General features: G+C 70.4%; 46 protein-coding genes and 1 pseudogene (2 of these 47 only partly in view). 27 read left to right on the top strand and 20 right to left on the bottom strand.

Annotated features, from left to right (window positions below; genetic code table 11):
• Positions 1 to 2872, top strand: partial view of an alpha-L-rhamnosidase gene (locus OG985_RS42445; RefSeq protein ID WP_371673744.1) — the 3' portion only. 326 nt of this gene lie to the left of the window's left edge; only the last 2872 of its 3198 coding nucleotides appear in the window; its start codon lies beyond the left edge, outside the window; the stop codon is at positions 2870 to 2872.
• Between the two features lie 100 nt (positions 2873 to 2972).
• Here OG985_RS42445 and denD read toward each other — a convergent pair whose 3' ends face one another.
• From denD to OG985_RS42430, 3 genes are read right to left on the bottom strand one after another with little or no spacing between them, the layout of a single operon-like run.
• Positions 2973 to 3986, bottom strand: coding sequence for a D-erythronate dehydrogenase (gene denD, locus OG985_RS42440; protein ID WP_371673743.1), 1014 nt, complete (start codon positions 3984 to 3986; stop codon positions 2973 to 2975).
• Positions 3987 to 4028: 42 nt separating this feature from the next.
• Positions 4029 to 4184 carry a YdeI/OmpD-associated family protein gene (locus tag OG985_RS42435; RefSeq protein WP_371674661.1) on the bottom strand — a complete coding sequence of 52 codons (156 nt, stop codon included), beginning with the start codon at positions 4182 to 4184 and terminating at the stop codon, positions 4029 to 4031.
• Positions 4153 to 4593: a hypothetical protein gene (locus OG985_RS42430; protein ID WP_371673742.1), complete on the bottom strand. Its 441-nt coding sequence runs from the start codon at positions 4591 to 4593 to the stop codon at positions 4153 to 4155. The genes OG985_RS42435 and OG985_RS42430 overlap by 32 nt, the downstream gene beginning before the upstream one ends.
• A gap of 186 nt (positions 4594 to 4779) precedes the next feature.
• Between OG985_RS42430 and OG985_RS42425 the strand changes: the two genes are divergently transcribed.
• Positions 4780 to 5370, top strand: a complete 591-nt coding sequence (locus tag OG985_RS42425; RefSeq protein WP_371673741.1) for a helix-turn-helix domain-containing protein — start codon at positions 4780 to 4782, stop codon at positions 5368 to 5370.
• A 163-nt stretch (positions 5371 to 5533) separates the two neighbouring features.
• Positions 5534 to 6412, top strand: coding sequence for a trans-aconitate 2-methyltransferase (locus OG985_RS42420; protein ID WP_371673740.1), 879 nt, complete (start codon positions 5534 to 5536; stop codon positions 6410 to 6412).
• A 103-nt stretch (positions 6413 to 6515) separates the two neighbouring features.
• Here the strand turns inward: OG985_RS42420 and OG985_RS42415 are convergent, their stop codons facing one another.
• The 4 genes from OG985_RS42415 to OG985_RS42400 all read right to left on the bottom strand — a co-directional run bounded on the left by OG985_RS42415 (position 6516) and on the right by OG985_RS42400 (position 11529).
• Positions 6516 to 7649: a substrate-binding domain-containing protein gene (locus OG985_RS42415; protein WP_371674660.1), complete on the bottom strand. Its 1134-nt coding sequence runs from the start codon at positions 7647 to 7649 to the stop codon at positions 6516 to 6518.
• Between the two features lie 149 nt (positions 7650 to 7798).
• Positions 7799 to 9022, bottom strand: coding sequence for an ABC transporter permease (locus OG985_RS42410; RefSeq protein WP_371673739.1), 1224 nt, complete (start codon positions 9020 to 9022; stop codon positions 7799 to 7801).
• Positions 9022 to 10599: a sugar ABC transporter ATP-binding protein gene (locus OG985_RS42405; RefSeq protein ID WP_371673738.1), complete on the bottom strand. Its 1578-nt coding sequence runs from the start codon at positions 10597 to 10599 to the stop codon at positions 9022 to 9024. The genes OG985_RS42410 and OG985_RS42405 overlap by 1 nt, the downstream gene beginning before the upstream one ends.
• Positions 10600 to 10770: 171 nt before the next feature.
• The gene (locus tag OG985_RS42400; protein ID WP_371673737.1) at positions 10771 to 11529 is read right to left on the bottom strand and encodes an IclR family transcriptional regulator; all 759 of its coding nucleotides are present in this window, start codon (positions 11527 to 11529) and stop codon (positions 10771 to 10773) included.
• Positions 11530 to 11777: 248 nt separating this feature from the next.
• Between OG985_RS42400 and OG985_RS42395 the strand changes: the two genes are divergently transcribed.
• The 7 genes and pseudogenes from OG985_RS42395 to OG985_RS42365 all read left to right on the top strand — a co-directional run bounded on the left by OG985_RS42395 (position 11778) and on the right by OG985_RS42365 (position 18298).
• A complete protein-coding gene (locus tag OG985_RS42395) occupies positions 11778 to 12764 on the top strand; it encodes a cyclase family protein (RefSeq protein WP_371673735.1) in 987 nt (328 codons plus the stop codon).
• On the top strand, positions 12764 to 13861 hold the full coding sequence (locus tag OG985_RS42390) for an NAD(P)-dependent oxidoreductase (RefSeq protein WP_371673734.1): 1098 nt from the start codon (positions 12764 to 12766) through the stop codon (positions 13859 to 13861). Before OG985_RS42395 ends, OG985_RS42390 begins: the two co-directional genes overlap by 1 nt.
• Positions 13858 to 14808 carry an NAD(P)-dependent oxidoreductase gene (locus OG985_RS42385; protein WP_371673733.1) on the top strand — a complete coding sequence of 317 codons (951 nt, stop codon included), beginning with the start codon at positions 13858 to 13860 and terminating at the stop codon, positions 14806 to 14808. Before OG985_RS42390 ends, OG985_RS42385 begins: the two co-directional genes overlap by 4 nt.
• A pseudogene (locus tag OG985_RS42380) lies at positions 14793 to 15077 on the top strand (NAD(P)-binding domain-containing protein); the annotation flags it as partial. The gene OG985_RS42385 and the pseudogene OG985_RS42380, both read left to right, overlap by 16 nt.
• Before the next feature lie 263 nt (positions 15078 to 15340).
• On the top strand, positions 15341 to 16306 hold the full coding sequence (locus tag OG985_RS42375; protein ID WP_371673732.1) for an NAD(P)-dependent oxidoreductase: 966 nt from the start codon (positions 15341 to 15343) through the stop codon (positions 16304 to 16306).
• Positions 16303 to 17085 carry an SDR family oxidoreductase gene (locus tag OG985_RS42370; protein ID WP_371673731.1) on the top strand — a complete coding sequence of 261 codons (783 nt, stop codon included), beginning with the start codon at positions 16303 to 16305 and terminating at the stop codon, positions 17083 to 17085. The genes OG985_RS42375 and OG985_RS42370 overlap by 4 nt, the downstream gene beginning before the upstream one ends.
• 25 nt (positions 17086 to 17110) lie before the next feature.
• Positions 17111 to 18298 (top strand): alcohol dehydrogenase catalytic domain-containing protein, encoded by a 1188-nt coding sequence (locus OG985_RS42365; RefSeq protein ID WP_371673730.1) that lies wholly within the window; start codon positions 17111 to 17113, stop codon positions 18296 to 18298.
• On the opposite strand, the gene OG985_RS42360 is transcribed toward OG985_RS42365, so the two are convergent.
• The 3 genes from OG985_RS42360 to OG985_RS42350 all read right to left on the bottom strand — a co-directional run bounded on the left by OG985_RS42360 (position 18253) and on the right by OG985_RS42350 (position 23893).
• Complete coding sequence (locus OG985_RS42360; protein ID WP_371673729.1) at positions 18253 to 19506, bottom strand: substrate-binding domain-containing protein; 1254 nt, start codon at positions 19504 to 19506, stop codon at positions 18253 to 18255. The two genes, OG985_RS42365 and OG985_RS42360, sit on opposite strands and share 46 nt — an antisense overlap.
• Positions 19503 to 20609 (bottom strand): ABC transporter permease, encoded by a 1107-nt coding sequence (locus OG985_RS42355; protein WP_371673728.1) that lies wholly within the window; start codon positions 20607 to 20609, stop codon positions 19503 to 19505. The genes OG985_RS42360 and OG985_RS42355 overlap by 4 nt, the downstream gene beginning before the upstream one ends.
• A 341-nt stretch (positions 20610 to 20950) precedes the next feature.
• Positions 20951 to 23893, bottom strand: coding sequence for a SpoIIE family protein phosphatase (locus OG985_RS42350; RefSeq protein ID WP_371673727.1), 2943 nt, complete (start codon positions 23891 to 23893; stop codon positions 20951 to 20953).
• Between the two features lie 343 nt (positions 23894 to 24236).
• Here OG985_RS42350 and OG985_RS42345 point away from each other — a divergent pair, with 343 nt between their 5' ends.
• From OG985_RS42345 to OG985_RS42335, 3 genes are all read left to right on the top strand, one after another.
• Positions 24237 to 24644: a YciI family protein gene (locus OG985_RS42345; RefSeq protein WP_371673726.1), complete on the top strand. Its 408-nt coding sequence runs from the start codon at positions 24237 to 24239 to the stop codon at positions 24642 to 24644.
• A gap of 8 nt (positions 24645 to 24652) precedes the next feature.
• Positions 24653 to 25798 (top strand): RNA polymerase sigma factor, encoded by a 1146-nt coding sequence (locus OG985_RS42340; RefSeq protein WP_371674659.1) that lies wholly within the window; start codon positions 24653 to 24655, stop codon positions 25796 to 25798.
• 74 nt (positions 25799 to 25872) lie between these two features.
• Positions 25873 to 26490, top strand: coding sequence for a TOPRIM nucleotidyl transferase/hydrolase domain-containing protein (locus OG985_RS42335; protein WP_371673725.1), 618 nt, complete (start codon positions 25873 to 25875; stop codon positions 26488 to 26490).
• A 164-nt stretch (positions 26491 to 26654) separates the two neighbouring features.
• On the opposite strand, the gene OG985_RS42330 is transcribed toward OG985_RS42335, so the two are convergent.
• Positions 26655 to 27548 carry an alpha/beta hydrolase gene (locus tag OG985_RS42330; protein ID WP_371673724.1) on the bottom strand — a complete coding sequence of 298 codons (894 nt, stop codon included), beginning with the start codon at positions 27546 to 27548 and terminating at the stop codon, positions 26655 to 26657.
• Positions 27549 to 27776: 228 nt separating this feature from the next.
• On the opposite strand from OG985_RS42330, the gene OG985_RS42325 reads away from it, so the two are divergent.
• Both OG985_RS42325 and OG985_RS42320 read left to right on the top strand, forming a co-directional pair.
• A complete protein-coding gene (locus tag OG985_RS42325) occupies positions 27777 to 28649 on the top strand; it encodes a hypothetical protein (protein WP_371673723.1) in 873 nt (290 codons plus the stop codon).
• Positions 28650 to 28909: 260 nt separating this feature from the next.
• Entirely contained in the window at positions 28910 to 30034 is a 1125-nt protein-coding gene (locus OG985_RS42320) for a sugar ABC transporter substrate-binding protein (RefSeq protein WP_371673722.1), read from the top strand.
• A 174-nt stretch (positions 30035 to 30208) separates the two neighbouring features.
• Here the strand turns inward: OG985_RS42320 and OG985_RS42315 are convergent, their stop codons facing one another.
• The 4 genes from OG985_RS42315 to OG985_RS42300 all read right to left on the bottom strand — a co-directional run bounded on the left by OG985_RS42315 (position 30209) and on the right by OG985_RS42300 (position 34565).
• Positions 30209 to 30919: a hypothetical protein gene (locus OG985_RS42315; RefSeq protein ID WP_371673721.1), complete on the bottom strand. Its 711-nt coding sequence runs from the start codon at positions 30917 to 30919 to the stop codon at positions 30209 to 30211.
• 189 nt (positions 30920 to 31108) lie between these two features.
• Entirely contained in the window at positions 31109 to 31672 is a 564-nt protein-coding gene (locus OG985_RS42310; RefSeq protein WP_371673720.1) for a snapalysin family zinc-dependent metalloprotease, read from the bottom strand.
• A 594-nt stretch (positions 31673 to 32266) separates the two neighbouring features.
• Positions 32267 to 33994, bottom strand: coding sequence for an FAD-dependent monooxygenase (locus OG985_RS42305; RefSeq protein WP_371673719.1), 1728 nt, complete (start codon positions 33992 to 33994; stop codon positions 32267 to 32269).
• A 334-nt stretch (positions 33995 to 34328) separates the two neighbouring features.
• On the bottom strand, positions 34329 to 34565 hold the full coding sequence (locus tag OG985_RS42300; protein ID WP_371673718.1) for a hypothetical protein: 237 nt from the start codon (positions 34563 to 34565) through the stop codon (positions 34329 to 34331).
• Between the two features lie 251 nt (positions 34566 to 34816).
• Between OG985_RS42300 and OG985_RS42295 the strand changes: the two genes are divergently transcribed.
• Entirely contained in the window at positions 34817 to 35155 is a 339-nt protein-coding gene (locus OG985_RS42295) for a nuclear transport factor 2 family protein (protein ID WP_371673717.1), read from the top strand.
• Positions 35156 to 35293: 138 nt separating this feature from the next.
• Positions 35294 to 36160, top strand: coding sequence for a GyrI-like domain-containing protein (locus OG985_RS42290; protein WP_371673715.1), 867 nt, complete (start codon positions 35294 to 35296; stop codon positions 36158 to 36160).
• Between the two features lie 123 nt (positions 36161 to 36283).
• Here OG985_RS42290 and OG985_RS42285 read toward each other — a convergent pair whose 3' ends face one another.
• From OG985_RS42285 to OG985_RS42275, 3 genes are all read right to left on the bottom strand, one after another.
• On the bottom strand, positions 36284 to 36499 hold the full coding sequence (locus OG985_RS42285; protein WP_371673714.1) for a hypothetical protein: 216 nt from the start codon (positions 36497 to 36499) through the stop codon (positions 36284 to 36286).
• Between the two features lie 158 nt (positions 36500 to 36657).
• Complete coding sequence (locus OG985_RS42280) at positions 36658 to 36792, bottom strand: hypothetical protein (protein ID WP_371673713.1); 135 nt, start codon at positions 36790 to 36792, stop codon at positions 36658 to 36660.
• A gap of 7 nt (positions 36793 to 36799) precedes the next feature.
• The gene (locus OG985_RS42275) at positions 36800 to 37801 is read right to left on the bottom strand and encodes a LacI family DNA-binding transcriptional regulator (RefSeq protein ID WP_371674658.1); all 1002 of its coding nucleotides are present in this window, start codon (positions 37799 to 37801) and stop codon (positions 36800 to 36802) included.
• Between the two features lie 372 nt (positions 37802 to 38173).
• Here OG985_RS42275 and OG985_RS42270 point away from each other — a divergent pair, with 372 nt between their 5' ends.
• The 7 genes from OG985_RS42270 (at position 38174) to araB (ending at position 50385) form a co-directional block, all read left to right on the top strand.
• Positions 38174 to 39100, top strand: coding sequence for a carbohydrate ABC transporter permease (locus OG985_RS42270; RefSeq protein WP_371673712.1), 927 nt, complete (start codon positions 38174 to 38176; stop codon positions 39098 to 39100).
• Positions 39101 to 39104: 4 nt separating this feature from the next.
• Positions 39105 to 40052, top strand: coding sequence for a carbohydrate ABC transporter permease (locus OG985_RS42265; RefSeq protein ID WP_371673711.1), 948 nt, complete (start codon positions 39105 to 39107; stop codon positions 40050 to 40052).
• Between the two features lie 88 nt (positions 40053 to 40140).
• The gene (locus OG985_RS42260; protein ID WP_371673710.1) at positions 40141 to 41478 is read left to right on the top strand and encodes a sugar ABC transporter substrate-binding protein; all 1338 of its coding nucleotides are present in this window, start codon (positions 40141 to 40143) and stop codon (positions 41476 to 41478) included.
• Positions 41479 to 41558: 80 nt separating this feature from the next.
• On the top strand, positions 41559 to 43604 hold the full coding sequence (locus tag OG985_RS42255) for a beta-galactosidase (RefSeq protein WP_371673709.1): 2046 nt from the start codon (positions 41559 to 41561) through the stop codon (positions 43602 to 43604).
• A gap of 129 nt (positions 43605 to 43733) precedes the next feature.
• Entirely contained in the window at positions 43734 to 45776 is a 2043-nt protein-coding gene (locus tag OG985_RS42250) for an RICIN domain-containing protein (protein ID WP_371673708.1), read from the top strand.
• Between the two features lie 239 nt (positions 45777 to 46015).
• The gene (locus tag OG985_RS42245) at positions 46016 to 47662 is read left to right on the top strand and encodes an IS1182 family transposase (protein WP_331718584.1); all 1647 of its coding nucleotides are present in this window, start codon (positions 46016 to 46018) and stop codon (positions 47660 to 47662) included.
• Positions 47663 to 48705: 1043 nt separating this feature from the next.
• The gene (gene araB / locus OG985_RS42240) at positions 48706 to 50385 is read left to right on the top strand and encodes a ribulokinase (protein ID WP_371673707.1); all 1680 of its coding nucleotides are present in this window, start codon (positions 48706 to 48708) and stop codon (positions 50383 to 50385) included.
• Positions 50386 to 50408: 23 nt separating this feature from the next.
• On the opposite strand, the gene OG985_RS42235 is transcribed toward araB, so the two are convergent.
• Together OG985_RS42235 and OG985_RS42230 are read right to left on the bottom strand one after the other, a co-directional pair.
• Complete coding sequence (locus OG985_RS42235) at positions 50409 to 51599, bottom strand: PP2C family protein-serine/threonine phosphatase (protein ID WP_371673706.1); 1191 nt, start codon at positions 51597 to 51599, stop codon at positions 50409 to 50411.
• Complete coding sequence (locus OG985_RS42230) at positions 51596 to 53173, bottom strand: ATP-binding protein (RefSeq protein WP_371673705.1); 1578 nt, start codon at positions 53171 to 53173, stop codon at positions 51596 to 51598. Before OG985_RS42230 ends, OG985_RS42235 begins: the two co-directional genes overlap by 4 nt.
• A 120-nt stretch (positions 53174 to 53293) precedes the next feature.
• On the opposite strand from OG985_RS42230, the gene OG985_RS42225 reads away from it, so the two are divergent.
• The 3 genes from OG985_RS42225 to OG985_RS42215 form a co-directional block, all read left to right on the top strand.
• On the top strand, positions 53294 to 53671 hold the full coding sequence (locus tag OG985_RS42225; protein WP_371673704.1) for a hypothetical protein: 378 nt from the start codon (positions 53294 to 53296) through the stop codon (positions 53669 to 53671).
• A 4-nt stretch (positions 53672 to 53675) separates the two neighbouring features.
• Positions 53676 to 54107 carry a response regulator gene (locus OG985_RS42220; RefSeq protein ID WP_371673703.1) on the top strand — a complete coding sequence of 144 codons (432 nt, stop codon included), beginning with the start codon at positions 53676 to 53678 and terminating at the stop codon, positions 54105 to 54107.
• 414 nt (positions 54108 to 54521) lie between these two features.
• Positions 54522 to 57671, top strand: the 5' portion of a protein-coding gene (locus OG985_RS42215; RefSeq protein ID WP_371673702.1) for a S8 family serine peptidase. Its footprint extends 282 nt past the window's final position; 3150 of the gene's 3432 nt are visible here — the first part of the coding sequence; the start codon lies at positions 54522 to 54524; its stop codon lies beyond the right edge, outside the window.

Here is a 57671-nt window from a genome sequence, read left to right as displayed (position 1 = left end):
GTACGCGGGCCCCCGACTGAAGCCGCGGACACGCTACTTCTGGTCCGTACGCGTCTGGGACGCCGAGAACAACGCCTCCGGCTGGAGCTCCCCGGACTGGTGGGAGACCGGCCTCATGGACGTCTCGCAGTGGTCCGCCGAATGGGTCTCCGCTCCCCCGGCTCTCACCGACGCGCCGTCGTTCGAGGGCAGCGCGTGGATCTGGTTCCCCGAGGGCGATCCCACCAACAGCGTGCCGGCGGAGACCCGTTGGTTCCGCCGCACCGCCGATCTCCCGGAGGGGATCACGGCCGCGACCCTGGCCATCACCGCCGACAACGTCTACGCCGTCTCCCTGAACGGCACCGAGGTGGCCCACACCGACCTGGCGACCGACCACGACGGCTGGCGCAGGCCGGCCGTCGTCGACGTCCTCGCCCAGGTCCGCTCCGGGCAGAACGTCCTCGCGGTCTCGGCGACCAACGCGACCGTGGGACCCGCCGGCCTGGTCGCCGTCCTCACCCTGCACACGGCATCCGGCGAGCAGAAGATCGTCACCGACGGCTCCTGGAAGTCGACGGACGAGGAACCCGCAGACAACTGGCGCGAGTCCGCCTTCGACGACAGTGGCTGGCCGGCGGCGAAGGTGGCCGCCGTGTGGGGGGCCGGCCCCTGGGGGAGGGTCGTCCCGGTGGTGTACGCCGCCAACCAACTGCGGCACGAATTCGGACTTCCGCGCAAGAAGGTGGCACGCGCCCGCCTGTACGCCACGGCTCTGGGCCTGTACGAAGCCCACCTCAACGGCCACCGGGTGGGCCGCGATCAGCTCGCTCCCGGCTGGACCGACTACCGTGAACGCGTCCAGTACCAGACGTACGACGTCACCACGCTCGTGCGGCCCGGAGCCAACGCCATCGGCGCGTACGTGGCACCGGGCTGGTACGCGGGCAACGTCGGCATGTTCGGGCCCCACCAGTACGGCGAACGCCCCGCGCTGCTGGCGCAGTTGGAGATCGAGTACACCGACGGGACGAGCCGGCGCATCACGTCGGGCACGGACTGGCGGGCCGCCTCCGGACCGATCGTCTCCGCCGACCTGCTGAGCGGCGAGACGTACGACGCGCGCAAGGAGACCTCCGGCTGGACCTCGCCCGGCTTCGACGACCGGGCCTGGCTCGACGTCCGCGCCGCGGGCGACGCGGCTCCCGACACCATCGTCGCGCAGGTGGACGGGCCGGTCCGCGTGGCCGAGGAACTCCCGGTCGAGAAGGTGACCGAACCGGTGCCGGGCGTCTTCGTCTTCGACCTGGGTCAGAACATGGTCGGCTCGGTACGGCTGCGTGTGTCGGGCGACGCGGGAACGACCGTACGTCTGCGGCACGCCGAGGTCCTCAACCCGGACGGCACCCTCTACACGGCGAACCTGCGCACCGCCGCGGCCACCGACACGTACACCCTCAAGGGCGGCGGCGAGGAGACGTACGAGCCGCGCTTCACCTTCCACGGCTTCCGCTACGTGGAGGTGACCGGGTTCCCCGGCACCCCCTCGGCGAAAGCCGTGACCGGTCGCGTCATGCATACGTCCGCCCCCTTCACCTTCGAGTTCGAAACCGATGTCCCGATGCTCAACACGCTGCACAGGAACATCACTTGGGGGCAGCGCAGCAACTTCCTCTCCATCCCGACGGACACACCCGCACGCGACGAGCGCCTGGGATGGACGGGCGACATCAACGTCTTCGCGCCCACAGCCGCGTACACGATGGAGTCGGCCCGCTTCCTCACCAAGTGGCTCGTGGACCTGCGCGACGCACAGACCACGGACGGCGCCTTCACGGACGTGGCCCCCATGGTGGGCACGGTCGGCAACGGGGTCGCGGGATGGGGCGACGCGGGTGTCACCGTCCCCTGGTCCCTCTACCAGGCGTACGGGGACCGGCAGGTCCTGGAGGACGCCTGGCCCTCCGTCCAGTCCTGGCTGAAGTACCTGGAGAACAACAGCGTCAACCTGCTGCGGCCGGCCGACGGCTACGGCGACTGGCTGAACGTGTCCGACGAGACCCCGAAGGACGTCATCGCCACCGCGTACTTCGCGCACAGCGCCGATCTCGCGGCCCGCATCGCCCAGGCGCTCGACCAGGACGCCACCCCGTATCTCGGCCTCTTCGGGCGCGTTCGCGGGGCGTTCCAGAACGCCTACGTCTCCGCCGACGGCAAGGTGAAGGGCGACACGCAGACGGCCTACGTCCTCGCCCTGTCGATGAACCTGCTGCCGGACGCGCTGCGGAAGGCGGCGGCCGACCGTCTCGTCACACTGATCGAGGCGAAGGGCTGGCACCTGTCGACGGGATTCCTCGGAACACCCCGGCTGCTGCCCGTCCTCACCGACACCGGCCACACCGACGTCGCCTACCGGCTGCTCCAGCAACGCTCCTTCCCCAGCTGGGGCTACCAGATCGACAAGGGCGCCACCACGATGTGGGAACGCTGGGACTCCATCCAACCCGACGGCGAGTTCCAGACCCCGGACATGAACTCCTTCAACCACTACGCCTACGGCTCGGTGGGCGAGTGGATGTACACGAACATCGCCGGCATCTCGGCCGGCCGGCCCGGCTACCGTGAGATCGTCATCCGTCCCCGGCCGGGCGGCGACGTCACCTCCGCCCGCGCCACGTTCACCTCGGTCCACGGCCCCATCTCCACGCGGTGGCGACAGAAGGCCGGCGGCTTCGTCCTGACGTGCGCCGTGCCCGCGAACACGACCGCCGAGGTGTGGATCCCCGCGGATGATCCGAAGGCGGTCACACACACCCACGCGACGTTCCTTCGCGAGGAGGACGGCTGCGTGGTGTACCGGGTCGGCTCCGGCAACCACCGCTTCACCGCGTAACGCGCGCAGGCCGGCCCGCGGCGCGTGAACCGCGGGCCGGCTGTGCGATGTGGCTCCGCCCGGGGCGGTGTGTGTCTCGCCGACCGCGCACAACAGAGCCCTAACCCGTCGGTCCGGTGACCGCATCGGCGTGGTCGGCGAGGTGGTCCCGCACGACCGACAGGAAGTTCGGGTCGGGCCGCAGCCCGAGTGCCGCCGCGCGCCTGTTGTCGAAGACGGCCGGCCACGAGGCCACGATGGCCTCGACGGCAGGGTCGGGGCTGATGGACACCAGGTCCACGGCGGCATCGCCGGCCATCTGCCTCAGCGTGTCAAGCATGTCGGCTACGGAGACCGTGAGCGCGGGAAGATGGACCGGCATCCGTCCGTTCAGCTCTCCCGGTCCGGTGCCGCGCCGGGCCTCCGCGACCCGGAGGATTCCCTGGACCGTGCGTCGCGGCGAGGACAGGGCCACCCGCAGTCCGGGCCGCACCGGACACGTGGTGGGCAACCCCGCGAGCGGCTCGCGAATGATGCCGGACAGGAAGCCGGATGCGGCCGCGTTCGGCTTGCCCGGCCGCACCGCGACGGTCATCAGACGAACGACACGTCCGTCGAGAAAGCCGCGGCGGGTGAAGTCCGCGATCAGGTGCTCGCAGATGAGCTTCTGCGTTCCGTAACTCGACTGCGGCACAGGCGGAGTCGACTCGTCGACAATCGGGGGAAGGGGAAGCATCGGGTCGGAGCCGTGGACGGCGAGGCTGCTCGAGAACACCACCCGCACCAGCGGACCGCCGGCCACCGACTGTGCCCGCGCGGCCTCCAGCAGGGCGCGTGTGGTGTCGACGTTCGCATGCATACCGAGGTCGAAGTCGGTCTCGCACTCGGCCGACACCGCGGCGGCCAGATGAAACAGCACGTCGACCGGCTCCGCGAACACCGCATCGAGACACTCGACCAGATCGCCGTGCACCACCTCCACGAGCGGATCGCTCACCCGTGCAACGTCCGGGGCCACGCGGTCGGCGAGGACCAGCCGGCTGATGGGTTCACCGTCGAACGTCCGCGCCCGCAACAGCGCCGCGGCGAGCAGGCGCCCCACAAAGCCGGACGCACCCGTGATGACGATCCTCATCTGTCTCCTACTCGGGCAGCGGCCGCCACAGCGAGGGGAGGCCTATCGGTGCGTGAGTTCCTCGACCACCTTGGTGATACCCCGTTGCCGCGTCACATCGGTCTTCGCACCGTCGATCGACGTGACGTGCGCCTTCTGGCGGGTGGGGGAAAGCGCACGGAACGCCTCAGGCGGTGGCCGGCTTCGCCGACGATGGATGCCGGCCGCTCTCCGGGTCGGTCGGACAGGGAGCGGCGGGCGGTTGCGGCACCGGATGACGGCCGGCGGTATGACAGGCGCGGGTCAGGGCCCGAGCGCGTGGAACGGTCGCCGTCACGTGGAAGGTCCTGCTCAGGGCGGCGATGCGGAAGACTCGACGGGCCAGGCGATGCCGCGCCACCACAGTGATCAGGAAACCGCTCGGAAGGAGCGCACGGCGCAGCGCCAGGAGCATGTCGAGGCACGCCGCGGTCACGACGGGGGTCCGGATGTCGATGATGGCCCGACGAACCGCGGACTCCTCCATCACTCGGCGCAGCCGGTCCTTCGTGGCCTCGTCGTTGCCGATGTCAACGACGTCGTGGAGTTCGATCACCACATGGCAGTCGTCAAGTCGATAAGTTCTCATAGGACGGCTCCGGGGCGCAGCGGAAAACGGCGGCCGCTGCCTGACCACTGGCTTTTACAGCTGTCCAGGGATGCGCCGTTGTAGTCCTCCGTCGCGCGTGACCGTACACACAGGCTCCGCGGTCCCGCGTCCCGATCGGATGACCTCTACCGACGCGCTGTGCGTGTGGGGCATACGGTATTGCCCATGACGCAAGGCAATGGTGAGCTGGACAGCCTCGTACGCAAACGGATCCGCGCTCTGCGCCTGGCACAGGGCTGGTCCCTGGACGAGCTGGCCAAGCGCGCCCGGCTCAGCCCGTCCACGCTGAGCCGCATCGAGAACGGTCAGCGCCGCCTCGCGCTGGACCAGCTCGTCACCCTCGCCCGCGCCATGGACACCTCGCTCGACCAGCTGGTCGAGACCGCCACCGACGACGTCATCTCCAGCCCGACGATCGACGCGTCCCGCCAGCTGATGCGGTGGCCCATCCGCGCGGATCCCGGCATGACCGTCGTACGCCAGCACGTCACGAACCCGCCGCCCGACGGCCCCTCACACCTGCGCGCCCACCCGGGCCGTGAATGGCTCGTCGTTCTCTCCGGCACAGCGACCCTGTTGCTGGGCAACCGACGCTTTCGCGTGGAGACCAACCAGGCGGCCGAGTTCCCCACGATGCTCCCGCACGCCATCGGCACCGAGGACGGACCGTGCGAGGTCCTGGGCATCTTCGACCGTGACGCCCGCCGCGGCCACTCCGGCCGGACCGACGCCGACACGAGCCGCCGGCCGCAGTAGGGCGAGCGGCACGCAGCCGCACGTCAAGAGCCGCACGCCCACGCCGTACGTCAGTGGCGTACGGCAACGGCGGCTTGCGCCGGCGGCAGCCCGAGCAGTCATCGTCTTGCTCCTTTGGCAAGCAGCCATGCCGAACGCTCATGAACCTCTTAGCGTGAACGCCATGACACACGCATCCCCGCACGCAGCACACGACCACGGCGCGCACGCGGTCCACCAGGACGGACAGGGCCACGACGACGACAGCCAGGCGGAGATCCTCGACCTGGACGCGGAGGTGCTCGCCGAGCACATCGCCTCCATCACCGCATGGCTGCCCGTCAACGCAAGCCCCCGCCACATCGTCGATCTGGGCTGCGGAACCGGGACCGGCACGTTCACCCTGCTCCAGCGCTTCCCCACCGCCGAGGTGACCGCGGTGGACACCTCGGCCGGCCACCTGCGCCGCCTGCTGGAGAAGGCCGAGGCGGAAGGCCTGGCAGACCGGGTGCGCACCGTGCGGGCCGACCTCGACGCGCACTGGCCCGACCTCGGCACGCCGGACCTGGTGTGGGCCTCAGCCTCCATGCACCACATGGCCGACCCCGACCGCACACTGCGCCACGTCCACGAGACACTCGCGCCGGGCGGACTGTTCGCCGTCGTCGAGCTGGCCGGCTTCCCGCGCTTCCTGCCCCCGCACGCTCCCGCAAACCGACCCGGCCTCGAAGACCGCTGCCATGCCGCACTCGACCGGCACCACGCCGAGCACGTCTCACACCGCGGCGCCGACTGGGGATCCAAACTGACGGACGCCGGCTTCACCGTGGAGGACGAACGCACCATCACCGTGAACATGGGCCCGCCCCACACCGATGCCATAGGCCGTTACGCCCTCACCAGCCTGCGCCTGATCCGCGGCGGCGCGGCCCGGACACTCACCGCGGAAGACGCCGCCGCGCTCGACCAGTTGCTCGACACGGACAGCCCCCACAGCATCCTGCGCCGCGACGACGTGACGGTACGCACCGAGCGCACGGTGTGGGCCGCACGACGCAGGTGAACGGCATGACCGGGGACATGGGAGAGGGCGGCCGCACCCGCGGTGTCCCTCCCGCCCGAGAAGGGCGCGGGAGGGAGGCGCGGGCGACGGCCGCGGTCAGGGCCTACTTGCCCCAGACCTTCCGGTACTCCTCCCGATAGCCCTTCGGGTCCCAGGAAGTGCCGCCACCGGTGTTGCCTGCGGTCGTGATGTGGACAGGGGCTATGTAGCCGCTGGCGGGCTTGCCCGCGAAGGACCGGTTGAACTCGTCGATGATCTGCCAGCCCTGCTCCGACAGCGGCTCGGGCACCGTCGCGGCCTGGAACTGCTTGCTGTTGACCCGCTGGAAGGCAGACGGATCGCCGTCACCGGCGCCGATGCTGAACGGGGCGCCGCCGCCCTGCTTGCCCGCCGCGCGCAGGGCCGGGGCGGCGTCGGCGAAGTACAGGTCGTTGATGGCCACCGAGTTCGTCCACGCGGACCCGAAACGGGACAGCAGCGCGGACACCTCCTGGGGGGTGCGGCTGCTGGCGTCGGCGATGGGGATGTTGGACGTCTTCAGGACCTTGACGTCGGAGCAGGTGGCGAGTTCCGTCTGGATCAGGTCCGACTTGCCCTTGGCGAACGGGATGGAGGCGTCGGTGAACACGACCACGCCGGCCCGGCCGTTCGACTGGCTGATGACCCAGTCGGCGCTGATCTTCGCGACGTCCTCGACCCTGGTGGTGATGTTGCTGAACATCTTCGGGTCCTTGCTCGGACCCGGGGTGGCGACGGCGTGCCAGCCGATCAGCGGGATGCCGGCGGCGTTGGCCTGGGCGACCTGCTGAGCGGTCGACTTGGGATCGAACCCGGACAGGACGATGCCGTCGGGCTTCACCGCGACAGCCTGGCTGAGGGCTGCCTGGATACCGGCCGGTGTCCCTTGGCCGTCGATGACGCGTATCTTCCAGCCGATCGCCTTGGCGGCTTCCTGGACGCCCTGGGCGGCGCCCGCGACTCCCGGGTTGGTCATGCTCTGAGCGACGTAGACGATCGTCCTGCCGCCGACCGCCGTGGGCCCGGACGTCGGGCCGCCCCATGCCGCGTCCACGGCCTCGGCCGCGTGGACCGCCTTCTTCGCCTCGGCGAGAACGGTGGGGCAGCCCGCTTTGGACGAGCCGACGGTGGTTGCGGTGGCGCTGTCCGAGCCCTTGGAGCAGCCGGCGGCGAAGGCGGTGACCACCGCCAGTGCGGCCGTGGCTCTGAGTGTTGTCATGCGGGTGTGCTGGTGCGACACGGGTCGACTCCTTGAGTGCGCAGGGCAGGAAGGCGAGGGGGGAGGTGGGGAGACCGGGGGAACGCGAGCAGGCAGGGGAAAGCCTGGAGCGGCGCCGATGCGAGGGGGACGGGGCGCGGTGTGGTGGCCTATGCGCCGCTGTCGTCGGCGGCGGTGGGTGACGGCGCCTCGGCGACGGAGGGCGCCCCCGTCTCAGGTGGTGCGCCCGCCAGTGACTGACGGGTGGCTGTCGCACCGGCGCGCAGCCGACGGCGTGCGGAGTAGCCGGCCAGGCCGACCGCGAGCAGCAGAGTGCCGCCGTTGAACAGGGACGTGGCCCAGAACTCGGCGCCCAGTTGTTGGATACCGGCCAGGCCGATGGCAAGGACGGCGACCGCGACAACGGTGCCGGCGGCGTTGGCGCGACCGGGCTTGACCGCGGTGGAACCGAGCAGGGCGCCGACGAAGGCGGGGAGCAGGTAGTCCATGCCGACGCTCGGGTTGCCGATCTGCTGCTGGGCGGCCAGCAGGACACCCGCGAAGCCGACCACCAGGCCTGAGCCGGCGAAGGCGTAGATGCCGTATCGGCGGGTGGGGATGCCGACGAGGTCGGCGGCGCGCGCGTTCGAGCCGATGACGTACAGATAGCGGCCGAGCGGCAGCCGTTCCAGCAGCAGCCACAGCAGGACGGCGAGCGCGAGGACGTAGAAGGCGGGGACGGGCAGACCGAGGAACTTGGAGTCGTAGAGATCGGTGAAGGCCGGGGGGAGTCCATGCGGCCCGGGGACGATCCTGGCACCGTCGGTGATCCACCCGGTGAGGGCGTACAGGACGCTGCCGGTGCCGAGGGTCGCTATGAAGGAGTCGATCCGGGCGAACTCGACCAGCAGTCCGTTGACGACGCCGACGAGGCCGCCTCCGACGATGACGAGAACACAGGCGACAGGCCAGGGCCAGCCGTTGTTCACGATGAGTTGCATCGCCAGGACATGGGAAAGGCCCAGGCCGTAGCCGACGGAGAGGTCGAACTTGCCGGTGACGATGGGGATCATCGCGCCGAGCGCCAGGATCGCCGGAATCGACTGGTTGGACAGGATCGAGGAGGCGTTGTCGAGGGTCGGGAAGGTGTCCGGCAGGGTGAGGGAGAAGACGAGGAAGAGGAGGACGGCGAGGACGGGCAGGCCGTAGGTCCCGATCAGATGACCGCTCGGCCGGCCGCCGCGTGCGCCACCGACGCGGCTGCGGGCACCCCTGCGGTCGGGTCCGGTGCCGGTTCCGGGGGGTGGTGACCCGGCCGTCTTCCGGCCCCTGTTCCCGGCGTCGCCGGAGAGCGGCGGTTCGTCGTGTCGGGAGGCTCGTGTCTCGGTGGCCATCAGTTGTCCGCCGTTCCGGTCAGCGCCGGCATGGCCGACGCGGCGTGGGTGAGTTCCGTGACGGTGAGGGCTTCGCCGCTGAGCTCCGCGGTCACGCTGCCTCGTACGAAGACCAGGGCGCGGTGGCAGACGTCGGCGACCTCCTCGAAGTCCGTGGAGATGAGAAGGACGGCGAGTCCTTGGGCGAGGGCGTCGTCGAGGAGCCGGTAGATCTCGGCCTTGGCCCCGACGTCCACTCCGGCGGTCGGCTCCTCGAGGATGACCACCCGGCGGCTGAGGCGCAGCCAGCGGCCGATCATCACCTTCTGCTGGTTGCCGCCGGACAGGGTGGCGATCGGCGCCTCGGGGTCGGCGGGCCGCACGCCGAACCGCTCGATCAGGGCCTGTGCCCGGGCTCGCTCGCGCCGGGGGCTGATCCAGCGCCATGCAGAGCGGTGATCGGCGCGGGGGTTGGCCAGGAAGTTCTCCCGCACGGTGAGTTCGAGGGCACAGCCCTCCTCCTGGCGGTTGCTGGTGACGAAACCGAGGCCGGCGTTGACGGCCGCGGCCGGCGAGCCGGGGCGGTAGGGCCGGCCGTCGAGCAGGACCTCGCCCCCGGTGAGGGGCCGTGCTCCGGCGAGGGCCCTTCCCAGGTCCATGTGACCGGCGCCGGTCAGTCCGACCATGCCCAGTACCTCGCCCGCGCGCAGTTCGAGGTCGATGGGCCCGGCACCTTCGGTGGTGGCGCCCCGGAGGCGCAGCACGGTGGCACCGGTCGCGTCGGTCGACGAGCGGGTGGTGTCCGTGGGCCGTACGGCGGGTTGCGGGCGGTGCTTCTCCGGTTCGCGGCCCACGATGTCGCGCACGATGCGGTCGGGCCCGTGGTCGGCGAGCCGGCCTTGGCTGATGAGGTGGCCGTCGCGCAGGATGGCGAAGCTGTCGGCGACCTGGTAGACCTCGTCGAGCCGGTGACTGACGTAGACGATGCCGTGTCCGCGGTCGCGCAGTGTGTGCAGGACGTCGAAGAGGCGCGCGCAGTCGGCGGCGGGCAGGCTGGCCGTGGGCTCGTCGAGGACGATGAGGCGGGCTCGGGTCGACAGGGCCCGGGCGATCGCGACGAGGGAGCGCTCGGCGCGGGTGAGGTCGGCGATGGCCGCGTCCGGGTCGAGGTGACCGGCGACGATGTCGAGGGCCTCGGCGCAGCGCTCGCGGACCTGCCGCCAGGAGACGAGGCCGGCGCGGCGCGGGTAGCCGGTGCCGAGGGCGATGTTCTCGCCGACCGTCATCCATTCGACCAGGCCCAGGTCCTGGTGGATGAAGGACGTCTCGGCGGCGGCGGCGTCGCTGCCGAGTGGGTGGCCTGCCACGGTGACCTGGCCTTCGTCGGCGCGGTAGACACCGGCAAGTACCTTGATAAGGGTGGATTTGCCCGCACCGTTGTGTCCCAGGAGGGCGAGGACGCTGCCGCCGTGGATGTCGAGGTCGACATCGGCGAGGGCGAGGGTGCCGCCGAACCGCTTGCGCAGTCCGCGGATGCTCACCAGCGGTGTCGCGTCGCCTGCTGCGGTGTGGGCTGTGTCATCGGAAGCGTCATGCACGGACTTCTCCGAAGGATTCGCCGGCCGAGGACCACTCCATCGGCTCGAACAGAATCCTGTCCCACTACCAGGATATTGGTCAATAGACTCGCGGCATTCATTGCCCCAAAGTTACGGCGGCCGTACGGAGAGGTCTCCGTACGGCCGCCGCTGAACAGTCGGACCGGGTACTCACCCCGCGCCCGGGGCCACCCCCTGGGGGAGCATCGGGTTCTCCAGACCCGCGGCGACGGCGCGCAGATCCTTCAGCAGGGCCTCGCGGAACTCGTCGTCCAGCCGGGCCTTGAGCACCGTGACACTGATGGCGAAGGGCGCCGAGTCGGTGCGGAACCCCTTGACCGGCACCGACAGGCACACGATTCCCGCCGTCGCCTCCTCGTCGTCGATCGCGTAGCCCCGCTCCCGCGTCCGGGCCAGGTCCTCCATCAGGGCGGGCACCGAGGTGATGGACCGTTCACTCAGGGCGGGCAGGGGGCGCCCGCGCAGGCGGTCCTCGGCGGCCGCCGGGTCCAGGGTCGCCAGGATCGCCTTGCCCGTCGCCGTGCAGTTCGCGGGGAAGCGGTCACCGATGTTCGCGGTCAGCCGCAGCGGTTGCGTGCCGTCGTACCTGCCCAGATAGAGGACGTCCAGGCCGTCCAGCACGGCGACACGCGCGGTCTCGCGAGATATGTGCGTACTGCGTCGGCACAGTTCGTAGAAGTCGCGCAACTGGTCGACGGTGGCCAGGTAGCGGCCACCGAGTTCGACCAGCTTGCGGCCGAGCGCGAAGCCCGTGCCGTTGCGCGTGATCATGCCGGCGGCCTCGAGCGAGGCACACAGGTTCCCCGTCGAGGACTTGGGCAGGCCCAGGGCTCGGGCGATCTCACTCACGGACAGGGGGCGGCCCTCCGCCTCGCCGAGGGTGTCGAGGATGGCCACTGCCCGCGTCACGGCAGGGACGAGACTTCCCGGGTCACTTGCGCTCACCGTCAACTCCACCCATCATTCTGTTTGTCGTTCAGCATATTGGCTATTGTCCCTCCTGTGTCCCCGAACGACAATGCCGTCGGCGCACGCTTTGCCATCGAGACCGAAGAGATCTCCCAGAGTTCCCGGCTTCCGCATGGCCTCTCGACCGTAGCGCGCCCCCGGAGCCGGCCGACGGCACCCCTCCGAGCCTTGGAGCGCTGAAGAAGCAGATGACCGGCACCCCGCACGAACCCCCCTCACCCCACGACTCCCCCGGGGCCGCCACCCCGGACAACGGGCCCACGCTCACCCGCGAGGAGTTCGACACGCTCTTCGACGCGGTACGCACCTGGGGCCGCTGGTCCCCGCAGCAGGCCGACCGCGGCGCCTGGAACCGGGTCACCCCCGACCACGTACGACGGGCGACCGCTCTGGTGCGCACCGGAACGACCGTTCCGATGGCCCTGCCCTGGAACACCCGGCCCGGCCCGGACAACGCCAAGCCCGCCCTGCACTACATGTCGGACCTCGGCGACGTCGAGGCTCCCGAGCCCTCCTGCCACAAGGACTTCATCGCCGTCGACTACCACGGCAAGGGCGTCAGCCATCTCGACGCGCTCTCCCACATCGCCTACCGCGGCCGGCTCTACGACGGCCACACGGCCCGCGAGGTCGTCGACGCCGGCGGCGCCCGCTTCGGGGCGGTCGCGGCCCTCGGCCCTCTGGTCACCAAGGGCGTGCTGCTGGACATGCCCGTCGTCCTGGGCACCGACTGGCTGGAGCCGGGCAAGGCCGTCCACGCCGAGGACGTACTCGCCGCCGAGAAGGCCCTCGGCGTGACCATCGGCGACGGCGACGCCGTACTGCTGCGCTCCGGGCACTTCCGCCGCCGGGCCGAACTCGGCGCCTGGAACCCGGACTCCGCCAGCGCCGGCTTCCACGTGGACGTGATGCCGCTGCTCGCCGAACGCGGGATCGCGTTGATCGGCGGAGACGGGGACAGCGACGTGCGGCCCTCGCCCGTCGAAGGACTGCACTCCCCCGTCCACGCACTCGCGCTGACCGCCATGGGCGTACCGCTGCTCGACAACCTCGACCTCGAAGCGCTCTCCACCGCCTGCGCCGAGGCCGGCCGCTACGCGTTCCTGCTGACCGTCGCCCCGCTGAACATTCCCGGTGGCACCGGTTCACCCGTCAACCCGGTCGCGGTGCTGTGATGGCCGACATCCGCAACGTACCGGGCCCGCGCACCGACGACCGCTTCACCGTCGGCGTCAGCCGGGACTTCCTCGACTCCGAGGGCAACAACGTATGGGGCGACATCCGGCTCGGCGAGCTGGACGCCGGCCCCGGCGTCGACTGGCACTACCTGCCGCGCGACACGGACGAACTCCTGGCGGCGGACGTCGACGGCCTGGACGCCGTGCTGTTCGCCGGACCCGCGGTCACCGAGCGCACCTTCGCCGGCGCCACACGCCCACCCCTGCTCTTCGCCCGCTTCGGTGTCGGCTACGACGCCGTCGACCTGAACGCGTGCACCCGCCACGGCGCGCTGGTGACCATCACTCCGGACGGCGCGCGCCGGCCCGTCGCCACCGCCACACTCGCCCTTCTCCTCGCCGTACTGCACAACCTCCCGGCCAAGGACCGGCTGGTACGGACGGGCCGCTGGGCCGAGAAGGAACAGTGGATGGGGCTCGGACTCACCGGCCGCCGGGTCGGGCTCATCGGCCTCGGCAACACCGCGCGTGACCTGGTCGGTCTGCTGCGCCCGTTCGAGGTCGACGTCGTGGCGTACGACCCGTACTGCCCGCAGGATGTCGCGCGCGTCCTCGGTGTACGGCTCGCGGATGCAGACACGGTGGTCGCCGAGGCCGACGCCGTGATCGTGATGTGCGCGCTCACGGAGGAGACCCGGCACTTCGTCGACGCCCGCCGACTGGCGCTGATGAAGCCCTCGGCCGTACTGCTCAACGTCGCCCGCGGTCCCATCGTCGACGAGGCCGCGCTGATCGAGGCACTGCGCTGCCGCCGTATCCGGGGCGCCGGGCTGGACGTCCTCGAGTCCGAACCGCCCGATCCCCGCAATCCGCTGCTGAGCATGGACCAGGTCGTCCTCAGCCCGCACGCGCTGGCGTGGACGGACGAGATGTCCGCGGGCAACGGCGGCAGCGCGGTCCGTGCCGTGCTGGACGTGTCGCAGGGCCGCGTCCCGCCCTTCGTCGTCAACCGGGAGGCGACCGAGGAGCCCGGGCTGGTGCGACGGCTGGGCGTCTGGGCGGCAGGGTCCGGGACGGTCGGGGTGCACGCATGACGTCGGTGCCCCCGGCACCCCGGCCGGTCGGGTTCGTGGGGCTCGGCGCGATGGGACTGCCCATGGCGACGAACCTCGCGAGGGCCGGGCACCAGGTCCTCGCCTGGAACCGCGGCCGCTCACCCCTGGACGCTGCCCGCGCCGCGGGGTGCCGTACCTCCGAAAGCCTCGCGCGGCTGGGCACCGGCTCCTCCGTCGTCCTCACGATGCTGCCCGACCTGCCCCAGGTCGAGGCCGTGCTCAACGGCCCCGAGGGGCTGCTCGCGGGCCACGGCGCCAAGAACCCGGTCCTGGACACCCTTGTGGTCATGGGCACCGTCTCGCCCGTCGCCGTACGGCGGTTGGCCCAGGAGCTGCGCCCTCGCGGTGTCACCGTGGTGGACGCCCCCGTCAGCGGCGGGGTGACCGGCGCACGCCAGGCGACCCTGTCGATCATGGCGGGCGGTGCGGAGACGGCCGTGGAACGGGTTCGCCCCTACCTGGAGGCGATGGGCTCGACCGTCCGCCGCCTGGGCGACACCGGCGCCGGGTCCCTCGCCAAAGCCTGCAACCAGCTCGTCGTCGCGGGCACCCTGGTCGCGCTCGCCGAAGCCGTCCTCCTCGGCGAACGCGGCGGCCTCGAACCGGCGGCACTCCTGGACGTGCTGGCCGGCGGCCTCGCCTCCTCCGAAGTGCTCGCGCAGAAACGGCACCACCTGGCGAAGAGCGACTTCACCGCGTCCGGCCCCGCCCGCTACCTCCACAAGGACCTCGGCTTCGTCCTCGACGCCGCCGCCGAACAACAGACCGCGCTGCCCCTCTCCACCACCGTGGCCGGACTGTACGCGGCCGTGACCGCGGCGGGCCTCGGCGCCCTCGACAACAGCGTCGTCCTCGATCTGCTGCGCGGCACCGCCGCCGGCCACCCACTCGACCCGAAGGACTGGAATCGATGCAGGCAGGAATAGTCGGCCTCGGACGCATGGGCGGCAACATGGCAGCCCGCTGGCGGGATCACGGCCACGAGGTGCTCGGCTACAGCCGCACCTCCCCCGACCGCGACGCGGACTCCCTGGAGGAACTCGTCGGCAAGCTCTCCGCGCCGCGCGTGGTGTGGCTGATGCTGCCCTCGGGCGAGCCCACCCGGCAGTCACTGCGCCGGCTGGCCGACCTGCTGACCCCCGGCGACGTGATCGTCGAAGGCGGCAACTCCCGCTTCAGCGACGACACCGAGCACGAGGCCGGGCCTCGTCGAGGACCGGCCGACGATTCGGCGCAGGGTCCCTCTGCCCGGGGGCGTCGGCGACCGGTAACAACATTTGACACACACGCCAACATGCTGGACGACAAGCATCCCTCATTCGGGCAGGTCACCAACCATCAAAGTGACCTATGGCCTGAGAGAAGGGAGGTGTGGATTTCCAGCTTCACGGTTGCGGCATCCCACGCCAGTAGTTCAATATGCTGTTCACAGTACAGAATATGGTTCCGGAGGTTCGCGTGTCAGGACATACGGAGGTCGGTATAGCCGGCCTGGGTGTGATGGGCTCCGCCATCACCCGCAGACTGCTGCGGCGCGAGCGCACGGTGACGGCCTACGACATCCGACCGGACGCGGTCACAGAACTCGTACGGGACGGAGCGGTGGCAGCCGACACGCCGGCGCGGCTGGCGTCGTGCTCCGTCGTGATCCTCTCCCTCAACACCGCCGACATCGTCGAGCAGGTGGTGTTCGGCCCGGACGGCGTCCTGTCCGCCGGACGCGAGGACCGGGGACATCCCGACGGCGTACTCGTGATCGACATGTCGAGCGTCGATCCGGGCCGCACCCGCGCATTCGCCGAGCGGGCCGCCGAACTGGGCGCCGGCTGGGTCGACGCACCCCTGTCGGGCGGCGCCCCGGGCACGGAGCGAGGCGAACTGACCCTGATGCTCGGCGGCGAGGTGGAGCATGTCGAGCGGGCGCTGCCCGTGCTGGACATGTTGGCCTCCCGCCTGACCCACATGGGACCGGCCGGTTCGGGGCAGCTCGTGAAGTCCGTCAACCAGGTGCTGGTCGGCTGCGGATTCGCCGCGCTCGCCGAGGCCGCGGCTCTGGTCCGGGCCGCCGGCCTGCCACCGCGCCACGTCCTGACCGCTCTCAGCGGCGGCAGGGCCGATTCCGCGCTGCTGCAGGAGTTCTTCGTGAAGTTCGCCGAAACCGACCTCACTCCGACCGGGCGGGTCAGCAACATGGTGAAGGACCTGGAGGCGGCCCGGGACTACGCCCGCTCCGCGGGTGTCCCGCTGCCCGTCACCACCACCGTCTCCGAACTGCACCGATGGCTGGTCACGGCCGGGCACGGGAACGCCGACAACGCCGCGCTCATGCACTACTACGAGACGCCGGAACTCCCGCCCCCGCCCGGCCCGGCAGTCGCCGCGACGCCGCTGAGCTTCCCGGCCCCGACGGGAGTACGACGATGAGGAGCCCCACCGGTTCCGCGCTGTTCGACCTGACCGGCCGCCTGGCCCTGGTGAGCGGCTCCAGCAAAGGCATCGGGCTCGCGCTCGCCACAGGTCTCGCCGAGGCCGGCGCCGACGTCGTCCTCAACGGCCGGGACCCCGAGGCCCTGCACACCGCGCGCGCCGCCCTCGCGGAACGCACCGGCTCCACCGTGCACGCGATGCCCTTCGACGTCACCGACGAAGCAGCCGTGCGGCGAGCGGTCCAGGAGATCGAGGACGGGATCGGCCCACTGGACATCCTGGTCAACAACACCGGCGTGCAACACCGCGAGCCGCTCCTGGACGTCCGCGCGGCCGACTTCGAGCGAGTCCTGAAAACCAACCTCACCAGCGCCTTCCTCGTCGGCCGCGCGGTGGCCAGGGGCATGGTCGAGCGGCGTCGCGGCAAGATCGTCAACGTGTGTTCCGTACAGACCTGGCTGGCCCGTCCGGGCATCGCCGCCTACGCGGCCTCCAAGGGCGGCCTCGCGATGCTGACCAAGGGCATGTGCGCGGAGTGGGCCGGATCCGGTCTTGCCGTCAACGGACTGGCCCCCGGCTATGTGGTCACCGAACTGACCCGCCCACTGGTGGACGACCCGGCCTTCGACTCGTGGATCCGGGGGCGGACCCCGGCGGGCCGCTGGGCAGCCGTGGAGGACCTCGTGGGAACACTGGTCTGGCTCGCCGCCCCCGCCTCCGACTTCGTCAACGGCCAGGTGATCGCCATCGACGGCGGACTGACCGCGGTCATCTGAGCACGCGAGGAAAGAAGGTCAGGTCATGAACACGGACATGGACTCGGCGAGGAGGACGCGGATGCGCGCGGTGGTGGCGCACGGCGCGGGCGATCTGCGCCTGGAGGAACGCCAGGTCCCCTCACCGGGGCCCGGGGAGGTCGCCGTCGACATCCGGTACGGCGGGATCTACGGCTCCGACCTGCACTACTGGCGACACGGCGCGGTCGGCGAGTTCCGGCTGCGCGAGCCGCTGGTTCTGGGCCACGAGATCGTCGGCCGGGTGCGCGAGGCCGGGCCCGGCGCGTCCGCTCCGGCGCCGGGCACCCCGGTCGCCGTGCATCCCCTGGCCTCGTGCGGTGCGTGCCGACAGTGCCGCGCCGAGCGGCGCAACACCTGTCTCGACGGCGGATATCTCGGCAGCGCGGCCCGCAACCCGCACGTGCAGGGCGGTTTCGCCGACGTCCTGGTCGTGCCCGCCGAGCGGATACTCCCCCTCCCCGAGGGCCTGGACCTGCGGCTCGCCGCCGTCGCGGAACCCGCCGCCGTCGCCTGGCACGCCGTACGCCAGGCCGGCGACGTACGCGGGAAGCGGGTGCTGGTCACCGGCGCGGGCCCCATCGGGGCGCTGGTGGTGGCGGCGCTGCGCGCGGCCGGCGCCGGCGAGATCACCGTCACCGACGTCCACGAGGCGCCGCTCGCGGTCGCCAAGGCGGTGGGTGCGACGTCCGTGGTGTGCGTCGGGCCGGGGACCGACCCGCTCCCGGAGCTCGCGGCCGACATCGCCATCGAGTCCTCGGGGAGCCCGGCGGGTCTGCGGACGTGTCTGTACGGCGTCGACCGGGGCGGACTGGTGGTCGGTCTGGGGTTGCTGCCGCCGGGAGAGACACCGGTCGCCGCCAACGCCCTGATCACGCGGGAAGTGCGTCTGGTCGGCTCCTTCCGGTTCGACACCCAACTCGGCGAGGTGCTGCGGGCCCTGGCCGACGGCCGGCTCGCGGTCGACCCGGTCGTCACCTACTGCCGGTCGCCGACATCGAGGAGGCGTTCAGCCTGGCAGGCGATCCGGCCCGTTCCTGCAAGGTGCTGCTCGACTTCGGAGCGCCGACGCACCGTTCCTGACCCGTCCGGCTCGGTGCGCGTCGTCGCGTGCGGAGCCCGTGGCAGGTCGCCGGGCCGGAACCTGCGTCACCCGCCCGGCGTCCCCCAGATCTTCCGGTACGCCTCCTTGTAGCCGGTCGGATTCCAGGACGTGGCGCCACGACTGTTGGCGGCGGTGCTGACGTGGACGGGGGCCACATACCCACTGTCGGTCCGCCCCGAGAAGGCGCGGTTGAGCTCGTCGACGATCTGCCATCCCTGCTGGGAGAGGGGCTCGGGCACGGTGGCGGCCTCGTACTGCTGGTTGTTGATGCGCTGGAAGGCGGACGGGTCACCGTCCCCGGCACCGATGTTGGAGGGCGGTCCGGAGCCCCCGGCGCCGGCCGCCCGGAACGCGGGCGCGGCGTCGGCGAAGTACAGGTCGTTGATGGCGACCGAGTGGGTCCACCGTTCCTGATAGCGGAACAGGAGGGACGCGACCTCCTGGGGAGTGCGGCTGCTCGCGTCCTGGATCGGAATGTTCTCGTACGACAGCAGTTTGACGCCCGCGCAGGTGGCGAGTTCCTTCCTGATGAGGTCGGACTTTCTCTTCGCGAAGGGGATCGAGGCGTCGGTGAAGACCACCACCCCCGCGTTGCCGTTGGAGCGTGCGATGACCCACTGCGCGCTGATGCCGGCGACGTCCCCGACCTCGGTCGTGACGTTGCTGAAGAGCCGGGGCTTGCGGCTGGGGCCCGGATCGGCGACAGCGTGCCAGCCGACGAGCGGGATGTGTGCCGCGTCCGCCCTGGCGACCTGCTGCGAGGTCGAGTTGGGGTCGAAGCCGCCGACGACGATGCCCGCGGGGTCGAGGGCCAGGGCCTGGCTCATGGCCGACTGGATGCCCGCCGGGGTGCCACCGCCGTCGATCACCCGGACGTTCCAGCCGATGACCTTCGCGGCTTCCCGCACGCCGTTCGCGGCGCCGGCCACTCCCGGATTGGTCATGGTCTGCGCGACGTAGACGATGGTCTTGTCCGGTACCGCCCGCGGTCCACCGGTCGGGCCGTGCCAGGGGACGGCGGTCCGTTCTGCCTGCCGGACGGCGGCTTCGGCCCTGGCATGCACGGTCGGACACCCGTTGATACCCGTGTCCGGATGCGCCGGTCCCTTCGACGAGCCACGTTCGCAGCCGGTGAGGACGGCCGCCACCAACAGCGCGGTGCACACCACCCGGGCGCCGAGGGGGACGAGGGGCTTCCCGCGCTCTCGGTGACGGACGGTACGGGAGGTTCCGCGCAGGGACAGCAGCCGCGGGACGCGACCCGGGACGGCGGAGACGGCGCGGGGGTCGTGGTTCATGGCGTGGCTCCCGGTGTGCCGCCGTTCCTCATCGGTGACGAGCGCTCTGTCGGCGCGGGCCCTGCGGGTTCACCGCGGTCCACGGTGGCACCGGCGCACAGTCGGCGGCGCGCGGAGTAGCCCGCGAGGCCGACCGCGAGGAGCAGCGTGGCGCCGTTGAACAGCGGGGTCGCCCAGAAGTCGGCGCCCAGCTGGCCGATGCCGGCGAGACCGACGGCGAGCACGGCCACGGCCACGAGGGTGCCCAGGGCGTTCGGGCGGCCGGGCCGGATCGCGGTGGACCCGAGCAGTGCGCCGACGAACGCGGGCAGCAGGTAGTCGAGACCGACGCTGGGGTTGCCGATCTGCTGCTGGGCGGCGAGCAGCACCCCGGCGAAGCCGACGATCAGCCCCGACGTCGCGAAGGCGTAGATCGAGTACCTGCGGGTGGGAATGCCGACGAGGTCGGCGGTCCGGGGGCTGGAGCCGATGACGTACAGGTACCGGCCGAGCGGCAGTCGCTCCAGCAGTACCCAGAGAACGATCGCGAGGGCGAGTACGTAGAAGGCGGGAACCGGAAGGCCGAGGAACGTGGAGTCGTACAGGTCGGTGAAGGCGGCCGGGAGGCCCTGGGGGCCGGGCACGATGCGGCTCCCGTCGGTGATCCAGCCGGTGGCGGCGTACATCATGCTGCCGGTACCGAGGGTGGCGATGAAGGAGTCGATCCGCCCGAACTCGACGACGACTCCGTTGAGGACGCCCACCAACGCCCCTCCGGCGATCACCGAGAGGCAGGCGAGCGGCCACGGCCACCCGGAGTCCACGATGAGCCACATCACCATGACATGCGCCAGGCCGAGACCGTAACCGATGGAGAGGTCGAACCTGCCGGTCACGATGGGGACCGTGGCGCCGAGCGCGAGGATGGCCGGGATCGACTGGCTGGAGAGGATCGAGTCGATGTTCTCCAGGGTGGGGAACGTGTGCGGCAGGGCCAGCGAGAAGGCCAGGAAGAGCAGGACGGTGAGAGCCAGCAGGCCGTAGGTGCCGATCAGGTGCCCGCCGGCGGCACGCAGACGCTCTGGCCGGGGGCTTCGGGAGCGGCGCGCGCGAGACGGGTTCATGGGCGCGTCGCGGTGGTGGACGCGGGCGTCGCCTCAGCCGCCAGGGGGAGCTTCCCGGCTCCGTCGGGAGCGGGGAGGCCGAGAACACTCCCTGCGTGGCCGTCGGCGTCAATCCCCGCCTGCGCCGGAGTCCCGCCGGACTTCTCGGTGAGCCCGCGGCCATGGAGCGGTGGTGGTGATGTGGAGGGCGGGTTCGCTGTCACAGCGGTGCCGGGAACGTCGTGCACGGACATCTCCGAGGGTCGGACTGACGAGTTCTTCCCGACTGCACGTCGACCCTAGGGGATCAACCACCAGGTATCGCGTATATCGCACTCCGGAGTGACACCGACGGAGTGGCTTCACGACGCATCGAGGGCGCATTCCGCCCAGATCACCTTGCCCTCCGTGGTGTAGCGCGTGCCCCAGGCCTGGGACAGCTGTGCGACGAGGAACAGGCCGCGGCCGCCCTCGTCGTTGGCGGCTGCCCGGCGCAGATGCGGGGCGGTGTTGCTGCTGTCGGAGACCTCGCAGATCAGAGTGCGTTCATGGAGCAGTCGTACCCGGATGGGCCCGGCACCGTGCCGGATCGCGTTGGTGACCAGCTCGCTGAGCAGCAGCTCCGCGGCGAACGCGGTCTCCTCCAGCCCCCACTCGGCAAGCTGCCGGGTGGCGGCGGCACGGACCTCGCTGACGACAGCCGGGTCGGAGGGCAGGTCCCAGGTGGCGATGCGGTCGGGGTCCAGGGCGTGGGTCCGGACCACCAGGACGGCGATGTCGTCACAGGGATGCGCGGGCGCCACGGTGTCCAGGACTGCCTGACAGGTCTCCTCGGGCGTGCCGTCGCAGCGGGCCAGCACCGTACGCAGACGGTCGAGGGCCACGTCGATGTCGTAGTTCCGGTCCTCGATGAGTCCGTCGGTGTAGAGGACGAGACGGCTGTGTTCGGGGATGTGCAGCTCGGCCGTCTCGAAGGGGAAGCCGCCGAGACCCAGCGGAGGCCCGGCGGGAAGGTCGGGAAACGACACCGTGCCGTCGGGCTGGACCAGTGCGGGCGGTGGGTGTCCCGCCCGGGCCATGGCGCACTGCTGCGTGGCGGGATCGTAGATGGCGTACAGGCAGGTCGCGCCGATGATGCCGACACTGTCCGTGGCGAGGTCCTCCCTGCCCTCCTCCCGGTCCAGACGCACCACCAGGTTGTCGAGGTGGGTCAGCACCTCCTCCGGGGGGAAGTCGAGTTCGGCGAAGCTGCGTGCGGCGGTGCGGATCCGCCCCATGGTCGCGGCGGAGTGGAGGCCGTGGCCGACCACGTCGCCGACGAAGAGTCCGACGCGGGTGCCGGACAGGGGGATGACGTCGTACCAGTCCCCGCCCACCCCGGACTCCGCCGGCAGGTACCGATGGGCCACCTCGACCGTGTCCTGTTCGGGCAGCCCGTGCGGAAGCAGGCTGCGCTGGAGGGCCAGGACGGTGGCGCGTTCGCGCGTGTAGCGCCGGGCGTTGTCCATGGACAGAGCCGCCCGGCCGGCGAGTTCCTGGGCCAACGTGAGGTCGTCGTCGCGGAAGGCGGCCGTATCCCGGGAGCGGTAGAAGCCGGCGACGCCGAGGACGACACCGCGCGCGGTCAGGGGCACCGCAATGAGGGAACGGACGTGGCCGATCAGTCGCTCGCCGACCTCGGGGTCCTGGGCGAGCCAGTCGGCGGCTGCCGTCAGGTCCGGCTCGAACACCGCCCGTCCGTCGGCCAGACAGCGCGACTGGGGTGTGGTCGGGCGGTAGTCGATCCTTTTCCCGACCGGGCTGAAGGGGCAGTCGTCGCGGATGCCGTGGACCACCGTGCGGCGCAGTTCACCGCGAGGGTCGGCGGACTCGTCACCTCGCAGCACCGCCTCGGGCAGGTCGATCGTGACGAAGTCGGCGAGCTGTGGGACAGCCGTCTCGGCGAGTTCCTGGGCGGTCCGGGTCACGTCGAGGGTGGTGCCGATGCGTTCGCTGGCCTCTGACAGCAACTCCAGGCGGCGCCGTGCGGCCAGGGCGTACCTCCCCACCTCCGGCTCCCCCACCATGACCAGCCCGACGGCCGGATCCCGCGCACCGTCGCGCTCCCCCGCGGGCGCCACGCCGTCAGGGTCCACGCCGGCCGTACGGACGGGGCGCCGGCGGCCGGGGACCCCGTCGGCGGGGGGCCTCGGTGCCGGAGGGCCGGCGGCGAATCCGAACGGCGCCACGGCACCTACGCCCTCGTGACCCGACGTGTCGAGGACGGATCCGGACCCCACGGGTACGGAAAGGCGCCCCGCCGGGGCGTGCGGGGAATAGGCCTGCCCGCGTTCACGACGGCGCAGCTCGCCGCTCGGGACCGGGACGGTCGGCAGGCTCAGTTCCGCGGGATGCGGAAGAAGCACTTCGATGACGATGCCCTCCACCCCGGAAGCGCTCGTCACGGGCCTGCTCATGAGCGTGAGCCGTCGGCCGTCCGACAAGGACACTTCGAGGGCGGCCTGCTGGGCGAGGGAGATCAGCTCGGTGGCCGTCTCCTTCAGAAGTTCCTGGTCACGGGCGCGCAGTCCTTGTGCCAGCTCCTCCACGCCGACGGCGCCGCTCGGGGCGGCCGCACCGCCACCCATGTTCAGATACGTCTGCAGCAGCGTGCGCTCGCGGGTGGACCTCTGTTCCAGCAGCCGGTCCTCGATGGCCTGAGCCGCCTTCGTGATCACGGCGGCCAGTGCCGGGTCCTCGGCGCTACGCGGATAACCGAAGCACAGGACCCCCTCGACCTGCCCCGAGAGCGGGTCCCGGACGGGAATCGCGCGGCAGGCGCTCTCCTGGGAACGCTGGGCGAAGTGCTCGGCACCATGGACCTGGATGAGCTGCCGTTCGGCAAGCGCGAGTCCGATGCCGTTCGTGCCGGCGAACCGCTCGGAGAACACGAACCCCGGGACACGCTGGATCTCCGGGAGACTCCTGGCCAGGGACGCAGATCCGAAGCAGCGCAGGACGACGGTGCCCTGTACGTCGGCGACACTGACGTTCATCCGGCTGCCGAAGAACTTGTAACGCAGCCTGTCGAGCACGGGAACGGCGGCTCGGACGAGTCGGCTGTCGGTATCGAGATCCTCCCGGAAGGGCAGCTCGGACGCGTCGGGCGACAGCCCCAGGGACCGGGAGCGCTGCCACGAGCCGAGAATGGAGGCGCGCACCCCGCTGACGACAGGATCCCCCTGCAGGAACCGCTCACGTATGCGTGTGGGCCCGGTACCGACTGTGCGCTCCCTCGCCACCGGGTCCTCGCCGGACCGGACCACGCTGCGCCTCTCTCGTCTCGCGGTTGAATCGACTCCGCTTTCTCGACGCTTCCACTCGTCGAGGCCAGACTGCGATATCGATAATAATACTGGGAGAAACGCGGACAAGCCGTGCCTTCACCGACTCGCCCGCACGCCGACGCACCGGCTCCAGGCCGACGAAGGGCCGCCGCTCAGCGGAAGGCGGGTGCGGGGCGACGCAGGGATCTTCTCCGCGGTCCTGCGACCTCGTCCACGAGGGCCGGAAAAAAAATCCGGCGGCGATGTCGAGAACCCGTGACTGGCTCCGTCCCCGTACTGAACGCGACCACAATGGATCGCACCAGTACCGAGGAGAACCACCATGGCCAAGTACCTGCTGCTCAAGCACTACCGTGGCGCCCCGGCTTCGGTCAACGACGTGCCCATGGACCAGTGGACGCCGGAGGAGATCTCGGCGCACGTGCAGTACATGCGCGACTTCGCGACCCGGCTGGAGGGGACCGGCGAGTTCGTCGACAGCCAGGCGCTCGCCCCCGGGGGCACGTTCGTCCGCTACGACGGTGAGGGGCGCCCGCCGGTCACCGACGGGCCGTTCGCCGAGACCAAGGACGTCATCGCCGGCTGGATGGTGATCGACGTCGACAGCTACGAGCGCGCCGTCGAGCTGGCCGGGGAACTGTCGGCCGCCCCGGGCAAGGGCGGGGAGCCGATCCACGAGTGGCTCGAACTGCGTCCGTTCATGGGCGCGCACGGCACGGTCACGGAGTGACATCCGAAGTGAACGAGGCCCTGCTCCGCAGCCTCACACCCAGCGTGCTCACCATCCTCGTCCGCCGCGGAGCCGACTTCGCGGCGGCCGAGGACGCCGTGCAGGACGCGCTGGTCGAGGCGGTCCGCGTGTGGCCGGCCGACCCTCCGCGGGATGCGAAGGGCTGGCTGGTCACCGTGGCCTGGCGCAAGTTCCTCGACGCGACCCGGTCGGACACCGCCCGCCGCCGGCGCGAGGACCTCGTCGACGAACAGCCGCCACCCGGGCCCGCCCCGGCGGTGGACGACACGCTCCAGCTCTACTTCCTGTGCGCCCACCCCTCGCTGACGCCGTCGTCCGCCGTCGCCCTCACCCTGCGTGCCGTCGGCGGGCTGACCACCCGCCAGATCGCCCAGGCCTACCTGGTGCCCGAGACGACCATGGCGCAGCGCATCAGCCGGGCCAAGCGCACGGTCTCCGGCGTGCGGTTCGACCAGCCCGGCGACGTCGCCACCGTGCTGCGCGTGCTGTACCTGGTCTTCAACGAGGGCTACTCCGGCGACGTCGACCTCGCCGCCGAGGCCATCCGCCTCGCCCGGCAGCTCGCGGCCTCCATCGACCATCCCGAGGTGGCGGGGCTGCTCGCCCTCATGCTGCTCCACCACGCCCGGCGCGCCGCCAGGACCGCGCCCGACGGCAGCCTGGTGCCGCTCGCCGAGCAGGACCGCGCCCGGTGGGACACGAAGTCGATCGCCGAGGGCGTCGAGATCCTGCAGGCGGCCCTCGCCCGCGACCGGCTGGCCGAGTTCCAGGCCCAGGCCGCCATCGCGGCTCTGCACGCCGACGCGCTCACCGCCGAGGAGACCGACTGGGTGCAGATCGTCGAGTGGTACGACGAGCTCGTGCGCCTTACCGGCAGCGCGGTCGTCCGGCTCAACCGCGCGGTGGCCGTCGGCGAGGCCGACGGACCACGCGCCGGCCTGGCGGCGCTCACGGCACTGGACGACTCACTGCCCCGCCACACCGCGGTGGCGGCCTACCTCCACGAACGCGACGGCGACCTGACGACAGCGGCGCGGCTGTACGCCGAGGCGGCCCACAAGGCGCCCAACCTCGCCGAGCGCGACCACCTGACACGCCAGGCCGCCCGCCTCAACGCCCGCCGGGGTCACTGACGGCCCGCGCGCGGATGTTCGAGGGGGTCGAATATCGCGTGCCGTGCCGTCAGGTGGAGGTGCAGACTCGCTCCATGGAGGACATGCGGGCATTCCGGGATGCGGTCAGTGGCTGGGCGAACGGCGGTTCCGGCGCGGCGGCAAGTGATCTTTCCGTGCGACTGGGCCTGCGGACGGCGGTGCTGCTGGAAGGGCCGAGTGACCTCGCGGCAGTCGAGGCGCTGGCCGCACGGCGCGACCGGGACCTCGCCGCCGAGGGAGTCTGCGTCGTGTCGATGGGCGGGGCGATGAGCGTCGCCCGCTACGCCGGCCTCCTCGGACCGCCCGGCCTCGGTCTGCGTCTGACAGGTCTGTGCGACGAGGGTGAGCAACGCTTCTACGACCGTGGCCTACAGCGGGCACAGGCGCCACACCGTGACTTCTTCGTGTGCGTGTCCGACCTGGAGGACGAGCTCATCCGCGCACTGGGCACAGCGGGAGTCGAGGAGATCCTCCGGGCCGAGGGAGACCTCCGTGCCTGGCAGACCTTTCTGCACCAGCCCGCACACCACGGTCGGCCCCGAAACCAGCAGTTGCGGCGCTTCCTCGGCACGAAGAAGGGCCGCAAGATCCGCTACGGCCGCCTCCTGGTCGAGGCCCTCGACGCCGAGCGGGTTCCGACCCCGCTCGACGATCTCCTCGCGAGCCTGTGACGGGAGGTGGGTGAGCACACCGCCAGGACGCGTCACCGTCGCGATCCGGTGTTCCCGCACGGTACGGCGGTACGGCCCTGCGCCCGCCGAACGCCGAACGCCGACCACAGCCAGGCGCCTCGGCAGTACCCAAGTCACCATCCTGCGCCGCGTGTTGACCGCCCTCAGTCGTTCAGGGCGGTGCGCAGGGTGGTGGCCATGAGATCGATGGCTTCCTTCCCGTCCGGGACCGGGCCGGTGTGCGTGAAGTAGTGGTCGACTCCCGCGAAGACGCGGTGGGTGACGGGAACACCGGCGGCCTCCAGGGCCTTGGCGTAGGCGTCGCCCTCGTCGCGCAAACGGTCGTTCTCCGCCGTGATGACCAGGGCGGGAGGCAGTCCGGCGAGGTCGTCGGCCAGTCCCGGCGAGACGAGGGGGTGGGCCCGGTCGGCGGAGTCCGGGACGTAGGCGGCGGTGAAGATCCGCATGAGCTGAGGGCTCAGCAGCGGCTTGGCGATGAGGGACTGCTTGGTGGCCGGGTCGGAGACCTGGTCGAGTGGTGCCGAGTCGATGATCTGGAGCCGGGGCGAGAAGGTGCCTCGGTCTCGTGCCGTGCGGCAGACCGCGGCGGTCAGGTTGGCCCCGGCACTGTGTCCGCCCACGGCGATTCGTGAACCGTCCCAGTCGTTGGCGGGGCCGTTCCGGGCGACCCACTCGGTGACGTCGTACGCCTGGATGACCGGGGTGGGGAACGGCCTCTGCGGTGCGACGGCGTAGTCCACGTTGATCACGACGCAGCCTGCCGTGGCGGCTATGTAGCGGCAGATGTGGTCGTCCTGCTCGGGGCGACCGATCACGAAGCCGCCACCGTGGAAGTTGATGAACACGGGGGCGGGGCCGGCGGTGGTGGCGGGCGGCCGGTAGACGGTACAGGCCACCGGTCCGGCGCCGGTCTCCACCCGGAGGGCTTCGGTGCGCTTCGGGATGTCGGTGAAGCGCAGGCCCTTGTGCACGCGGGCCATCACGCGGCCGAGCAGCAGCTGGACCCCTCTGGCCTGGATTCTGGGGCTGAATGGCATGACTGGTCGCCCATCGCTACAAAGTTAAAGTATCAGGATTCCTGATAATGAATGCTCGTCTCCCGTAGCGCAATGGGGAGGAGCGGTCCTCATTTTCTGCCCCCGTCGGCGCACAGGCGGTTCACCTCTGCGACATGTGCGGGCCACAGGAGTGGTCCGGGAAACCGAGGGAACCCGGGATTGGGTCAAATCAGCTTGTTCTGACCCGACTTGAGGGGAAAAGTCACTATGGCGTCGAAGACACGCGTCGCAGGAGCCGCCGCGGTCGTGGTGCTCACCGTGGGTCTGTCCGGCTGTTCCGAGGACGGGAACGGCTCGGGCACGGCGGAGGGGGCCCCGAAGGGCGCGCCGAGCGGGGCCTCCGAGGCCCAGGCGGTGAAGGCCGCCTACCGCACGACCGTCGCGGCCGACACGGCGAGGATGACCGTTGCCTCCAAGGCCACCGCCAAGGGCAAGAGCGTGACCGTCCGGGGTGAGGGCGTGATGAACCTCGAAGCGGGCGACAGCCAGGTGACGCTGACCGCCCAGGGACAGCGGATCGAGCAGCGCGTGCTCGACGGCGTCGTTTACCAGAAGCCACCCGCCGCGCAGCGCGCCGAACTGCCCCGGGGCAAGACGTGGATGAAGATCGACCTCGCTCGGCTGAAGCAGTCCGCCTCCGGCAACCAGGACGGTCAGGTCAGCGATCCGGCTGAACCGTTCACGTACACCAAGGGTGTGAGCGACCGGGACGTCGAGAAGATGGGGACCGAGACGATCGACGGCGCACGCACCACGCACTACCGGGTCACGGTCGACGTGAAGGCCCTGGCCGAAGGCGATTCGGCCAAGGCCGAGCAGATGCGCCGCCAACTCGGCACGTCCACAGTCCCGTTGGACATGTGGCTCGACGAACAAGGGCGGCTGCGGCAGGAGACCGTCCGGCTGACCCTGCGCCCGCAGACCACGGACGCACAGAAGACACCGGCCGTCACGAGTACCACCACGCTCAGGTTCAGCGACTTCGGCACGAAGGCCGACGTCCGGACGCCGCCCGCCAAGGGCACCGTCGACGTGACCCAGAAGCTCGCCCGGGCCACGAAGTCACCGGGCACGGCCTGATCCACCCCTCGACCGACGTGCCGGGACCCGAGCCCCGGCACGTCGACGCGGCCCGACTCAGATCCCGTTCCGGGCACCCCGCGATGTGGAGGTACTGCGGCAGTCAAGCGGGGAACAGCCGCCCGGTCCGGGGAGATTCTGTAGGGAGCCCCGGTAACCACTTCTGCGCAGGACACGCTGATCGCAGAGTGGTGCAGTCGCCGCGTCGGGTCCACGTCACCTGATCGCCGTGCGGCTTTCTCGCCCGGAAGGCACCTGAAGTGAAGACTCAACCCGGTAGCACCCCTGTCCGCAGCCTCACCACCGCTCTGGCAGCTACCGCCTCGGCCCTCTCGCTCACCGCGTGCGGCGTCCTCGGCGGGGACAACGCCTCGGCGGTCTCGAAGAAGGGCAGCGACATCACGGTGGGTCTTCTTCTGCCCGACCGGGACACCACGCGCTTCGAGAAGTTCGACCGTCCCCTCATCGAGCAGCGGATCGCCTCCCTCACCCACGCCAAGGGCAAGGTCCGCTACGCCAACGCCGGAGGGAGCGTGGCCACGCAGGGCAAGCAGTTCGAGCAGATGATCGCCGCGAAGGTGGACGTGGTGCTCGTCGACGCCGTGGACGCCAAGGCCATCGCATCCGGCGTCAGGAAGGCCAAGGACGCGGGCATTCCCGTGATCGCGTACGACCGGCTCGCCGAGGGACCGATCGACGCCTACATCTCGCACGACAACGAACTCGTGGGTGAGGTGCAGGGCCGTTCCCTCCTCGAAGCGCTCGGCAGCAAGGCCGCGACCAGCAAGATCGTCATGATGAACGGCTCGCCCGCCGACCCGAACACGGCACGGTTCAAAAAGGGCGCGCTGGGCGAGCTGGAAAACCACGTGATCATCGCGAAGTCGTACGACACCGAGGACTGGCTGCCGGCAGTCGCCAAGGCGAACATGCGCAAGGCGATCCAGTCCGTCGGGCTCGCCAACATCGCCGCCGTCTACTCGGCGAACGACGGCATGGCGGGCGCGGTCATCGACGCGGTGAAGGAGGCGGGCGCCGGCACGACCCCGCCGGTGACCGGGCAGGACGCGGACCTGGCCGCGGTGCAGCGGATCGTCTCGGGCGAGCAGTACATGACCGTGTACAAGTCGTTCATGCTGGAGGCGACCAATGCCGCGGAGATGGCGGTGGCCAAGGTCCAGGGCCGTGACATCGCGTTCGACGCGCTGACCCGCGACACGGTCGACAGCCCCACACAGAAGGGCATCCCGTCGATGCTGGTGCCCGTGGTCGCCCTCACGAAGGACAACATCAAGGCCACGGTGATCAAAGACGGTGTCTACACGGTCAAGGACATCTGCACACCGAAGTACCAGGCGGACTGCGCGGCGATCGACCTCACATAGGCGCCGCCCGGCCGTCGGTCGGAGGTTGCGGGTAGACCCCCGCCACCTCTGAACGGCGTCGGTTCCCGGGCCCGGGTGCAAGCCGTCCGGGCGGCCTCGCCATCGACCCTGGTCCTCGCCGCCCCCCGTACTCGACGGTGGTGGCGGCCGACCAGGGCGAGGCCGGGAGGGCCATCAGGACGGCGAGGCGGGTGAAACCTCACGCCGTTCGCCTTTGCGCCCCGGCCGCCTGACATGGGCGTAGGGCGGATACGGCCTGAAGGAGACCATCACCTCGAAGGGGTGCCCGCCGCCGGGGGCCTGGACCAGGGTCGGGAGCGCCGTCATCAGTGCCGAGTGCCCTTTCTCGACGCGCTTGTGGCGCGGACCCCAGCCTGCCGCGTGGGCGAAGGACGTGGCCGTCTCGGCGAAGACGTCCCGGCTGCCGAACAGGAAGAACGTTCGGGCGTGGGTGGCGTGCCGCAGGTCGTCCCGGAAGTCGGCACGCCCGCCGCGTCGCCGCCAGGAGGCGGCGTCCCGGGCGGTGCGCGCCTCGTCGGTACGGGCGGTCAACGCGGAGCCGTTCACCAGCCTGCGCCGCATGTCGGGCCACTTGGCGGGGCGCAGGCCGAGCGTGTGATGGGCCAGCAGGAGGTCGACCGGCTCACCGAAGCCCTCGCCGGGCGGGAGACCGTCCCGCAGCGGGACGTGGACGATCGTGTGCCGGGAGTAGGCGGCGAAGGAGAACAGGCCTGCGAGCCGGTTCAGCCCGTCGTGATCACCGAGCAGCAGACCGACGGGCTCGGGGGCACTCAGCGAGGTGTGGCGAAGGGGGTGCCAGGGCTGCACGACTCGATGCTCGTGCGGTCCGGTCCGTGGTCTGAACAGGCGCAGCCTCAGCCGCATGTGGCATCCGTCATGACCTCAGGATCCCGGGCGGCAGGCCTCCACGGCAACGGAGATTCCGCCCGTCCGCATCCTGGTGAGGTACGCAGTCACACGACGGGACGCTCCAGCCCGACGTCAAGGCGTGTTGTCGCGCCTTGGCGGACGACATCGGACCACGCGTAACCCGTCCCGGCGCACGCGCGTGGATCAGTCCACGATCACGCCATTGGGCACAGCCACCGTCGGCCGGGCGAGCGCGGAGCCGAAGTTGCCCTCGACCTCCGCCTTCTCGGCCGCGTCCGGGTACGGGTTCTTGCACGGCACACCAGCGCTCGAACCCGACATCAAGCTGGAACAGGGGCCGGGCTTACGATCCGGCAGGCCAAGAATGTGACCGAGCTCGTGCGCCGAGATCCGCACCGTGTCGTACCCCTGGTTGACGGCCTCCCGGCCGATGTAGACCGTTCCGTTGCCGAGGGACGTGGTCAGGGCCCGTGGCCAGCCGTTGTCGGCGATGACCTGGATGTTGGCGCGCTGCCCGGCAGCCGCCGGGCGCAGTTCGACGCTGTCCACACTCTCGTTCCAGACAGCCGCGCCCCGATCGACGGCGGCCTTGAACTCCGCCGACGCACCGGCGTTGTAGGTGACGACGCGCGCCGCGAGCGGCTGATCGCCGGAACTCGCCGCGGTCGCGTAGGCGTTGCCGCCGACGAGGCTGAGCGCCACCGTGCAGGTGACGGTGAAGCCATGGACGAACGTGCGTGAGTACATGATCGGCCTCCTGTGGGGGAAGGAAGGGCAGGCATGCTCATGCCACATTGCCAGCTTCCTGCCCACCCCGACAGGCGCCAATCCGTCAATCGACATCACCGCCGGTTGCCCCAACAGGGGAAGTGATAAGCCCAGTTGGGCCTTCGTACACGCCAGCCCTTCGCGGTTCTTCGACCGTTCTTCGAGCCCGCGCTTCGCCAGGTGCTACGGAACCTGCCGCTGAGACCGGTTCGGGACCGCCCGTCGTCGCAACCGAGCCTGCGGAGGCAGAGGTTGCCGTGGTCGCGCGTGTGCCGACGTCACCTCGGCTTCAACCGCACGCGGCCCCGAACGAACGTGATCGCCGCAGCCGCCAATTGGCTCGAAACGCTCCCCGACGAACGATCGTGGTCGACGAAGCATCGGTCGTCACATGCGGTCGTCCTGACTTCTCGCCGCCGGTACGTCGGCCCCGGGTACCTCGGACTCGGCCCGCGGCGTGTCCACGGCTACCGTGCGGTTCCCGTACGGAGCGCCTCGGGCAACGCGACATCCGCACGATCCTGCCCGGGCCGTGCACAGCCCGCGGCCGGCACATTCGGCCGGCCGCGGTGGTCATGCAGGCACGGAGAGCCTCGCGAGGTAGTCGGTCAGGGCCGCCGTGGTGCCGTCGAGTGGGAAGCGGGCACCGAGTTGTCCGTCGGGGCGGACGACGAAGCCGGTCGAGCCGTCGGGACGGTAGAGCCGGGCGAACTCCCCGGCGCTGTCACGGTATCCGGGCACGCCCAGAACGTCGGGGGCGATCGGCGCGGCGTCGCGGGCCAGGACGGCGACGGTTTGCAGGCTCGCCTGGAAGGCCGGGCGGCCGGGAGTGACCGGGCCGCCGTCGGCCATCGTCGACACCGGCACCGGCACCGGCACTTCGGCGTGCCCGGTCGCCCCGGTCACCTCGGCGACCTTGGCGAGGTCGGCGGGGTCGGCCACGTACAGGAGCAGCACGTGCCCCGTGCGGTCGCGCAGGATGTCGAGCAGTCGCAGCGGGTAGGTGGCGACGGGGGCGGTCAGGCCGGCACAGTCCGGGGCCCGGTCACCGGGCTGGGGTGCGTCGTCCGGCCCGTGGGGGCCGCCGGCGAGGGGGCCGTCACGGTAGCTGACGAGCAGTTGTGCTTCGCGGAGCATCACGGTGCGCGGGGCGCTGGAGTCGACTCCGATGCCCTGGGTGGCGTGCCTCACCGTCCGGCCGACGACTTCCTCACCGACGGGGCGGCGCTCGGCGTCGTAGCTGGCGAGCAGGGTGGGTCCCGCCTGCCCGCGGATGACCAGGGCCAGTTTCCAGGCCAGGTTGCCGGCGTCCTGGATGCCGGTGTTCATGCCCTGGGCGCCGGTGGGCGGATGGATGTGGGCAGCGTCGCCCGCGACGAAGACCCGGCCGTCGCCGTAGCTGTCGACGATGCGGTGACTGATACGGAAGACGGAGGACCAGCGCATCCGGGACAGGACAGCCGAACTGGGGGCGAGGCGATCCACGACGGCCTGGATGTGGGACAGCTCCGGGCCGTCGCCGCCCTCCAGGCCGTGCGCGATGTCCTCGCCCCGCGCCGGCTTCCGGCCGGCCGCCTGCGTGGAGAGTTCGGGCGGGACGAGCATCGACATGCGGTAGCGGCATGTACCGGGCAGCGGGATACAGACCAGCAGGTCGTCGGTGGAACCGTCCTCGGCGCGATGGATGGACCGTACGCCGTAACCGTGCGGTACACCCATGTCCGCCTCGACGTCGGCGAGCATGTACTCCTCGGGGAAGGCACTGCCCTCGAAGGTCAGCCCCAGCTGCTTGCGGACGACGCTGTGGGCTCCGTCGCAGCCGATCAGATAGCCGGCACGGAGTTCCTCTTCGGCACCGGAGGCGGTGCGCAGCCGGGCGGTGACGCCGTCCGGGTCCTGGGTGAAGGACAGCAGCTCGGTGCCGCGTTCGATGACCGTGTCCAAGCCGGCGACGCACGCCTCGAGAAGGCGCTCGGTCTCGTACTGGGGCAGCGCGGCGAACTGGTACGGCACCTCGGGCGGCAGCGTGAGGTCGATCCGACCCTCTTCCCTGCCGTTGACGTAGCTCAGCTGGCCGCGCATCACCACGGCGGCCTCCAGGACGGTACGGGCCAGGCCCATCCGGTCCCAGATCTCCAGGGTGCGCGGCTGGACACCGACCGCCTTGGCGTACGGGAGACGGGCCGGCAGCCGGTCTACCAGACGGCAGCGCACTCCGTGCCGGCGGAGCTCCGCGGCCGCACTCAGTCCGACCGGACCGGCGCCCACGATCAGTACGTCGGTGGTGTGGGTGTGCGCCACGGGTGCCTCCCAGTGCCTGCCTCACGACCGGTCCTGTACCTCATGGTCACCCGGCCCCGGCCGCGGAGCGACCCGGCACCCGAGCTCCTCGATGGGCAGGGTCGCCGTGGTCGCAGTGCCGTGATCGCTGTGATCAGGATCGTGCCGTGGCCCTACGTTGCCTCGGCCCGGCAAGCCTTCTGGCCGTGCACTGCCGGGAGCGAGTATGGGGCGGCCGCCGGTCGGCATGTTCGAATTCGCGTCGGGGACGCGCAGGGGAACAGCGAGGAGACACGGTGGGGGCCTCGGAGCACAAGACCTTACGAAATGTGCCCGGGCCCGACGGGCGAGACCCTCACACGACGCGCGTCGACTCCTGAGCTCGGACCGACTGCCGCAACCGCGTGCGCGCCGCCGACACCGACGGGGCGGTGTTCCAGTACGGGTGCCACCACAGGCGTACGGACAGGCGCAGGAGGCGGCGGCGCAGGACGGTATTGTCCCGCGGTCGAGGCGCGGCGAGTGCTTGGTAGGTGGCGTTCCAGGCGTGCTGCGTCTGCACCAGGTCGTCGGGGAAGCGGGTCGAGTCCATACCGCTATTAGATCGCATGTTCGAATTCCTGTCGTGCCGAGACACACCGGATGTGACGCCGACGCTGACCCGTGAGTGCTCGCCGGCCCCGGCAGAGCGACTTGGCCGACCGGACTCCTCGCGGTTGACTTGGTGTGCGGCGAACACGAGGGCCGTCCGGATTCCGGCCGCGCTCTCGTCGGCTGCCGCACACAGAGCGAGGGCGGTTCCGCCGTGACAGGGTTCGGCCAATCTCCGGGCGAGGACATCGAATGAACGGCACTCCGGCAAGCGTCGTCGAGGCGGCCTTCCGCCACTATCGGTCACAGGACCGCGAAGCAGCCCTGCCTCTCTACGCCGACGACTTCACCTTCACCAGTCCACAGGACGACCACATCGACAAGGCGACGTTCTTCGAGCGATGCTTCCCCACCGTCGACCGGCTCAAGGAACAGCGACTGCTGCACGTGACCGCCGCGAGCGAGGAGCTCGTCTTCGTCTACTACGCGTACGAGCTCACCACGGGTGACCGGTACCGCAACATGGAGGCGATCACCGTGCGTGACGGGCTCATCCGCGAGGTGCAGGTCTTCTTCGGCGGCAAGGTCTAGGTACTACCCAGGTCCCCTGTGCTCCATCTGCCGGGTCGAGGCCGCGCGAGTACCCGATCGGATCGGGCACGGAATGTCGGGTCCGACAGGGTGCGTGCCGCCTAGCGTGGTGATCACGAAAGAGGGAGGAGACCGGGCGTGCTGGAGCGGCTCAACCAGGCCATGGAGCACATCGAGCGCCACCTCGGCCAGTCCATCGACGTGGCCGATCTGGCGCGCATCGCGGCCACTTCGGAGTACCACCTGCGCCGGATGTTCTCCGCGCTCGCCGGCATGCCGCTGTCGGAGTACATCCGGCGTCGGCGGCTCACCGTCGCCGGCGCCGAGGTGCTCGCCCGGCGTGAGCCGCTGCTGGAGATCGCGGTGCGCTACGGCTACAGCTCGGGCGAGGCGTTCGCGCGGGCGTTCCGGGTCATGCACGGTGTCGGGCCGGGCGAGGCCCGGCGTACTGGCGCCGTGCTTGTCTCCCAGCCCCGGTTGACCTTCCGTCTCACCGTCGAGGGGAGCAGCAGCATGCGTTATCGCGTTGTGGACAGGCCGGACTTCACCGTCGTCGGCCTCAAGGCCCGGGTGCCACTGGTGCACACGGGTCCGAACCAGGCGATCATCGACTTCGTCCGCGGGATCGAATCGCGGACTCTGGAGCACTTGGAGAAGCTGGCGGACCAAGAGCCGCGGGGCATCGTCGCGGTCTGCGACGATCTGGACCCGAGCCGTGCCGAGGGGACCGAACTCGACTACTACCAGGGGGTGATCACGTCGGCGGCTGCCCCCGAGGGCACGACTGTCCTCTCCGTCCAGGCCGGCACCTGGGCGGTCTTCACCACTTCCGGGCCGGTGCCGGAGGCGATCCAATACCTGTGGCGGGACGTGTTCACGGAATGGTTTCCGTCGAACCCGTACCGCAGCCGTCCCGGCCCCGAGATCCTGCGCACCAGTCTGTCGCCGGACAAGACCGAGGCCGACGCCGAGTTGTGGCTTCCGGTGGAGCGGGAGCAGGGGTGAACCGCCGCTTGAACCAGTGTTCAGCTGCGGCGAAAGGGCAGGAGGAGCCAAGAGGCGCCAAGACACGCCGGTCGTCCAAGCGCGTGTCAGGCGCGCCGGATCGTCGGCCGGGCGTGCGATGCCTCACGGACTGCCCGACTGCGAGATGCCCAGCGCGAGTTGGGTCACGACGTCCAGGATTCCCTGACCGAACGCTGTCGGGGCGACCAGTACGCCGAATACCAGTGCCAAGACCACCGTCGTCCTCTCGTCGGACCGGCTCCGGGCCTCGGTGCGCCGACCCAGTCGCAGGACGATGACGACCGCCAGGAGAACCGCCACGTTAATCGTCAACAGCACCGGTCAGTCCCTTCTGTCAGGCGAGAGCGTCCCAGCCTCCCTTGTTGTCCTCGACCACGGCTCGGGTACCGCTGGTCTTCGTCAACAGGCTTCTCTACGAACAGAGTTCAGACCGTGAGCGGCGCTTGCGGCGACAGCGCGGGCCGGTGACACGACCGTCAGCCCGGGGTCGACGGTTCGGCCGTCACGTCGAACTCGACGAGACCTTCGAAGGACTCGAGTCCCCATGGGGCGACGGAGATCCTGACCGTGTCCGCAGTGTCCACGCCGTCGCCGGTGTCCAGGACTCTCACCAAGGACTCAGGCGCTCCCCGCGCCACCGGCAGGCGGTGCCGTGCTCGACCGCACCACCAGGCGGGTCGGCACGAGGGTGGTCCCCCGTCGGGCTCCGCCCAGGCGCATGTTGCGCAGCACCGCCTCCACGCAGAGTCGTCCCACTTCGGCGAAGTCCTGGTGGAGCGTGGTGAGCGGGGGGAGGAAGGAGCCTGCTTCGGGGATGTCGTCGAAGCCGACGACGCTGACGTCCTCGGGCACGCGCCGTCCGCGTTCGTGCAGGGCGCGCAGCAGGCCCAGGGCCATCTGGTCGTTGGCCGCGAAGACGGCGGTGCACTCGTCCTGGGCGGCCAGTTCAAGGCCGACGCGGTAGCCGGACTCCGCCGACCAGTCGCCGCGTACGAGCGGTGGGGCGGGGCGTCCGGCCTCGGCGAGGGCCGCGCGCCAGGCGTCCGTGCGGCGCTGGGCGGCGAAGGAGCCCTCGGGGCCGCCCAGATGCCATACGGTCCGGTGTCCGAGGTCGAGCAGGTGGCGTACGGCGGTACGGGTGCCGCCGCTCTGGTCGGTGTCGACGACGGTGTACCGGTCACCGGCGTCGGAGTCGACGACCACGACCTGGACGTGCGGCGGGAGGGTGACGGTCGCCGCGTCCAGCAGGTGGACCTCCATGATGACGATCACCGCGTCGACCGCGAGTTCTTCGAGGCGGGAGAAGGCGCCCCGCACCTCGTCCTGGGTGGGCATGGCGACCGGCAGCAGCGTCACCGCGTATCCCTCGGCCGCGGCGGAGGTGGCGATCGCCTCCAGCGTGCGCACGTTGCCCGTGGTGGACAGGGTGAAGGTGATGACGCCTATGGTGCGGAACTCGCCGCGCTTGAGTGCACGGGCAGCGCTGTTGGGCCGGTAGCCGAGTTCCTTCATGGCGGCGAGTACTTGCCGGCGGGTCTCCTCGTTCACTCCGGCGTAACCGTTGGACACCCGGGACACGGTCTGCGAGGACACGCCGGCCAGTTGGGCCACGTCCGCCATGGAGGCGCTGGCCCGGCCGCCGCCGCGGGCACGTCCGGGGGCGGGTTTCGGACTGTCGTCGGGCGCGCAGGCGGGCGTGCCCCCTGCTTCCGCGGCCGGGCCGGGCGCGTTCGTCGGCGTTCTTCCAGCCGTCTCCACTCGCTGTCCGCCACCTCTCCACCGCTGCTCACGTCACGGTTTGCCCAGGGGACCCTTGACCCCCGTCAACGGGACAGTGTAGACATGCCGCCATCAGATGTTTACGTAAACATAACAGCTTCCGGCTTTTTCGGAGCGATCGATGTTTGCGTAAACATCTAGGTGGTGCGGCCCACGCGTCGGACGTCCGGCCGTACACCACCGGTTCCGGAATGTGAACGAGCGAGGAACGACATGACGACGCTGCAACCGCCGGTGGCCGCCGAGCCGCGGCCGGCACCGCCTCCGGCGAAACGGGACCGCCGCTCCTGGACGGGATGGGGTTTCATCGGTCCCTTCGTGGCCGTGTTCGCCCTGGTCTTCCTGGCTCCGATCGTGTACTCGATCTACCTGAGCCTCTTCCGCGACCAGCTCATCGGCGGAAACACCTTCGTGGGGCTGGACAACTACACCCAGGCCCTCAAGGACGACCAGTTCTGGGCCTCGCTCGGCCGGGTCACGCTCTTCCTGTGCGTCCAGGTGCCGATCATGCTCGGCATCGCGCTGCTGGTGGCGCTGGCGCTGGACAGCGGGCGGCTCTACGGCAAGAGCTTCTTCCGGATCACGATCTTCCTGCCGTACGCGGTGCCCGCGGTGGTCGCCACCCTGATGTGGGGCTTCATGTATGGCACCAAGTACGGCCTGGTGGGCGACATCAACGACGCCTTCGGCGTCACGCTGCCCGACCCCCTCTCCCCCGACTTGGTGCTGGCCTCGATCGGCAACATCGTGACGTGGGAGTTCGTCGGCTACAACATGCTGATCTTCTACTCGGCGCTGCGCGTCATCCCCAACTCGCTGTACGAGGCGGCGGAGATCGACGGCGCCGGTCAGATCCGGATGATCAGCGCGATCAAGCTGCCCGCGATCCGCGGCGCCCTGGTCATCGCGACGATCTTCTCCATCATCGGCAGCTTCCAGCTCTTCAACGAGCCCAACATCCTGCGGCCGTTGGCGCGCAACGCCATCACGACCGACTACACCCCGAACTTCTACACGTACTCGCTGTCCTTCAACGGCCAGCAGCAGAACTACTCCGCGGCGGTGGCCATCATCATGGGCCTGATCACGATGGTGATCGCCTACGTCGTGCAGCTGCGCGGCATGCGCAAGGGAGCGTGACCAGATGAGCACCCCTGTCACCACCACCTCCCCCGCCCCGCCCGCCAAAGCCGCCGGCGCCCCCACCAGCACGCCACGGCTGCGTACTCCGCGCCGGCACTCCCCCGGGCGGCCCAAGCGCAGCGTGCTGCTCACCGTACTGACCTCACTGGTCGTCCTCTACACCGTCGTGCCGCTGATCTGGCTGGTCATCAACGCCACCAAGACCCAGTCGGGCCTGGCCGACTCGTCCGGTCTGTGGTTCGCCCACGACTTCGCCCTGTGGGACAACATCCGCGACACGTTCACGTACCACGACGGCATCTTCGGCCGCTGGCTCCTGAACACCGCGATGTACGTCGTGCTCGGCGCCGGTGGCGCCACGCTGCTCGCGGTGCTGGGCGGGTACGCGCTGGCGAAGTTCGACTTCTTCGGCAAGCGCGGCGTCTTCGCCGTGGTCATCGGCGCCGTCGCCGTTCCCGGCACAGCGCTCGCGGTGCCCACCTTCCTGATGTTCAGCAAGATGGGCCTGACCGACACCCCCTGGGCGGTCATCATCCCGTCGCTGGTGTCGCCGTTCGGCCTGTACCTGATGTGGGTCTTCGCCACCGAGGCCATCCCGACCGAACTCCTCGAGGCCGCCCGCATCGACGGGGCCGGCGAGGTGCGCACCTTCTTCCAGGTCGCCCTGCCGCTGCTCGCCCCCGGCCTCGTGACCGTCCTGCTGTTCACCACGGTGGCCACCTGGAACAACTACTTCCTGCCACTGATCATGCTCAAGGACTCCGACTGGTACCCGCTGACCCTGGGCCTGAGCGCCTGGAACTCGCAGGCGGAGACCATCGGTGGCGATGTGATCTACAACCTGGTGATCACCGGTTCGCTGATCACCATCCTTCCGCTGATCGCCGCGTTCCTGCTGCTGCAGAAGTACTGGCAGTCGGGTCTCGCCGCCGGAAGCGTCAAGGAATGACCCGGCGCCCCTCCGGCCGCCTCCCCAGCCCCACGTTTGCTCACCCCACCCTCACCTGTCCCACCCACGAAGAAGCGGAAGCACCTCCATGCGCAGAAAGACCGGCCGCCTCCTGCGCGGCCTCGCCCTCCTGTCCACCCTCGCCCTGGGTGCCACCGCCTGCGGCGGCTCGGACGACAGCTCCGAGCAGAAGCAGGTCTCGGCCGGGGACATCCAGGCAGCCCTGGAGAAGGGCGGCACGGTCTCGGTCTGGGCCTGGGAGCCGACGCTCAAGACGGTCGCCGCCGACTTCGAGAAGAAGTACCCCAAGGTCAAGATCAACCTCGTCAGTGAGCGCTCGGGCGACAAGCACTACACCGCGCTGTCGAACGCCATATCGGCCGGCAAGGGCGTCCCCGACGTCGCGCAGGTCGAGTACTTCGCGCTCGGCCAGTACTCGCTGACCAAGGGCCTCACGGACCTGTCCTCGTACGGCGCCGACAAGCTCGCCTCCAAGTACACGCCGGGTCCGTGGAACGCGGTCAGCGACGGCAAGGCCGTCTACGGACTGCCGATGGACTCCGGTCCGATGGCGCTGTTCTACAACAAGAAGGTCTTCGACAAGTACAAGATCGCCGTTCCGACCACCTGGGACGAGTACGTCGAGGCGGCCCGCAAGCTGCACAAGGCCGACCCCAAGCTCTACATCGCCGCCGACGCCGGCGACGCGGGTCTCACCACCAGCCTGCTGTGGCAGGCCGGTTCGCGTCCCTACAAGGTCGACGGCACCAAGGTGAAGATCGACTTCAGTGACGCGGGCGCCAAGAAGTACACCGACACCTGGCAGAAGCTCATCGACGAGAAGCTCGTCGCGCCCATCTACGGCTGGACCGACGACTGGTACAAGGGCCTGGGCGACGGCACCATCGCCACGCTGCCCAGCGGCGCCTGGATGCCGGCCAACTTCGTCACCGGTGTGAAGAACGCCTCCGGTGACTGGCGAGCGGCCCCGATGCCGGCGTGGACCAAGGGTGACAAGGCGAGCACGGAGAACGGCGGCAGCTCCCTGGCGCTGCCCGCGCTGGGCAAGAACAAGGAACTCGCCTACGCCTTCGTGGAGTACGCGAACGCCGGTGACGGTGTGCAGACCCGTGTCAAGCAGGGGGCCTTCCCGGCGACCACCGCGGAGCTGAAGTCCACCGAGTTCCAGAACACCAAGTTCGACTACTTCGGTGGCCAGGAGGCGAACAAGATCTTCGCCGAGTCCGCCGCCAACGTGGCTTCCGACTGGTCGTACCTGCCCTTCCAGCAGTACGCCAACTCGATCTTCAACGACACGGTCGGCAAGGCCTACGTCTCCGGCACCAAGCTGACGGACGCGCTGAAGTCGTGGCAGGACGCCTCGGTCAAGTACGGCGAGGAGCAGGGCTTCACCGTCGAGAAGTAGCAGTCACCAAGCAGTAGAACGCCGGGCGGCGCGGCACCCGGGCCGCGCCGCCCCCGTGTACCACCTTCGGAAGGACCGCCATGATCTCCACCCTCCTGTCCCGCCTGCGGAGCGGGGCGGACGGTGACCCCGCCCACCGCCTCGCCTACGGCGCCGACTACAACCCGGAGCAGTGGCCCCGGGACGTGTGGGAGCAGGACGTCAGGCTGATGCGCGAGGCCGGCGTCAACGTGGTCTCCGTGGGGATCTTCTCGTGGGCCCGTATCCAGCCCGCCGAGGACCAGTGGGACTTCGCCTGGCTCGACGAGGTCATGGACCTGCTCCACGAGGGCGGCATCGGCGTCGACCTGGCCACCGCCACCGCCTCCCCGCCGCCCTGGCTCAGCACGGCCCACCCGGAGATCCTTCCGGTCACGGCGAACGGGGAGACCCTGTGGCCCGGCGCCCGCCAGCACTGGCGGCCCACCTCACCCGTGTTCCGCGAGCACGCCCTGCGCCTGGTACGCGAGATGGCGGACCGGTACAAGGACCACCCGGCGCTGGTCGCCTGGCACGTCTCCAACGAGCTGGGCTGCCACAACATCTACGACTACTCCGACGACGCGGCCCGCGCCTTCCGCGTATGGCTGCGCGCCCGCTACGGCACGCTCGCCGCCCTCAACCACGCCTGGGGCACGGCGTTCTGGTCGCAGCGCTACAGCGACTGGGAGCAGATCCTGCCGCCCCGGCTGGCCGCCTCGCACCCCAACCCGACCCAGCAGCTGGACTTCAAGCGGTTCTCGTCGGACGCGCTCAAGGACTACCTGCGGGCCGAGCGGGACGTCCTCCGCGAGATCACCCCCGACGTGCCGGTCACCACGAACTTCATGGTGATGGGCGGCACCAAGGGCATGAACTACCCGGACTGGGCGGAGGAGATCGACTTCGTCTCCAACGACCACTACGTCCACCCCGGACCCCAGGACCGCGACGAGCTGTCCTTCTCCGCGAACCTCACCAGCGGCATCGCCGGCGGCCGGCCCTGGTTCCTGATGGAGCACTCCACCAGCGCCGTCAACTGGCAGCCCGTCAACGTGGCCAAGCGGCCCGGTGACCTGGCCCGCGACTCACTGCTGCACGTGGCACACGGCGCCGACGCGGTCTGCTTCTTCCAGTGGCGCCAGTCGTCGGCCGGCGCCGAGAAGTACCACTCGGCGATGGTCCCGCACGCCGGCGAGGACAGCGAGCTCTTCCGCGCGGTGACCGCACTCGGCGCGACCCTCAAGGCTCTCGCCCCGGTCGCCGGATCCGAGCGGGAGCCGGCCAGGGTGGGCATCGTCTACGACTGGGACTCGTGGTGGGCGAGCGAACAGGACTCGCACCCCACCTCCCTGCTCGACTACCGCCAGGAGGCGCTCGACTGGTACTCGGCGCTCCTCGGCCTCGGCATCCGCGCCGACCTCGTCACCACCCGCGCCGACCTGACCCGCCACCAGGTGCTGATCGCCCCCGTGCTGCACATGGTGCCCGCCGACCTCGCCAAGGAACTCACCCGGTACACCGAGCAGGGCGGCCACCTGATCACCACGTACTTCTCGGCGGTCGTCGACGAGAACGACCACGTCTGGCTCGGCGGCTACCCGGGCGCCCTGCGCGACCTGCTCGGCCTGCGTGTCGAGGAGTTCGGCCCGCTGCTCCCCGGGGAGACCGTCGCCCTGGACGACACGACGACCGGCAGCGTGTGGACCGACCGGATCACCGTCACCGCCCCGGACACCGAGGTCCTGGCCGGCTACCGCACCGGCCCCCAGGCCGGCCGTCCCGCCGTCACCCGGCGGCCGACGGGCAGCGGCTCGGCCGCCTACGTCTCCACGCGGCTGGGTGTCGAAGGGCTCACCGCGCTGCTGCCGCGCCTGCTCGGACCAGCCGGGGTGGAGAGCGAACTGCCCGCCGGCGTACGCGGACTGGTCGAACTGACCGTGCGCCGCGGCGCCGACAGCCGGTTCCTGTTCCTGGCCAACCGCACCGACGCCACCGTGCAGGTGCCCGGCCTCGCCGGAGAGGTACTGCACGGCACCCCCCTCGCCCACGGCCTCCTCACCCTCGGACCGCGGGACGTCGCCGTACTGCGCCGGCCGGCCGACTGAACCACCCGCTTCACGCTCCACCCGCACGCACGACTCCTCGGACGGCACCTGGCCGTTCGAGGGCCGTCCCCTCCCGTCACCGGGTGGGAGGGGACATCGCAGCGACCACCTCACAGTTGGGAGCACACGATGGCACGCCGCACCCGCACCAGACGGACCCTCGGGGCCGCCGCACTGACGGCCCTGGCCACCGGGGCCGCCCTGCTCAGCGTCCCCGCACAGGCCGAGGCCGCCGCCTCCGTCACCGTGACACCGGACCCGTCGTACAAGCAGGAGAAGTTCGAGGGCTGGGGCACCAGTCTGGTCTGGTTCGCGAACGCCACCGGCGACTACCCGCCGGCGATCCGCGAGAAGCTCGCCAAGCTCCTCTTCGGCGACGACGGCCTGGCGCTGAACATAGCCCGGTACAACATCGGTGGCGGCAACGCGCCCGACGTGAACGACTACCTGCGCGCCGGTGGTGCCGTCGAGGGCTGGTGGAAGGCGCCCGCGGGCACCACCCGCGAGGACACCGACTGGTGGAGTGCCGACGACCCGGCCGACTGGAACAAGAACGCCGACGCGAACCAGCGCTGGTGGGTGGACCGCATCAAGAAGGACATCACCCACTGGGAGACGTTCAGCAACTCCCCGCCGTGGTTCATGACCGAGAGCGGTTACGTCTCCGGCGGGTTCGACGCCAACAAGGACCAGTTGAAGACCGACTCGGTCGACGACTTCGCCGCCTACATGGCGGGCGCGACCAAACGGCTGGAGAAGGCGGAGGGCATCAAGGTCGACACCGTCGACCCGTTCAACGAGCCCAACACCGGCTACTGGGGCACCAAGCTGGGCGCGGACGGCGAGCCGGTCGGCGGTCGTCAGGAGGGCGCCCACATCGGCCCCGAGCTCCAGCAGAAGGTACTCGCCGCGCTGGCTCCCGCGCTGAAGAAGGCGAAGGTCAAGTCGGACATCTCGGCGATGGACGAGACCAACCCGTCGATCTTCTCGACGAACTGGAACTCCTACTCGCAGGCCTCGCGCGACCTGGTCGACCAGATGAACGTCCACACCTACGGCACCGGACAGCGCACCACCGTGCGGGACCTGGCCAAGGCCGCCGACAAGCCGCTGTGGATGAGCGAGGTCGAGGGCGACTGGGGCGACGGCCAGAGCTTCACCGACATGCGGCCGGGCCTCGGGCTCGCCCAGCAGATGGTCAACGACCTGCGGGAACTGGAGCCCAAGGCCTGGGTGTTCTGGCAGCCGGTCGAGGACTACGACAACATGAAGCCGGGCGGCGAGTCCGCGAAGGGCGGCAACTGGGGCAGCATCCAGCTCCCGTTCAGCTGCACCTCCGAGGACACCCTTGAGTCCTGCCCCGTCTACACGAACACCAAGTTCGACACCGCGCGCAACTTCACGCACTTCATCAAGCCCGGCGACAAGCTGATCAAGACGAACGACACCTCCAGCGCCGCCGCGGTGACCGCGAACGGCAAGGGCGCCTCGCTCGTCCACGTCAACAGCACCACCGAGGCCCGCACGGTCACCGTCGACCTGTCCAAGTTCGGCACCGTCGACCGGAAGGCGACCGTGACCCCGGTCGTCACCAGCGCCGATGGCAAGCTGCGGAAGCAGGCGCCGATCAAGGTCAGCGGCCGCGAGGCCACGTTCACGGTGCCCGCCCAGTCGGTGACCTCCTTCACCATCAAGGGTGTCTCCGGTGTCGCGAAGGACGCCCCGCTGATCCGCAGGGGCCACACCTACACGCTGACCGGCGTGCAGAGTGGCAAGGCGGTCACCGTCTCGGCCAACGGCACCAGCCTGGCCATCGGTACGGGCAACGGCGGCACCGCGCAGCAGTGGCAGCTCGACGCCCGGTACGGCGAGACCGGCGCCCGCCAGCGGTACGTCTTCAGCAACCCGGCGGAGGGCAAGCGCCTCGCCGTCCGCGACAACGTGCCCGTGGTGGAACCCGACACCGGCAAGCGCGACGCCGCCACCGAGTGGATCATGTCGACCACCGGTGACGGCACGTGGACGCTGGTGAACAAGGCCACCGGACGCGTCCTGGAGGTCGGCGGCCAGGCCACGAACGAGGGGGCCGCCGTCACCACGTGGCAGCCCAACTCCGGCTCCAACCAACGCTGGACGGTCACCGACGTGACCAGCACGACGGCGAAGGACTAGCTCCGTCCACAACCCCGGGAACCGGGGCTCGCCCCTCACGTGCGGGGACGATCGTCCGACTGAAGCTCCACAGAGCCTCACGCCCCACGGACGACCGCCCCTCATGAACACCCCCATCGCCTGCAGCCCCGGCCGGTACATCACCGGACGCTGTTGGTAAATCCGGGGTTTGCGTGACGACGGCCTGTGTGACCCCGTTGGGGTTGTGCAGGCCGTCGTCGTGTTTCTGGGGTGGGTTCGTGTCGTTGCGTGGGGTGGAGTTGGCGGAGATCCCTGAGGAGACCGTGCGGTTGGCGCGTGCGGTGTTCCCGAAGGGCTGTCTGGTGATGCGGGTACGGGATGCGCTCGGGCCGGTCTTCGCCGACGTCGATTTCGAGGAGCTGTTCCCGGTGCGAGGGCGTCCGGCGGTGTCACCGGCCCGGCTGGCGCTGGTGTCGGTGTTGCAGTTCGCGGAGGGGCTGACCGACCGGCAGGCCGCGCACGCGGTGCGCTCGCGTCTGGACTGGAAGTACGCCCTGTCGCTGGAGCTGGCCGACACGGGGTTCGACTTCTCCGTGCTCAGTGAGTTCCGGGCCCGGCTAGCCGAGTCGGATGCGGGCCGGGCGGTGTTCGACGCGGTACTGACCGCCGCCGGGGAAGCGGGGCTGGTCACGGCGGGCAAGCGGCAGCGCACGGACGCCACTCATGTACTGGCCGTGACCAGGGACCTGAGCCGGCTGGAGTTCGTGGTCGAGACGCTGCGCACGGCACTGAACCAGATCGCCGAGGCGGCCGGGGACTGGCTGGTGACCGTGGCGGCGCCGGAGTGGTTCGACCGGTACTCGGCCCGGCCGGAGGACAGCCGTTTCCCCTCCCGGTGGGCCGCCCGCGTCGAGCACGGCGACCAGTGCGGGGCCGACGGCATGGTGCTGCTCCAAGCCGCCTGGTCGGCGTCGGCACCGCCCGGCCTGCGGCATCTGCCCGCGGTGGAGTTCCTGCGTCAGACCTGGGTGCAGCAGTTCCACCAGGCCGAGGGGGCCGTGCGCTGGCGGGAGCCGAAGAACACCCCGCCCGGTCTGATCCGCTTACGCACCCCGCACGAGCCCGAGGCCAGGACCGGGGCGAAGCGGGATCTGGGCTGGTCCGGATACAAGGTTCATCTCAGCGAGACCTGCGAGCCCGACGCCCCGCACCTGATCACCCACATCCACACCACCCCGGCACCAGTGACCGACGGCGCGGTGCTGGAGGACATCCACACCGCCCTGGCTGAACGCGGACTGGTGCCGGACGAACACCTGGTGGACGCCGGATACGTGGATGCCGAGCAGATCCACCACGCCCGCCGCGATCACAGCATCGACCTCGTCGGACCGGTGGGGAAGAACACCAACCGGCACCAGGTGACCGGCGGCTTCTTCGACAGCACCCGCTTCACCATCGACTGGGACCAGCGCCACGCCGTCTGTCCTGGTGGCCACATCAGCGTTTCGTGGCGAGACACCCGCAGCCACCGAGGCACCCCGGTCACCCGCGTCCGCTTCGCCGAACGGCACTGCGGCCCCTGCGAACTGCGAACGTCCTGCACCAACGCCGGAACCGGCCGCAACCTGACCCTGCGGCCGAAAGCCGAGCACGAGATTCTTCAGCAGGCCCGCACCGAGCAGGACACCGACCACTGGCGCCGCCGCTACGGACACCGCGCCGGCGTCGAGGGCAGCATCTCCCAAGGCGTCCAAGCCTTCGGCCTGCGCAGATCCCGCTACCGCGGTCTCGCAAAGACCCGACTGCAACACCACTTCACCGGCGCCGCCATCAACCTCGCCCGCATCGATGCCTGGCTCACCGGCAGACCCCTCGCCCGCACCCGCGTCTCACCCTTCGCAGCACTCCGCCCCGCCGGATGAGATCCAGCGGGGCGGATTTACCAACAGCGTCCGGTACATCACCGACCGGGGCTGCAGACGTGTACGGAGAATCCCCTTCGCACACGCCTCGCGAATGCGCCGCTCCCTCATCGCCTCGTGAATGCGCCGCTGTCTCCGGCTCGGCGACGATCGGCGCCCGTAGCCACAGTGCGAGCCAGGTGGCGTCATGACCGCGCCGGCCGGAGGCGATCCAGGTGTCCTCCCAGGAGGGAAGCCCGAGCGGCCAGAAGGGAAGGCTGTCGGCGATCTGCGAGCGGATGTCCTTGTAGACCGAGATGCCCGAGCGGACCAGTTCGAACTGCTCCGGGGTCATGCGGTCGAGGAACCCCGACAGGTGTATACGGCCCGTCATCGCGCCGGTGAGGGTGAAGGCGATCGCGTCCGGGCTGAAGTCCGGCTGGGGGTAGGCCCGGACAGCGGCCTGCTCGGGGGCCGCGGCGGTGGCGGCCGCGCCCCCGCGGGCACCGGCTCGCCCACCGCGACGTCCCCTGGTCCGCGACGTACGAGGCTGAGAACGCCGCCCTCACCAGTGGCACGGTCTACACCCAGGGGCACGGTCTCCAACCCCTACGGCTACGCGACCTCGGGCACCAAGGACGTTCGGCAGCCTGAACAAGGCGGACAGCCAGGCCGCCTTCACCGTCGCCGTCCCGAGCACCGGCACGTACGACATCGACGTGTTCTACGGCAACCAGTCCGGTGGACCGGCGACCCAGACCCTCACCGTCGACGGCGGCTCTCCCCGGACGATCGCCTACGGCCACCTTCGCCAACTCCACGGCGTACGCGCCCAACGTCGGCCGCCTCACCGTGGCTCCCGTGACCGGCTAGCGACCGCGTCCCGAGCCGGGTCCGGGAGCCTCCTCCCCGCGTCTCCCGGACCCGGCCCGTCTCGCCGGCCCGGAACCCATCCCTCTCTCATTCGTTGTATCGAACGCTGAACGATATGCCCGAAGCATGCCGGGGGCCCTGCACGATGTGTTCGAGTCGGCACGCATCCCCACCAGAAAGGCGACCCGGTTGTGACCAGACCGCACGATGACCGCGCGAACCTCGAACCCTGCGTCGTGGGAGTCGACTTCGGCACGCTGTCCGGGCGGGCCGTCGTGGTCCGCGTCCGCGACGGGGCGGAGCTGGGTACGGCGGAGCACCCGTACGCCCACGCGGTCCTGGACCGCGAACTGCCCGACGGCACCCGGCTGCCGCCCGACTGGGCCCTGCAAGTCCCCTCCGACTACATCGACGTCCTGCGCCACGCCGTGCCCGAGGCCCTTGGCCGCTCGGGGGTCCGGCCGGAGCAAGTCATCGCCATCGGGACGGACTTCACCGCGTGCACGGTCCTCCCCGTGCTCGACGACGGCACGCCGCTGTGCGAACTGCCGGACCTGACCGACCGCCCGCACGCCTACGTCAAGCTGTGGCGGCACCACGCGGCCCAGGCACAGGCCGAACGGATCACGGCGCTGGCCGAGGAGCGGAAGGAGGGGTGGCTGCGGCGGTACGGCGGACGGATCTCCTCGGAGTGGGAGTTCGCCAAGGCCCTGCAGGTGCTGGAGGAGGATCCGGAGGTCTACGGCCGCACGGAGCGGTGGGTGGAGGTCGCGGACTGGATCGTGTGGCAGCTGTGCGGGACGTACGTGCGCAACGCCTGCACCGCCGGATACAAGGGCCAGTTCCAGGACGGCGCCTACCCCTCCCGCGACTACCTGACGGCACTGAACCCCGGCTTCGCGGACTTCGTGACCGACAAGCTGGATCATCCCATCGCCCAACTCGGTGACAGAGCAGGGGCGTTGACGGCAGAAGCAGCCGCCTGGACGGGGCTGCCGGAGGGCATCACGGTGTGCGTCGGCAACATCGACGCACATGTCACCGCGCCCGCCGCTGGAGCGGTGGAGCCCGGCCGGATGGTGGTCATCACGGGCACCTCCACCTGTCACATCATGAGCTCCGACCGCAACGAGACCGTGCCGGGCATGTGCGGGATCGTCGACGGTGGCATCGTGTCCGGCCTGTGGGGCTACGAGGCCGGGCAGAGCGGCGTGGGCGACATCTTCGGCTGGTTCGTCCGCACCGGTTTCCCCTCCTCGTACGCCGAGCAGGCCCAGGCCCTGGGCCGCGACCCCCACGAACACCTCACCGCCCTCGCCGGCGAACAGCGGGTGGGAGAGCACGGGTTGATCGCGCTGGACTGGCACAGCGGCAACCGTTCCGTCCTGGTCGACCACGACCTCAGCGGGCTGGTGGTCGGCCTGACCCTCGCCACCCGCCCCGAGGACGTTTACCGCGCCCTGCTGGAGGCGACCGCCTTCGGCACCCGCACCATCATCGAGGCGTTCGAGACGGCCGGGGTGCCGGTCAAGGAACTGATCGTCGCGGGCGGTCTGACGAAGAACGCGCTGTTGATGCAGATCTACGCCGACGTCACCCGCCGCCCCCTCGGCGTCATCGGCTCCGCCCAGGGGCCGGCCCTCGGCGCCGCCATGCACGCCGCCGTCGCCGCCGGCGCGTACCCCGACATCCGGGCCGCCGCCCAGACCATGGGCAGCGGCCACCGCGGGGCCTACCAGCCCGATCCCGAACGGGCCGCCGCCTACGACCGGCTGTACGCCGAATACCGGCTCCTGCACGACTACTTCGGCCGGGGCGCCAACGAGGTCATGCACCGCCTGCGCCACATCCGCGCCGAGGCGTCCGCCTGAGCGGCTCGCGACACGACCAGGGTCTAAGCCTGTCCTTCCGGCCCGGTGTTCCAGTCCAGGCGCAGGACGGCGAGGTCGTCGGTGTGACGGTCGGCGTTGAGGGTGCGGGTTCGGGCGATGAGCTGGTCGAGGTGGGTTCCGGAGTCCGGCGTACGGATCGCGTCGACGATGCGCAGCAGGCCTTCCACTCCGAGCCGGGTGTCGTCGACGCTGTCGGCGAAGCCCTCGATGAGACCGTCCGTGTAGGCGATGAGGGCGCCGCGGGCGGGCAGGGCGAGGGTGGTGGCCGGCCATTTGCCCAGACCGGGGGCGATGCCGAGGGCGATGCCGTGGGCGGCGGCGACTTCCCGCACGCCGTCGGGGGTGACGAGCAGGGGTTCGTGGTGGCCGGCCAGGTGCAGCGTGAGGGTGGCCCTGACCGGGTCCAGGGTGATGAGGGTGCAGGTGGTGAACAGGTCGCTGCCGGTGCGTTCGGCGATGTGTATCTGTTCCAGCAGATGAAGCAGGTGCTGGTCACGGTGGCCGCCGAGGGTCAGGGCGCGCCAGGCGATGCGAAGGCAGACGCCGAGTGCGGCCGCGTCGGGACCGTGACCGCTGACGTCCCCGATGACGGCGTGCACCTGTCCGTCGTCGGTCTGCACGACGTCGAGGAAGTCACCACCCAGCAGAGCCTGCGCCCGCCCTGGGTAGTAGCGGCTGGAGGCGGTGACGGCGGTGGAGGACAGCAGGGGTTCGGGCAGCAGGCCGCGTTCCAGACGGGCGTTCTCCTCGGCCCGCAGCCGGCCGATCTGGAGGGCGGCGTTGGCGCGCTCGGCCTGCTTTCGCTGGACGGCGTAGCGGACGGCACGCTGCATCAGGTCCGGTTCGACCTTGCCCTTGATGAGGTAGTCCTGTGCGCCGGCGGCCAGGGCCTCGACTCCCGCGTGGGGTTCGTCCAGTCCGGTCAGGACGATGATGGCGGCCTGGGTGTCGGGCTGGATCGCCTGGACCGTCTGCACGCCGGAGGCGTCGGGGAGGTGCAGGTCGAGCAGGATGCAGTCGACGGGGCGCGTCGCGAGCGCCGTGCGTGCGTCGGCGGCTGTGTGGCACCGCGCGAGGGTGTACGGAAGGCCGGTGTCGTAGAGGAGTTCCTCGACCAGGAGCGCGTCTCCGTCGTCGTCCTCCACGAGCAGGATGCGGTACTGCTCCGCGCGGCCGGCGGCCTGATCGGTCACGGCTGCGTCTTTCTCTCCGGGGCCGCGGGCGCGGCCTCGACGGCGGGAAGGGTGAGGACCAGGCGAGTGCCCGGCGTGTGGTCGGGGTCGATTCCGATCGTGCCCCCGTGGAATTCCACGATCTTCTTGCACATCGCCAGGCCGATGCCGGTACCCGGATAGGCGTCCTTGGTGTGCAGCCGCTGGAAGAGGATGAAGACCTTCTCCTGGAACTCCGGTGCGATGCCGATGCCGTTGTCGCTGACGGCGAACTCCCACACGCCGTCGGCGGATACGGCGCTGACGTGGATGTGCGGCGTCCGGTCGGAGCTCCGGAACTTGATGGCGTTCGACAACAGGTTCTGCCAGAGCATGCCCAGTTGGGTGGTGTCCCCCACGACCGTCGGCAACACGTCGTGGGTGATCTCGGCCCCACTCTCCTCGACGGCCACGCTGAGGTTGTCGAGGGTCTTGCTCATCACCTCCTCCAGATCGACGGTCTGGTGCTCGTTGTGCACGCGGCCGACCCGGGAGAATGCCAGCAGGTCGTTGATGAGGACCTGCATACGGTTGGCGCCGTCGACGGCGAAGGCGATGTACTGGTCGGCCCGCTCGTCCAGTTGGCTCCCGTAGCGCCGTTGCAGGAGCTGGGTGAAGCTGGACACCTTGCGCAGCGGTTCCTGCAGGTCGTGCGAGGCGACGTAGGCGAACTGTTCCAGCTCCGCGTTCGACCGCTTCAGGTCCGCCGCCTGCTCGTCCAGCAGAGTCCGGGACGCTTCGCTGGACTGAAGTTCCTCCAGCAGGCGCCGGCGCATCGACTCGACGTCCGATGTCAGCTGCCGCAGGTCGGCGGGGCCCTTGCCGACGAGGGCCAGGTCGAAGCGGCCTTGCGCCACGTCGCGCGCGTCGGAGCCGAGCAGACTGAGCGGACCTGTGATGCCGCGCCGTAGTCCCTCGAAGACGACGAACGCCACCAGGACGATGACGACGGCGATGACCGCGAACATCCAGTTCCGCAGTTTCGTGGCGTGCCGCAGTTCACGACTGGCCGTCGCCCGCTCGGCTTCCAGGTGGGACTGCTGGCGCGCCAGGGCTTTCCGCAGTGAGTCGAAGGTGGACTTGCCCTCCTCCGCTCGCTCCGTGGCGAGCTGCACGGCATCCTCGGCCGGGGCCGAGGTGACCGGGCCGGCTATCCGCTCCTGCCAACTGCCGGCGAGCCGCTCCACGTCGGCCAGGTCCGCGCGGGCTCGCTCGTCGCCGGCCAGCAGGGGTCGCAGGCGCCGCAGGACGACCTTCTCCTCGGCCACACCCCGCGTGTACGGCTGAAGGAAGTCGCGCTGACCCGACAGTCCGTAACCGCGGATGCCGGTCTCCTGGTTCACCAGGGCCTCCTGCACCCGCATGGAGTCGATCAGAGCGGGCGATCGCCTGTCCACCAGCTCGGCCGTGATCTGCGAGGTGCGCCACATCGCCCAGCCCCCGAGCGATCCGAGGACGGCGAGCACGATCAGGGTGACCGAGACCCCCGCCCACAGCCAGCGGCGGGTCGTCCAGGTGGAGAACGCGCCCTCGGCGTCGGCCGACTTGCTGTTCATCGGGGTGCGCAGCTCCTTCACGTTCCATGGACCGCGACCCGGGCGCGCGGCAGGCCAACTCTACCGGGGCCGTGACAACAGATGTTGTCTCCTCCGAGATCAACGCCGTAGGGTGGTGTCATGCCTGGCCCCGCACCGACTCCGCACTCACCCGGTGGGGAGAGGGCCGCGCTCGTCATTCAGATGGTCGACGAGCTGGCCCGACGCCTCGCACAGGACATCACCCGGGATTCCCTCCACTCGCCGACGGACCGCGACGCCGTCGACGACGCTCGCGGGCGCGCGCTCGTGCGCCTTCGGGTGCTCGCCGACGTCAGAGAGGCCGCCAGGCATCTCGAGGACCAGGCCGCCCACACCGCGGCCGCGAGCGGCGCGGGCTATCCGGAGATCGGCCAGGCCGTGAGCATGAGCCGCCAGGGAGCCCGGCGCCGGTGGCCCGGCCTGATCACCCACACCACACACCGCCCCGCCACACCCCCCATCCCCCGGAGCTCGTGAACTCATGGCCGCCGCCGCAACCCGCCCCTACGACGTCCTGCTGGTCGAAGACGACCTCGCCGACGCCATGCTCATCCAGGACGCCCTCGCCGAGCGCGGCACGCGCAACCTCACCCAGGTCCCCGACGGCATGGCGGCCCTGGACTACCTGCGCGATCAGAACAACCCGCGGCCCGATCTCATCGTGCTGGACCTCAACATGCCCCGCATGAACGGGCGCGAGTTCCTCGCCGTGGTGAAGGAGGACGCCGACCTGCGCACCATCCCGGTCGTCGTCCTGACCACGTCCGCCGCCCCCGACGACGTCACCGGCGCCTACCATCACCACGCCAACGCCTACGTCACCAAGCCGGTGAACCTGGAGGAGTTCGAGGCGGCGGTCCGCAGCATCGACGCCTTCTACCTCGACATCGCCGTCAAGCCCCCCAAGCCGTAGCACACACGACGGCGCGGCGCGGTCCGGCCGCCGCGCCGTCGACGCCGTGCCTCCCCGGCAGTGTTCCGGGGTCTTCTCGAGTACGCCGACCCAGCGCCATCGCCACAGCCTGCGCGCGTACGTCTGTCTGGCACTCCGTGACGCCCAACCCCAGCGGAGCCAGACCCGCACGGCGTCCGAAACCCCCGCAACGGCAGCACGTGACTTGAGCTCGGCATCCCTTTGCCGCCCATGCGGCCCGGAGTCCGTCACGTGGCCGAGACCGAAGCGGGCGTTATTGATCCGTGATCGTTTGAGCTCGCTCCGATCACATCGCGATCACAGGGTGAACGACCGTGACCACGCACGACGGCGTTTCGCCGCGCCCGCGGGTTGAGATCGCCCTGTTTCGAATCCCGATCACCAGGAGCTCAGATGGAGTTACGTGCCAGACGCAGACGTGGGATCGCGGCCGCGGGGGTAGCTTCCGCGGCCCTTCTGTTGGCCGGACTTCCGGGAGGGGTGGCCCAGGCCGCGCCGACCGGTGAGTCTACCGACGGGGCCTCCAGGGCGGTGGCCCGGAGCGCGGGCGGCGCCCGAACGGCCGGGACCGCGAAGACGGTGACGCTGGTGACCGGGGACCAGGTCCTGGTGGACGGCACCGGCCAGGTCACCGGGGTGCGGCGGGCACAGGGCCGCGAGCGGGTGCCTTTCTCGGTCCGCGAGGTCTCCGGGCACACCCAGGTGGTGCCCGGAGACGCGGAACTGCTGTTGGCGCAGGGCAAGGTGGATGCCCGGCTGTTCGACGTGACCCGACTGGTGGCGGACGGCTACGACGACGCGGGCCGTTCCGACCTACCGCTGATCGTCACGTTCCGCGGCAGGAAGGCGCCCGCGCTGGCCCCCTTCACCGGGGCCGGGGCGCGGATTGGACGGACCCTCCCGGTCATCAACGGGAAGGCGATGCGGTCCGTCAAGAAGCGTGGCGCCGACTTCTGGGACGCCGTGACCGGCGCCGACACCCACAAGGCCGAGGGCACGACGGAGTTCACCGCGCCGACCGCGGTCGAGAAGCTGTGGCTGGACGGCAGGCGCAGGGCGAGCCTCGACAAGAGCGTCCCGCAGATCGGCGCGCCGACGGCCTGGGAGGCCGGCTATGACGGCACCGGCGTCAAAGTCGCCGTACTGGACACCGGGGTCGACACGACCCACCCCGACCTCGCGAGCCAGGTGACCGAGGCGAAGGACTTCTCCGGCTCTTCCGGCACCGGCGACGCGTTCGGCCACGGCACACATGTGGCGTCCACCGTGGCCGGGAGCGGGGCCAAGTCCGAGGGCAGGTTCAAGGGGGTCGCCCCGGGCGCGAAGATCCTCAACGGCAAGGTCCTGGACGACTCCGGCTACGGCTCCGACTCGGGCGTCATCGCGGGCATGGAGTGGGCGGTCGCCCAGGGCGCCGACATCGCCAACCTCAGCCTCGGCGGCGAGGACACGCCGGGCATCGACCCGCTGGAGGAGACGGTCAACCGGCTCTCCGCCGAGTCGGACACCCTCTTCGTCATCTCGGCGGGCAACAGCGGCGAGGCCGGCGAGCGGACGGTCGGCTCACCCGGCAGTGCCGACGCGGCGCTCACCGTCGGCGCGGTCGACGCGTCCGACAAGCTGGGCTCGTTCTCCAGCCGCGGCCCGCGCATCGGTGACGGCGGGGTCAAGCCCGACCTGACCGCGCCTGGCGTCTCCATCACGGCCGCCGCGGCCGCCGGCAGCGTCCTGGAGGGCGAGTACCCCTCCGACATACCCGGGTACCTCACCATCGGCGGAACGTCGATGGCGTCCCCGCACGTGGCGGGCGCCGCGGCCCTGCTCGCCCAGCAGCTTCCCGAGTGGGACGGCGAGCGGATCAAGGCGGTCCTCACCGGTTCCGCGAAGCCGGGCCCGTACAGCTCCTTCCAGCAGGGCACCGGCCGCACGGACCTGGTCCGGGCGATCGGGCAGAGCGTCGTCACCGGGCAGGGGCCGCTCGACTTCGGCACGCACCAGTGGCCGCACGGCGACGACGCCCCGGTGACCAAGCGGCTGACATACCGAAACCTCGGTACGGAGCGGGTCACCCTGGACCTGTCGGTCGAGGCGTTCTCGGTGGAAGGCAAGCCCGCCGCCGAGGGCATGTTCTCCGTGTCGCCCCAGCGCCTCACCGTTCCGGCGGGCGGCGAGGCGAGTGCCGACGTCACCGCCGACACCCGCGCGGGCAGTGCCGACGGCACGTTCGGCGGCTCGGTGACCGGCACCTCGGCCGACGGCGAGGTCAAGGTGCGTACCGCCGTGGGGGCGGAGCGTGAGGTCGAGTCGTACGAACTGACGCTGAAGCACATCGACGAGAACGGCGAGCCGACCGGCGACGCCCTGACCTCCGTCAGCGGCATCGACAGGGAGTTCAACGCCGACTACACCGACGAGGAGGACGGCGAGCTCACGGTGCGGCTGCCCAAGGGCGACTACAACCTCAGCGGTGTCATCCACCCCTCGTACGAGTCCGCCACCCACGCCGTGCTGGTGCAGCCGAAGCTGCGGCTCGACTCGGACACCACCGTCACCGTCGACGCCCGGCAGGCACGGCCGGTGGCCATCACCGTGCCCGACGCGGCGGCCGAGAACACCGAGGCCACAGCCGTCTTCCGCTACGAGCGGGGCGGAGAGCTGGGCCTGGGCACACTCCAGTACATACTGCCGACCTTCCAGGGCACGCGGTTCGGGCAGCTGGGATCCGCCGCGGCCGGAGCGTCCGCCCTCTTCGCCGGTGACTGGACCCGCCAGGACGACGAGGGCCGGCCGGTCACCTACCACCTGGCCTGGAACCGCCCCGGCGACCTGGGCGGCTTCACCGCCTCGGTCGAGCGGAAGCGGCTCGCCAAGGTCGACCTCCAGGTGGGCGCGCCCGTCGGGGGCAGGAACGTCCAGGTCGAGGTGTCTCCGCACCTGGCCGACGGCCGCTTCGTCTTCACCGACCACGACCTGAGAGGGGTCCTGCCCCTGCGCACCACCGACTACGTCCTCGACAACGGCGTCGCATGGTCCTTCCGCACGTGGCAGACCAGCGGCGAGGGCCGCGACACGGTCTGGGAGAACTTCCTGATGAGGATGCCGAGGACCTGGCAGGCCGGTAAGAACTACCGCGAACGGTTCAACGTCGGCGTCTTCGGCCCGTCCCTTCCCGGCGCCGGAGAGGCCGGACCCGGGCAGGGATACCCCGGTCTGCTGCGGTACGGCCACACCATCAGGGCGTACCTGCCGCTGTTCGGCGACGGCGCCGGGCACTGGGGCACCAGCGACCACACCACACCGGCGAGCTCGCTCCAGGCGGACGGCAAGGAGATCCCGGACAGTTACGAAACCCCGCCGACGGACGGCGTCACCGAGTTCACCGTTCCCGCCCGCGACAGCGCGTACAAGCTGAGCGTGGACAACTCCCGTGACCCCGCGGTGTACCCGGTCAGTACCCGCGTGGCCGCGGAGTGGACCTTCCGCTCCGCCGAGATCCCCGAGGACGAGCAGACCGCGCTGCCCCTGTCGGTGGTCCGCTTCTCC

The sequence above is a fragment of the Streptomyces sp. NBC_00289 genome, from assembly GCF_041435115.1.
In the GTDB taxonomy this organism is placed as follows: Bacteria; Actinomycetota; Actinomycetes; order Streptomycetales; family Streptomycetaceae; genus Streptomyces.
This window is presented reverse-complemented; position numbering and strand designations above follow the sequence as displayed.

Excerpts from the sequence above, each read along its gene's own strand:
- denD (WP_371673743.1), bottom strand. The coding sequence starts at position 3,986 with ATGAGGATCGTCATCACGGGTGCGTCCGGCTTTGTGGGGCGCCTGCTC.
- OG985_RS42430 (WP_371673742.1), bottom strand. The coding sequence starts at position 4,593 with ATGAGAACTTATCGACTTGACGACTGCCATGTGGTGATCGAACTCCAC.
- OG985_RS42425 (WP_371673741.1), top strand. The coding sequence starts at position 4,780 with ATGACGCAAGGCAATGGTGAGCTGGACAGCCTCGTACGCAAACGGATC.
- OG985_RS42420 (WP_371673740.1), top strand. The coding sequence starts at position 5,534 with ATGACACACGCATCCCCGCACGCAGCACACGACCACGGCGCGCACGCG.
- OG985_RS42415 (WP_371674660.1), bottom strand. The coding sequence starts at position 7,649 with ATGACAACACTCAGAGCCACGGCCGCACTGGCGGTGGTCACCGCCTTC.
- OG985_RS42410 (WP_371673739.1), bottom strand. The coding sequence starts at position 9,022 with ATGGCCACCGAGACACGAGCCTCCCGACACGACGAACCGCCGCTCTCC.
- OG985_RS42395 (WP_371673735.1), top strand. The coding sequence starts at position 11,778 with ATGACCGGCACCCCGCACGAACCCCCCTCACCCCACGACTCCCCCGGG.
- OG985_RS42390 (WP_371673734.1), top strand. The coding sequence starts at position 12,764 with ATGGCCGACATCCGCAACGTACCGGGCCCGCGCACCGACGACCGCTTC.
- OG985_RS42385 (WP_371673733.1), top strand. The coding sequence starts at position 13,858 with ATGACGTCGGTGCCCCCGGCACCCCGGCCGGTCGGGTTCGTGGGGCTC.
- OG985_RS42370 (WP_371673731.1), top strand. The coding sequence starts at position 16,303 with ATGAGGAGCCCCACCGGTTCCGCGCTGTTCGACCTGACCGGCCGCCTG.
- OG985_RS42365 (WP_371673730.1), top strand. The coding sequence starts at position 17,111 with ATGAACACGGACATGGACTCGGCGAGGAGGACGCGGATGCGCGCGGTG.
- OG985_RS42360 (WP_371673729.1), bottom strand. The coding sequence starts at position 19,506 with ATGAACCACGACCCCCGCGCCGTCTCCGCCGTCCCGGGTCGCGTCCCG.
- OG985_RS42355 (WP_371673728.1), bottom strand. The coding sequence starts at position 20,609 with ATGAACCCGTCTCGCGCGCGCCGCTCCCGAAGCCCCCGGCCAGAGCGT.
- OG985_RS42345 (WP_371673726.1), top strand. The coding sequence starts at position 24,237 with ATGGCCAAGTACCTGCTGCTCAAGCACTACCGTGGCGCCCCGGCTTCG.
- OG985_RS42335 (WP_371673725.1), top strand. The coding sequence starts at position 25,873 with ATGGAGGACATGCGGGCATTCCGGGATGCGGTCAGTGGCTGGGCGAAC.
- OG985_RS42330 (WP_371673724.1), bottom strand. The coding sequence starts at position 27,548 with ATGCCATTCAGCCCCAGAATCCAGGCCAGAGGGGTCCAGCTGCTGCTC.
- OG985_RS42325 (WP_371673723.1), top strand. The coding sequence starts at position 27,777 with ATGGCGTCGAAGACACGCGTCGCAGGAGCCGCCGCGGTCGTGGTGCTC.
- OG985_RS42315 (WP_371673721.1), bottom strand. The coding sequence starts at position 30,919 with ATGCGGCTGAGGCTGCGCCTGTTCAGACCACGGACCGGACCGCACGAG.
- OG985_RS42310 (WP_371673720.1), bottom strand. The coding sequence starts at position 31,672 with ATGTACTCACGCACGTTCGTCCATGGCTTCACCGTCACCTGCACGGTG.
- OG985_RS42300 (WP_371673718.1), bottom strand. The coding sequence starts at position 34,565 with ATGGACTCGACCCGCTTCCCCGACGACCTGGTGCAGACGCAGCACGCC.
- OG985_RS42295 (WP_371673717.1), top strand. The coding sequence starts at position 34,817 with ATGAACGGCACTCCGGCAAGCGTCGTCGAGGCGGCCTTCCGCCACTAT.
- OG985_RS42275 (WP_371674658.1), bottom strand. The coding sequence starts at position 37,801 with ATGGCGGACGTGGCCCAACTGGCCGGCGTGTCCTCGCAGACCGTGTCC.
- OG985_RS42270 (WP_371673712.1), top strand. The coding sequence starts at position 38,174 with ATGACGACGCTGCAACCGCCGGTGGCCGCCGAGCCGCGGCCGGCACCG.
- OG985_RS42265 (WP_371673711.1), top strand. The coding sequence starts at position 39,105 with ATGAGCACCCCTGTCACCACCACCTCCCCCGCCCCGCCCGCCAAAGCC.
- OG985_RS42260 (WP_371673710.1), top strand. The coding sequence starts at position 40,141 with ATGCGCAGAAAGACCGGCCGCCTCCTGCGCGGCCTCGCCCTCCTGTCC.
- OG985_RS42255 (WP_371673709.1), top strand. The coding sequence starts at position 41,559 with ATGATCTCCACCCTCCTGTCCCGCCTGCGGAGCGGGGCGGACGGTGAC.
- OG985_RS42250 (WP_371673708.1), top strand. The coding sequence starts at position 43,734 with ATGGCACGCCGCACCCGCACCAGACGGACCCTCGGGGCCGCCGCACTG.
- OG985_RS42230 (WP_371673705.1), bottom strand. The coding sequence starts at position 53,173 with ATGAACAGCAAGTCGGCCGACGCCGAGGGCGCGTTCTCCACCTGGACG.
- OG985_RS42225 (WP_371673704.1), top strand. The coding sequence starts at position 53,294 with ATGCCTGGCCCCGCACCGACTCCGCACTCACCCGGTGGGGAGAGGGCC.
- OG985_RS42220 (WP_371673703.1), top strand. The coding sequence starts at position 53,676 with ATGGCCGCCGCCGCAACCCGCCCCTACGACGTCCTGCTGGTCGAAGAC.